This is a genomic window from Pseudomonas sp. PS02302 (assembly GCF_029959585.1).
In the GTDB taxonomy this organism is placed as follows: domain Bacteria; phylum Pseudomonadota; class Gammaproteobacteria; order Pseudomonadales; family Pseudomonadaceae; genus Chryseomonas; species Chryseomonas aestiva.
This window is the reverse complement of sequence record NZ_JASCON010000017.1, coordinates 1-56982: the sequence shown is the minus strand read 5'-3', so window position 1 is coordinate 56982 and position 56982 is coordinate 1. Positions and strand designations below refer to the sequence as shown.

Genomic DNA, 56982 nt, shown 5'->3' with positions numbered 1-56982 from the left:
CACTGGCCTGACCGGCGAACACCTGCTCGACCGCCTCCTCAACGAGCCGACGGTCCCCCGGGTGCTGGCGCCAACGCGCCGTCCCCTGGCGGAGCACGCCCGGCTGGACAATCCGGTGGGTGATCTCAACAGCCTGCTACCGACCCTGGAAGGCCCGCTGGACGTGGCCTTCTGCTGCCTGGGCACCACCATGAAGCAGGCCGGCTCCGAAGCGGCCTTTCGCGCCGTGGATTACGGCCTGCCCCTGGCGGTCGGCCAGCGTGCCCTGGAACTGGGGGCCCGCCACTACATCGTGGTCAGCGCCATCGGCGCCGACTCCCAGTCCTCGATCTTCTACAACAAGGTCAAGGGCGAGCTGGAAGAAGCCCTGCGTGCCCAGGGCTGGACGCAACTGACCCTGGCCCGGCCGTCGCTGCTGATCGGCCAGCGCCAGGAAGAGCGTCTCGGCGAGCGCCTGGCCGCCCCCCTGTCGCAATGGCTGCCCGGCAAATGGCACGGCATCGAAGCCGCCGTCCTGGCCCGCGCGCTGTGGCGCCTGGCCCTGGAAGAAGGCAAGGGCGTGCGGGTGGTGGAATCGGACGAGCTGCGCAAGCTGGGCCGTTGAAGACGTAGCTCAAGGGGCTGGGTTACAGCCCTCGCGGTCATGGCGGTCCGCCGATGCGGCCGCTCCTGCAGGTAAGCCCCGCAAGGGTCGATCAGGCGTTCCGAAGACTTATTACCGCCGCTCCTTTCCAGGATAGCCCTCCCCTCGAGGAGAGGAGGCGCCTCACAACGAACTCGCCAGTGGAAAAGGCTGCGCCGTTTTCCACGCTACGAAGCCTGCACAAGCCCCTAACCGCTCGGAAAGCCCCCTCTCCCTTGGGGAGAGGGCTGGGGTGAGGGCGCGCCTCATGAAGAACTCACCAACGGAAAAGATTGCGCCGTTTTCCACGCTACGTGGCTATCACGGCCCTTCAGGCCGGCTGCACCAGCACCATCTGGTCGACCTCCTGCACCAGCCAGTCGTGCAGGGCGCGCAGGCGGGGATCGGCCAGGGCGCCCTGGGCATAGAGCAGCATGTATCTCTTTTGCGCCGGCACCGAACGGCCGAAGGGCGGCACCACCAGCACGCCCCGGGCCAGTTCGTCGGTGATCAGGGCGCGGCGGGCGATGGCGACGCCCATGCCGGCGATGGCCGCCTCGATGGTCAGGTGGTTGCGATTGAAGGTGTGCCCCCGCCGCACATCCAGCGCCGGCGCACCGATACTGGCCAGATAGAACTCCCATTCGGCGTATTCGTAGCTGCCGCGCCAGGCGGTGATGTCGTGCAGCAGCGGATAGAATTCCAGGTCCTCCGGCCGCTCCAGCGGCGGTCGCCCTACCAGCAGGCTGGGCGCGCAGACCGGAAAGATCTCTTCGTCCATCAGCGGCGTCGAGGCCAGGCCCGGATAGCTGCCGTCGTTGAGATCGATGGCCAGGTCGAATTCGCCCTCGCGCAGCGACCAGCTGCTGTCTTCGGCCACCAGCCGCAGTTGCAGGTCGGGAAAGCGGGCCTGCAGCCGCGGCAGCCGCGGGGTCAGCCATTTGCCCAGGAACGAGGGAATCGACCTGAGGCGCACCACGCCGCCGAACTGACCGGCATTGAGGCGGCGCAATTCGGCGTCGATCAGCCCATAGGCCTGGTTCAGGGTGGTCGCCAGGCGCTGGCCCTCGGCGGTCAGCTCCAGGCCTCGGGCCACCCGGTGAAACAGCTTGAAGCCCAGGCGCTCTTCCAGCTGGCGCATCTGCTGACTGATGGCGCCAGGCGTCACATGCAGCTCTTCGGCGCAGCGCGTGAAGGACAGGTGCCGAGCGGCGCAGACGAACACCTGCAACCAGGCCTGGGTTTGAGCATTGAGGATCCGGCTCATCGATGAGTTCCGCTAAAGGATCGCTTAGAAGCTTTCGTTTGTGCGAGTTGAAGGCTTATCACCACTATGAGCCATCCGCCGGCAGCTTGTCTGGCGACCATTCAAGCTCAATCAGGGATTACCGACATGGCCATCAGCGTCTTCGACCTGTTCAAAATCGGCGTGGGTCCGTCCAGTTCCCATACCGTGGGACCGATGCGGGCCGGTGCCCTCTTCGCCCAGCGCCTGGTCGACGAAGGTCTGCTGGAGCAGGTCAAGCGGGTCGAGGTGCGCCTCTATGGCTCACTGTCGGCCACCGGGATCGGCCATGGCACCGACCGGGCGACCCTGATCGGTCTGATGGGCGAATGGCCGGATCGCGTCGATCCCGCCGCCGTCGAACCGCGCATTGAGGTCCTGCGCAACGAGCGCACGCTGTTGCTGGCCGGCCGCCAGGCGGTCCATTTCAACTGGCAGGAAGACATGCTGCTGCTGGAAGAAAGCCTGCCCTACCATCCCAACGCCATGACCCTGACCGCCTTTGGCACCACGGGTGAAGTGGCTGAAGCCACCTACTACTCCATCGGTGGCGGCTTCGTGGTGGACGCCGCCCAGGCCGCCAGCGGCGTGCTGGACAGCGACACCACCGAACTGCCCTATGACTTCTCCAGCGGCGCCGAGCTGCTGCACCTGTGCCGCAGCCATGGCCTGGGCGTGGCCGAGCTGATGCTGGCCAACGAGAAGAGCTGGCGCTCCGAGGAAGAGATCCGCAGCGGCCTGCTACGCATCTGGGGCGTGATGCGCGAATGCGTGCAGAACGGTCTCGCCAACGAGGGCATCCTGCCCGGCGGCCTCAAGGTGCGCCGGCGCGCCGCCCGCCTGCACCAGAGTCTGCAGGCCATCGGCAAGCCCAACGTCATAGGTTCCACCCTCTCCGCCATGGAATGGGTCAACCTCTTCGCCCTGGCGGTGAACGAGGAAAACGCCGCCGGCGGGCGCATGGTCACCGCGCCCACCAACGGCGCGGCCGGGATCATCCCGGCGGTGCTGATGTACTACATGAAATTCAATCCCGACGCCTGCGACGACGACGTGGTGCGCTTCATGCTGGCCGCTGCCGCGGTCGGCATCCTGTGCAAGAAGAACGCTTCCATCTCCGGCGCCGAGGTGGGCTGCCAGGGCGAGGTCGGCTCGGCCTGCGCCATGGCCGCCGCCGGCCTGGCCGAGGTGCTGGGCGCCAGCCCGGCGCAGCTGGAAAACGCCGCCGAGATCGGCCTGGAGCACAATCTGGGACTGACCTGCGACCCGGTCGGCGGCCTGGTGCAGGTGCCCTGCATCGAGCGCAACGCCATCGCCGCGGTCAAGGCGATCAATGCCGCCCAGATGGCCCTGCGCGGCGACGGCGAGCACTTCATCTCCCTCGACCAGGTGATCCGCACCATGAAGGAAACCGGCGCGGACATGCACAGCAAGTACAAGGAAACCTCGCGCGGCGGTCTGGCCGTGACCTTCGTGGAGTGTTGAGAGGCGCTTGATCACTCCAGTGCGACGTATATACTCCTTCGTATATACGTCTCAAGGAGACATCCATGGCCGAAGCCCGCGTGTTCAAGTCCGGTAACAGCCAGGCCTTGCGCCTGCCCAAGGAATTTCGCTTCGAATCGGATCGGGTGGAAATCTTCCGCCGCGGCGACGAGATCGTTCTGCGGGAATTGCGGCCAGATGCCGCCGATATCTTCGACACCCTGGCCGCGCTGTCATTGGCGCCCCTGGAACGGGAAGACAGCCCACCCCAGGCGCGGGAAGAGTTCTAGTGCCTCTTCGCTACCTGCTCGACACCAACATCTGCATCTACATCGCCAAGCACAATCCGCCGCAGGTCCGTGAGCGCTTCGCCCGGCATGGTCGCGATGAACTGGCGATGTCTGCGATCACCTGGGGTGAGCTCTGTCATGGCGCGGCCAAGAGTCAGCAACCCGAGCGCACCCGGACGATCCTGGAACAGCTCCGCCAGCAGATCGCCGTGCTGGAGCTGGATACGGAATGCGCCGAACACTATGGCGCCATCCGCGCCGAGCTGGAGCGCCAGGGCAAGATCATCGGCAACAACGATCTGTGGATCGCCGCCCATGCCCGCGCCAGGGCGCTGATCCTGGTCAGCAACAATCTGCGGGAATTCAGCCGGGTCGCCGATCTGGCCTGCGAGAACTGGACAGCAGCCGATTGAAACGGCACGGTCGGCTCTGACCTAGACACAAGGAACGCTCATGAGCCTCGACTCCGTCCGCCAGCACCTCGCCCGCATCGCTCCCGACCTCGAGATCCTCGAGGCCACCACCAGTACCGCGACCGTCACCCTCGCTGCAGCCGCCCATGGCGTGGAACCGGGGCGGATCGCCAAGACCCTGGGACTGAAAGTTGGGGAGCAGCTGTTGCTGCTGGTGGCTCGCGGCGATGCACGCCTGGACAACCGCAAGCTCAAGGCCGCCTTCGGTGGCAAGGCCAAGCTGCTCGATGCTGACACCGTGGAAGGCCTCACCGGGCATCCGGTGGGCGGCGTCTGCCCGTTCGGGCTGGCCACCCCGCTGCCGGTCTATTGCGACGAATCGCTGAAAGCCTTCGATGAGGTGCTACCGGCCGCGGGTGCCATCCACAGTTGCGTGCGCCTCACGCCGGAGCGGCTGGCCGCCCTCAGCGAGGCGCGCTGGGTGGATGTCTGCGCCCTGGGCGATCAGCGCAGCTGATCGTTCTTTTCCACGTCGCGCCGGTCCTTGTTCAATACCACGCAGGCGTAGTAGCCGCCGCCGAGCAGGATGAGCGCGAGCAGGCTGAAGAGAATCATGAAGATACCATCGTCCATGGCTGCCTCCGAGGGATGCCAGAAAGGGATGGGTAAAGCTTAGGCCCCAAGGCGCTCGCGTTACAGCAGCAGGTAGACACGGGAAAAACCGGATCAGATGGCGCCGTGCTCGCTATAGTGACGGTCTCCCCTGCCCTGGCCCTGCATGAAGCGCTACGAAAGATTCGCCGACCAGCTCGCCACCCTGATGACTCGCGGCGTCCTCGCCCCCGGCGAGCGGCTGCCGTCGGTGCGCAACGCCAGCCAGACCCACGGCATCAGCCCCTCCACGGTGTTCCAGGCCTATTACCTGCTGGAGCGTCGCGGGCTGATCGAGGCCCGCGAGCGATCCGGCTATTTCGTCCGCGAACCGGCCCGGGCGCGGGATGCGGCGCCACTGCTGGCGCCTCTGGAGGGCACCGAGGTGGCAGTGAGCGACCTGGTCTATTCGGTGCTGCAGTCGCTGCAAGATCCGGACATCGTGCCCTTCGGCTCGGCCTTTCCCAGCCCCGATCTCTTTCCCCTGGCGCGCCTGGCCCGCAGCATGGCCCACGGCCTGCGCGACCTGCCCGCCCAGGACCTCACCGCCTACGTCACCCCCGGCCATCCCGAACTGCGGCGGCAGATCGCCCGGCGCTACGGCCTGGCCGGCATGCCCGAGGTCGGCGAAGAACTGGTGATCACCCACGGCGCCCTGGAAGCCCTCAACCTGGGCCTGCAGAGTCTGACCCGGCCCGGCGATCTGGTGGCGGTGGAAAGCCCGGCCTTCTATGCCAGCCTGCAGGTGCTGGAGCGGCTACAGCTCAAGGCGGTGGAAATCCCGGTGGACCCCGAGCACGGCCTCAATCTCGATGCCCTGGAAGAGGCCCTGAGTCGCCTGCCGATCAAGGCCTGCTGGTTCATGAGCGGCCTGCAGAATCCCACCGGGGTCAGTCTTGACGACCGCGCCCAGCAGCGCCTCTATGGCCTGCTGCAACGCCATCAGGTGCCCCTGCTGGAAGACGACGTCTATGCCGAGCTCTACAGCGGCAGCGAACCGCACCGCCCCATCAAGCGCTTCGACCGCGACGGCCTGGTGCTGCACTGCGGCTCCTTTTCCAAATGCCTGGCGCCCGGCTATCGCATCGGCTGGATCGCCGCCGGCCGTCAGGCGGGCGCCGTCGCCCGGCTGCGGCTGATGACCACCATCACCCCCTCGATGCCGGCCCAGGCCGCCCTGGCCGACTATCTGCAGCATGGCGGCTACGATCGCCACCTGCGTCGCCTGCGCCTGAGTCTGGACCGCCAGCGCCAGGCCATGCTGGCCGCGGCGCGGCGTTATTTTCCTGCCGACACCCACGTCAGCCGACCCCAGGGCGGCTACTTTCTCTGGTTCGAATTACCCACGCGGGTAGACAGCCTGGCGCTCTACCGCCAGGCCCTGGCCGAGGGCATCAGCCTGGCGCCGGGACCGATCTTTTCCGCGCAACAGGGCTTTCGCCACTGCATCAGACTCAATTGCGGTCATCCCTGGGACGCCCGCAGCGAGGCGGCCATGGCCAAACTTGGTGAGCTGCTGGCGGCCTTTTAGAGACCGCCCTGCACGCTGCCGCGCCCGCCGATGGCCGCGGGTAGCGACAACGGCAGCAGCAGGGTGTCGAGCAGGGCGCTGGCGGGCAGGTCCAGCACCGGCCAGGCCGGTGCCTCGGCGCCGAAGCGCTCCTGGGCGCAGCAGCCGCCCTGCAGCGCATAGAGATCCAGCCGGGTACCGGCATAGACCACCGGCGCGCCGGGCTTGGCGGCGTCCAGGGTGCGCGCCGTGGCGCAGCCGCCGAGGACCAGCATGGCCGTCAGCAGCAGACCGAGGCGCACCGCCCTAGTCATCGTTGCCGGACAGGTGATGTTCGCCCCAGCGCGGCAGCATGTCCTGGGGGATGCCCAGGGTATTGAGGATGCGCGCCACCACGAAGTCCACCAGGTCGTCGAGGGTCTGCGGCTGGTGGTAGAAGCCCGGCGAGGCCGGCAGGATGGTCACGCCCAGGTTGGACAGCTTGAGCATGTTCTCCAGGTGGATGCTGGAGAACGGTGACTCGCGCGGCACCAGGATCAGCTGTCGCCGCTCCTTGAGGGCCACGTCGGCGGCGCGTTCGATGAGGTTGTTGCTGGCGCCGGTGGCAATGGCCGAGAGGGTGCCGGTGGAGCAGGGGCAGACCACCATGGCCGCCGGGGCGCTGGAGCCGGACGCCGGCGGCGCCATCCAGTCGCTCTGGCCGAATACCCGCACCTGGCCAGGGGCGGCGCCGGTGTATTCGGTGAGAAAGGCCTGCATGGCCTGGGGCTTGGGTGGCAGCACCACGTCGGTCTCGGTGGCCATCACCAGTTGCGCGGCCTTGGAGATGAGGAAGTGCACCTCGCGCTCCTCCTGCACCAGGCAGTCCAGCAGGCGCAGGCCGTACTGGGAGCCGGAGGCGCCGGTCAGCGCCAGGGTGATGCGTTCCGGGCCGGCCATCATGCCTGCTCCAGGGCCGCGGCCAGCTTGCCGTGCAGGCCGCCGAAACCGCCGTTGCTCATGATCACCACGTGGGTGGGGCCGTCCAGCTCGGCCTGGACCCGCGTGATGATGGCGTCCAGGGAATCGCAGACCACCGCCGGTACGGCGCAGGTCTCGGCGGTCCCGGCCAGGTCCCAGCCCAGATTAGGCGGGGCGTACCAGATGACGCTGTCGGCGCCGGTGACGCTGGCCGGCAGGCCATCACGGTGGGCGCCCAGTTTCATGGAATTGGAGCGCGGCTCGATGACGGCGATGATGCGCTCACCGCCGACCCGGGCGCGCAGCCCCTGCAGGGTGGTGGCGATGGCGGTGGGATGGTGGGCGAAGTCGTCATAGACAGTCACGCCACGCACCTCGGCGACCTTCTCCATGCGCCGCTTCACGCTACGGAATTCACTCAGGGCGGCGACGCCCATAGCGGGTACCACGCCAACATGACGAGCCGCCGCCAGGGTGGCCAGGGCATTGGCCACGTTGTGCTGGCCGGTCAGTTCCCAGTTCACCGTGCCCTGCACCTCGCCGTCGAACCGCACCTCGAAGCGCGAACCATCCTCGGCCAGCAGGCGGGCCTGCCATTGGCCACCTGCGCCGGTGGTCTGTACCGGGGTCCAGCAGCCCATCTGCAGCACCCGCACCAGGGCCGTTTCGGCAATAGGGTGGATGATCAGGCCGCTGCTGGGGATGGTCCGCACCAGGTGATGGAACTGCCGCTCGATGGCCGCGAGATCCGGGAAGATGTCCGCGTGATCGTATTCCAGGTTGTTGAGGATGGTGGTCCGCGGTCGGTAGTGGACGAACTTGGATCTCTTGTCGAAGAAGGCGCTGTCGTATTCGTCGGCTTCCACCACGAAGAAGGGCGTGCCGCCCAGGCGCGCCGAGATGCCGAAATTCTGCGGCACCCCGCCGATGAGAAAGCCCGGACTCATGCCGGCGTGCTCCAGCACCCAGGCCAGCATGCTGGTGGTGGTGGTCTTGCCGTGGGTCCCGGCGACCGCCAGCACCCAGCGCCCCTGCAGGACGTGCTCGGCCAGCCACTGGGGACCGGAGACATAGGGCAGCCCCTGGTCCAGTACGTATTCCACCGCCGGATTGCCGCGCGACAGGGCGTTGCCGATCACTACCAGGTCCGGCGCCGGATCGAGCTGGGCCGGATCGTAACCCTGGGTCAGCTCGATGCCCTGGGCCTCCAGTTGGGTGCTCATCGGTGGATAGACGTTGGCATCGGAGCCAGTCACGCGATGGCCGGCTTCCTTGGCCAGCACCGCGAGCGACCCCATGAAGGTGCCGCAGATACCGAGGATGTGGATGTGCATGACAGGCGGGCTCCGCTGCAGATTGAACGGCGGCAAGGTTAGCACGGGGGGCCGCGCCGCCGGAGCGATGGCCGTCGCGGATAACCCGGCGCTGCGCCCGCCCCGGCCGGCAGGATTTCGACTAGAGTGCGCAAGGCATCCCTGGCTTTCCGGATGCCCGCATAGCCGTAGGTCCGTTCGCCCTGATAACAAGCACAAGAGGTCGACCATGCTGAAACACCTGCTGATCACCGCTGCAACCCTCTCCTTCGCCAGCCTGGCCCTGGCCGCCGCGCCGACCAAGGTCGCCGACACCGCCCTGGGCAAGGTGCTCGTCGACGGCAAGGGCATGACGCTCTACACCTTTGCCAAGGACAGCGCGGGCAAGTCCGCCTGCAACGGTCCCTGCGCCCAGAACTGGCCACCGCTGACAGCCGAAGCAGGCGCCAAGGCCGCCGATGGCTACAGCCTGGTGACCCGCGACGACGGCAGCCAGCAATGGGCCTACCAGGGCAAGCCGCTGTACACCTGGGTCAAGGACAGCAAGCCGGGCGATACCAGTGGTGATGGCGTCAATCAGGTCTGGCACGTGGCCAAGCCCTGACGCCCGGGCGCTGCCTGCCCAAAACGGGCAGCGCCTTATCTATCCAATAGTTTAATATTTCAAAATCATTCATTTTTAATGATAAGCGTGCAGGCTTAGCCTGAAGGTCTTCCCTTTCAGGAGCCCTGCCATGCCGTTTTTCGCCGTTGTCCCAGCGCAGGTACTCCGACCCTTTAGCCAGCTCGACCGCCCCCTGGAGGTCATCCGCCAGTTCACGCCGAACTGGTTCGCCGTGACCATGGGCACCGGCGTGTTGGCCCTTGCCCTGGCCGCCTGTCCCTGGCGGCTTCCTGGATTGCCCGTCCTCGCCGAGAGCCTCTGGCTGCTCGCTGTACTGCTGTTCTGCCTGTTCAGCGGGCTCTATGCCGCGCGCTGGTTGCTGTTCTTCGACGAGGCCCGCGAAATCTTCGCCCACGCCACTGTCTCGATGTTTATCGGCACCATCCCCATGGGGCTGGCCACGCTGATCAACGGCCTGTTGCTGTTCGGCCTGCCCCGCTGGGGCGCGGCGGTGCTGCCCCTGGCGCTCGGCCTCTGGTGGCTGGATGCGGCCATGGCGCTGGCTTGCGGAGTGCTGATCCCCTATCTGATGTTTACCCGCCAGGCGCATCGCATCGACCAGATGACCGCCGTCTGGCTGCTGCCGGTGGTGGCCGCGGAGGTGGCGGCGGCCAGTGGTGGCCTGCTGGTGCCGCATCTGGCGGTCAGCGAGCAATTCAGCGTGCTCGTCGCCAGCTATGTGCTCTGGGCCTATTCGGTGCCGGTCGCCCTCAGCCTGCTGGTGATCCTGCTGTTGCGCCTGGCACTGCACAAACTGCCGCCGGCCAGCATGGCCGCGTCGAGCTGGCTGGCGCTGGGCCCGATCGCCACCGGCGCCCTGGGGCTACTGGTGCTGGGCAGCGCTGCGCCCGCGGTGTTCGCCGCCCATGGCCTGGTCGGCATTGGCGAGATCGCCCGGGGCCTGGGCCTGCTGGGCGCGCTGCTGCTCTGGGGCCTGGGACTCTGGTGGCTGGCGCTGGCGGTGCTGGTGACCCAGCGCCAGGCGCGGGACGGCATGCCCTTCAACCTGGGCTGGTGGGGCTTCACCTTTCCCCTGGGTGTCTATGCCCTGACCACCCTGCGCCTGGGCGAGGCCCTGGCGGCGCCCTTCTTCACCGGTCTGGGCACCGTGCTGGTGTTGTTGCTGGCGCTGCTGTGGACCCTGGTCGCCAGCCGCACCCTGGCCGGCGCCTACCGGGGCGGTCTGTTCGTCTCGCCCTGCATCGCCCACCTGTGCAAGCAGGTGCGCTAATTTTGCGGACGCTGCAGGCCGTGCTGGTGCAGCCAGCGATAGAGGGTGTTGCGACTCACCCCCAGGCGCTTGGCGGCGCGGGTCATCTGCCAGTGGCAGTCGTCCAGTACCGCACGCAGTTCCTCCCGGGCGCTGTCGACCGGCGCCGCGCTGGACGGCAGCGGCAGCCGGGCGCCACGGCAGTCGGCGGGTAGCTCGTCCAGGCCGATATGGCCATCTTCGCTCAGGGCCACCAGGGTGCGCAGCACGGTACGCAACTGGCGGACATTACCCGGCCAGGGGTGCGCCAGCAGGCAGGCACGCGCGGCCGGATCGAGGTCGATCGCCTCGCCGCGGGCCTCTTCGGCCAGCAGCTGATCGAGCAGTTCGCCACGGTCACTGCGCTCGCGCAGCGCCGGCAGGGTCACCACCAGGCCGCGCAGGCGATAGTAGAGGTCTTCGCGAAAGCTGCCGGCCGCCACCAGGGCCTCCAGATCACGGTGACTGGCGCTCACCAGACGCAGGTCCAGGGCGCGCGGCGCCCCGCCGCCGAGCGGGACCACCTGGCGCTCTTCCAGCACCCTGAGCAGCCGGGTCTGCAGCGCCAGCGGCATGTCGCCGATCTCGTCGAGAAAGAGGATGCCGCCATCGGCCTGCTGCAACTTGCCGGCCATGCCTTCCTTGCGCGCTCCAGTGAAGCTGCCACCGCGATAGCCGAACAGCTCGCTTTCGATCAGGGTTTCCGGGATGGCCGCGCAATTGAGGGCGACGAACGCCTGGCCGGCGCGACTGCTGGCGCGGTGCAGGGCGCTGGCGAAGGCTTCCTTGCCGGTGCCGGTCTCGCCGTGCAGCAGCACCGGCACGTCACGCTCCAGCACCTTGAGCGCCCGGGTGAAATCCCGTGCCAGGGCCGGATCGGCCAGGCAGATGCCGCTGGGCAGGGGCGTCTTGGGCACCGCCACCGGGGTGACCGGACGTACCTGAGGACCGCGCACCAGGCCGTGGAAGCCCTGGCCCTGGCGGCCACGCAACGCCCAGCAGGCGCTGGGTTGCGGGCGGGCGCGCTCCAGCAGCTCGTCCTGCCGCAATTCGAACAGGCTTTCCATCCGCTGCCCCAGCACCGCACTGCGCGCCAGCCCCAGCAGCATCAGCGCGGTCTCGTTGGCGGCGTTGATCCGCCCCTCGTCATCAAAGGCCAGCAGGCCCTCGCTGAGCAGGCCGACATAGGCCGCCTGGGCATGGAAGCGCAGCAGATAGCCATCGGCGTAGCGGTCGAGGAAATAGCAGCTCTCGATCAGCTTGGCCGAGAGATTGACCAGCGCCATGGTATGGAACTGGCCCTGGCGCGAGGCTTCCTGGCGGGCGCTGGAGACGTCCAGCACCGCCAGCAGCTCGCCGGCCGGATCGAAGACCGGACTGGCCGAGCAGGTCAGCTGGGTATGGCGACTGCGAAAGTGTTCGTCGCGGTGGATGGTCAGCGCCTGGCGCTCCACCACGCAGGTGCCGATGCCGTTGGTGCCCTCGCAGGCCTCGCTCCAGTCGGCTCCCAGCCACAGACCGGCCTGCTGGAAGGTCGCGCGCTCGGCGTCGGCGGTGACGCAATCGAGGATCAGCCCGCGGGCATCGGTGAGCAGCACGGCATGGCCGGCGCCGCCCAGTTGCTGGTGCAGGGAATTCATCTGCCCACGGGCGATCTGCAGCACCCGCTGCTGGCGCTGGCGGTGCTCGTCGAAGCGGGCGCGCTCCAGCACCCAGGGTGCTACCGGCGCGGCCGGGTCCAGCTGGTGTTCGTCGAGACAGCGCCGCCAGGAGCGGGCGATGGCCGGATCGCTGGCCGGGCCGTCGAGGACGGCGCCGCGGGCGAGTTCGAGCACCTGGCTGGCATGACGATCGGACGGGGTGGCGGCCATTGTTGTTGTCCTCCGCGGGGCGTCTGCGCGGCCTCCAGCATAGGCCAAATCGGGCGGACTGGGCACTCTGTCACCCCCAGGTGACAGACTGTCACGCCAAGGGGTGACAGCTCTGTCACAGTGGCAGCTGGCGGCTTTCCCCGGAAAAGACCGCAAGGCCGTAACCATGCGGGTTCGCCCGACTTGGCCCGCGCCTTGCTCAGGATCGGAGCGCCGCTCTTCCTACAAGAACAAACAGGAGACCCACCATGCGCTACGCAGCTCCCGGCACCCAAGACGCCCTGCTGACCCTGCAGGCCCGCTACGGCAACTACATCGGCGGCGAATTCGTCGCCCCGGTGAAAGGCCAGTACTTCACCAACACCTCCCCGGTGAACGGCTCGGTGATCGGTGAATTCCCCCGCTCCGACGCCGCCGACATCGAACGCGCCCTGGACGCCGCCCATGCCGCCGCCGATGCCTGGGGCCGCACCTCGGTGCAGGACCGCTCGCTGATCCTGCTCAAGATCGCCGACCGCATCGAACAGAATCTGGAAAAACTGGCCGTCGCCGAGACCTGGGACAACGGCAAGGCGGTGCGCGAGACGCTCAACGCCGACGTGCCCCTGGCCGCCGATCACTTCCGCTACTTCGCCGGCTGCATCCGCGCCCAGGAAGGCAGCGCCGCCGAGATCAACGACAACACCGCCAGCTACCATTTCCACGAGCCGCTGGGCGTGGTCGGCCAGATCATTCCCTGGAACTTCCCGCTGCTGATGGCCGCCTGGAAGCTGGCCCCGGCGCTGGCCGCCGGCAACTGCGTGGTGCTCAAGCCCGCCGAGCAGACCCCGCTGTCCATCACCCTGTTCGTCGAGATGGTCGGCGACCTGCTGCCGCCCGGCGTGCTCAACGTGGTGCAGGGCTATGGCAAGGAGGCCGGCGAGGCCCTGGCCACCAGCACCCGCATCGCCAAGATCGCCTTCACCGGCTCCACCCCGGTGGGTTCGCACATCCTCTCCTGCGCGGCCAAGAACATCATTCCCAGCACCGTGGAACTGGGCGGCAAGTCGCCCAACATCTACTTCGAAGACATCATGCAGGCCGAGCCGAGCTTCATCGAGAAGGCCGCCGAGGGTCTGGTACTGGGCTTCTTCAACCAGGGCGAGGTCTGTACCTGCCCCTCGCGCGCCCTGGTACAGGAATCCATCTACGCCCCCTTCATGGAAGCGGTGATGAAGAAGATCGCCCAGATCAAGCGCGGCGATCCACTGGACACCGAGACCATGGTCGGTGCCCAGGCCTCCCAGCAGCAATTCGAGAAGATCGTCTCCTACCTGGAGATTGCCCGCGAGGAAGGCGCCGAATTCCTCACCGGCGGCAACGTCGAGAAACTGCAGGGTGATCTGGCCAGCGGCTATTACATCCAGCCGACCCTGCTCAAGGGCCACAACAAGATGCGCGTCTTCCAGGAAGAGATCTTCGGCCCGGTGATCGGCGTCACCACCTTCAAGGACGAAGCCGAGGCCCTGGCCATCGCCAACGACACCGAGTTCGGCCTCGGCGCCGGCGTCTGGACCCGCGACATCAACCGCGCCTACCGCATGGGCCGCGGCATCAAGGCCGGCCGCGTCTGGACTAACTGCTACCATCTCTATCCTGCCCATGCTGCCTTCGGCGGCTACAAGAAATCCGGCGTCGGCCGTGAAACCCACAAGATGATGCTCGACCACTACCAGCAGACCAAGAATCTGCTGGTCAGCTACGACATCAATCCGCTGGGCTTCTTCTAGAGGCGACCTGTAGACCCCGGGGTGCGGCCGCCACTGGCGTTACCCCAGGGTCAAGGTCGCTCCGCGAAGACGACGCCTGGATCGCGCGCCTCAGCAGGACGTCGGGGCGCGCCTCCCGCCTGACCTGGATCAACACCCCCTCCCCGTGGGTGGCCGACGCTAGACGCAGCGGCCGCCCGTGGTGGACAGGTGCGTCCTGGCGCAGGCCCCGTCTGGCTTCATCCACGCATCATGCCTCCATGAGGGACTCGTCATGCCTAAAACAATGAAAGCCGCTGTCGTCACCGCCTTTGGCAAACCCCTGGAATTCCGCGAAGTCGAGGTGCCCACCCCGGGTGCCGGCCAGGTACTGGTCAAGATCGCCGCCAGCGGCGTCTGCCACACCGATCTGCATGCCGCCCAGGGCGATTGGCCGGTCAAGCCCAATCCACCCTTCATCCCCGGTCACGAAGGCGTCGGCCATGTGGTGGCGGTGGGCGCCGGGGTCACCCATGTCAAGGAAGGCGACCGGGTCGGGGTGCCCTGGCTGTATTCCACCTGCGGTCATTGCGAGCATTGCCTGGGCGGCTGGGAGACCCTCTGCGAGTCCCAGCAGAACACCGGCTATTCGGTGAACGGCGGCTTCGCCGAATACACCCTGGCCGATGCCGGCTACGTCGGCCGCCTGCCGGACAACGTCGGCTTCGTCGAGATCGCGCCCATCCTCTGCGCCGGGGTCACCGTCTACAAGGGCCTGAAGATGACCGACACCCGCCCGGGCAACTGGGTGGTGATCTCCGGCATCGGCGGCCTCGGCCACATGGCGGTGCAGTACGCCCGAGCCATGGGCCTGAACGTGGCGGCGGTGGATGTGGACGACCGGAAGCTCGACCTCGCCCGCCGCCTGGGCGCCGAGGTCACCGTCAACGCCCGCGAGCAGGACCCGGCGGCCTACCTGAAGAAGGAGATCGGCGGCGCCCACGGCGCCCTGGTCACGGCGGTGTCGCCCAAGGCCTTCGAGCAGGCCATCGGCATGACCCGCCGCGGCGGCACCATCGCCCTCAACGGCCTGCCGCCGGGTGACTTCCCGCTGTCGATCTTCGACATGGTGCTCAACGGCACCACGGTGCGTGGCTCCATCGTCGGCACCCGCCTGGACCTGCAGGAGGCGCTGGACTTCGCCGGCGAAGGCAAGGTCAAGGCCACGGTGAGCGCCGAACCGCTGGAGAACATCAACGACATCTTCGCCCGCATGCACGGCGGCGGTATCGAGGGTCGGGTGGTGATCGACATGGCGCTGGGCTGAGAACCAGCGCGCCACTCCCGCGTCGGCCCCGGCGCGGGAGTGAACCTTTCGCCTACCCTGACCTCTGAGCGGCTGGCGTTTTTTCCCGGCGCCGATCTCGACCAGGCCACAAACGCTGGCCCCGGCTGCCCTTATAATCGCCGCCGGACCCTCGCAACTACGGTAGGCACGCCCCATGGAATTCAACCCGATCGATCTGATCCTGCACCTCGACGTCTATCTCAGCGGGTTGGTAGCCCAGTACGGCACCTGGATCTACGTCATTCTCTTCGCCGTGATCTTCTGCGAGACGGGTCTGGTGGTCATGCCCTTCCTGCCCGGCGACTCCCTGCTGTTCATCGCCGGCGCCCTCTCCGCCCTCGGCGACATGGACCCCTATCTGCTCGCCGGCCTGCTGATGTTCGCCGCGGTGGCGGGCGACAGCACCAACTACCTGATCGGCCGCTTCGCCGGCGACAAGCTGTTCAGCAACCCCCATTCCAAGATCTTCCGCCGCGACTACCTGCTGCGCACCCAGGCCTTCTACGAGCACCACGGTGGCAAGACCATCACCCTGGCGCGCTTCCTGCCCATCATCCGCACCTTCGCCCCCTTCGTCGCCGGCGTAGGCCGCATGCACTATCCCTACTTCCTCGCCTACAGCGTGCTCGGCTCGCTGCTCTGGGTCGGCGGTCTGGTGAGCCTGGGCTACTTCTTCGGCAACGTGCCCTTCATCAAGCAGAATCTCACCCTGATGGTGCTGGCCATCATCGGTATCTCCCTGCTGCCGATGATCCTCGGCCTGATCAAGAGCCGGCGCGCCGCGGTCCAGAGCGGAGTCTGAGTCCTTGGGTTTCTGGCGCGCCTGGCGCGAACGGCGCCTGCTGGAGCGGGTCGCCATCGCCGACGAGCTCTGGGCGCGCCTACGTCAGCGCCTGCCGATCCTCGATGGCCTGAGTGCCGCGGAGGACACCTGGCTGCGCGAGCACTGCGTGCTGTTTCTCGCCGAGAAGCGCCTGACCCTGCTCCAGGGCCTGGAACTGGATGACGGCGATCGCCTGCTGCTGGCCGCCCAGGCCCTGCTGCCGCTGCTGCACCTGCCGGAAGCGGCGCTCTATCCCAATGTCCGCGAGATCGTCGTCTACCCCGACGCCTTCGTCAGCCCGCAGCGCCATCGCGACGAAGGTGGCCTGGAACACGAGTGGGACGAGGAACGCGACGGCGAAGCCTGGGATCGCGGCCAGGTGGTGCTGGCCTGGCCCGGCATCCAGGCCAGTGGTGGCTGGGAAGCCTACAACCTGGTCATCCACGAATTCGCCCATCTCATCGATCTGCTCGCCGGCGGCCTGTGCAACGGCCAGCCGCCGCTGCACGAAGGCATGCCCCAGGCGGCCTGGACCAGCGCCCTGCAAGGCGCCTATGACGACCTCAATCGCCAGCTCGACGCCGATCCGGACGCCGAGACCTCGCTCGACCCCTATGCGGCGGAAAGCCCCGAGGAATTCTTCGCCGTCGCCTGCGAGTATTTCTTCAGTGCGCCCGACCTGCTCAGCGAACACTATCCGGCCGTCTACGGACAGCTGCAGCAGCTGTTCCGCCAGGACCCGCGCAGCCGTCTCGCCGCTAGCCTGGCGAGCGTGCAACAGCCGACACCCCCGGGGTCCGAGGCTCGAACCCCGATCTGAAAGCGCCTATACTCCCGGCCACTTTTCCCAACCGACCAGAGGGACCCGTTCATGAGCTACAGCAAGATTCCCGCCGGCAAAGACTTGCCGAACGACATCTACGTCGCCATCGAGATTCCGGCCAACCACGCGCCGATCAAGTACGAGATCGACAAGGACAGCGACGCCCTCTTCGTCGACCGTTTCATGGCCACCCCCATGTTCTACCCGGCCAACTACGGCTACATCCCCAACACCCTGGCCGACGATGGCGATCCCCTGGACGTGCTGGTCGTGACCCCCTACCCGGTCGCTCCCGGCGCCGTGATCCGTGCCCGTCCGGTCGGCGTGCTGCACATGACCGACGAAGCCGGCGGTGACGCCAAGCTGATCGCCGTCCCCCACGACAAGCTGAGCGTCCTGTACAAGGACGTGAAGGAATACACCGACCTGCCGGCCCTGCTGCTGGAGCAGATCAAGCACTTCTTCGAGAACTACAAGGATCTGGAGAAGGGCAAGTGGGTCAAGGTCGAAGGCTGGGGCGACGCCGACGCCGCCCGCGCCGAGATCACCAAGGCCGTGGCCGCCTACAAGGGCTGATCCACGCTCCTTTGGAAAAGCCCGGCTCGCCGGGCTTTTCTGTTTCCGGACGTCACACCGGGCACACCGGGCTTCCTATCCGGCGGCAAAGCGACTACCCTGCACCCCTCGTCGCCATCCGCGACCCTGCGCCGATCCGCCATCTGCCGATCGCCGCCGGAGGCCCCAGGCCTCTTTCTCATCTGCCCGGCAAGGGCAACCCGGGCGGGCCGGGCTCACCAAAAATCAGCTCAACCCGCCCTCTAAAGCCGGCCACAAGCCGGCTTTTTTGTTGTCCGAAGAAATCTATCGACATCCAAAAAGGCTAGCAACCATGCGGCTTACAGCTTAGCATTCGTCCAAGGAGATCCACCGAGGACCTACAAAATCCACGACCAAGGTGTGGGTCAGAATGTGGGTCCAGGGGTGTGGTTAGAGGAGGAGCAATGGGTAAGCTGACCAGTAAGACCGTGGAGTCGATCGTCAAAGCTGCAACACCAGGCAAGACCAACGATGGCGACGGCCTCTACTTCCAGGTCTCCAGGAGCGGCGGTACAAGCTGGATCTTCCGCTACAAGCTCGACGGCCGAAGCCGAGAAATGGGGTTAGGGCCCTTCCCTGCCGTTACCCTTAGCCAAGCCCGTCAGTTGGCCGCTGACCAGCGCAAGCTGCTTGCCTTAGGGAGCGACCCACTCGCATCCCGCGATGCGGCCAAGGAAGCCAAGCGCGAGGCAGAGCGCCAAGCCGCAGCACGTCGTATTACGTTCGAGGATCTGTCTCGCGACTACCAGCAGGCACACGGGGGCAGCTGGTCTGAGAAATGGCGGAAAGGCTGGCTACGTAAGCTGGAGCTCTACGCCTTCCCAGCCATGGGTAAATTGCCTGCGGACACCATAGGTACTGACCAAGTGCTGGCTGTCTTGCGCCCCATCTGGGCGACCAAGACTCGCACCGCCGATGAAGTCCGCGGCCAGATCGAACAGATACTGGATGCAGCCAAAGCCCGGCGCCTGCGCGAGGGGGAAAATCCTGCCCGCTGGCGCGGTCACCTAGATAACCTGCTGAGCAAAGCAGAGAAAAAGAAGGCCAGGCAGCGCCAGCACTTCCCAGCATTGCAATGGCAAGACACTCCAAAGCTGATAGCTGCCCTGGCCAAAATCGAGACGCGTGACGCCGTCGCCACCAGGCTGCTGATCTTAACCGGCGCGCGCCACCATATGATCCAACATGCTCAATGGTCTGAATTCGACCTCAAAGCAGGAGCCTGGGCTCTACCTGCTGAGCGGATGAAGATGCGGAAACGCTTCGTCATTCCTCTGCCACGTCAGGCCATCGAAGTGCTGGAGATACTGAATAGTAATCATTCGATATATCTATTTCCCGGACGGGGAAAGAGCGGCGTCATGCACAGCAATGCAATACGCAATCTGCTGCACAAGCTGGGGTATGAAGACATCACAAGACACGGCTTCCGGTCCACCTTTCGGGACTGGGCAAATGAGTGCACAAACTACCCAAGAGAGGTTTGCGAGCTTGCGCTTGCCCACGATGAGCGCGATCAGACAGAGGCAGCCTATTCACGGTCCGATCTTCTCGAAAAACGCAGAGCGCTGATGACGGACTGGGCAAATTTCTGCACGAACGCGCAGTAAAACAGGAAGCACGAATGGCACTTCCAATCTTTAGTAAAACATCGAAGCTTTTGAAAAGTTCGACCACCACCTTTTGGTGGTTAGTATTTCGCTCGCCACGCTTTTTCAAGCGTTAATTTTGGAGACTTGGGCTTTGAGAATCATAGTCAGACTCAGCCGGCGCTTAGTAAAAGTTTTATATCTACCCATTTTCGGAGCAGGCTCAGGCGCTTTGATAGAGTGATTCCACATGCCTAACACAACAATCTCGTCGTCTTTCTGAATACCTTTCAGCCAGGCTGATTCACGCGCCCATATACTTACTTCAAGTCCAACGCCGTTGGCTGGATCGTCAGAATCAGCTCGAAATTTATTCATCTGCAAATTTATGACGTTCTGAGCCTTATTACCATTAATTGCAGTTCTTATGCTACTAACGGCTCCTTGAATAGCGATAGGATGCGAGACTGTATTTTTTGAGATAGCGTGAAATGCCTCCATGTGCCGATCGGGCTCGAAATAAAATTGACTCCAAGACACCTTCACATTGCCTTCGAATACCAGCTCTAAATATTGCTCGATATCGTGATCATTGTTGCATAAAGCACGAAGCTTCAGAGCTCGTTTAGCCGAATTGATATAGGCGGGGAGCAGACCAGGATTGTGAGTATATATTCTACCAGCTTTGGCTCTAGCTGCGTCATCATCGAGGGGTGGTACAAAACCTTTTTCCAGCGCTTCTTTGATCATGACCAAGCGCATACGGTATCGGTTGTGCTGAATGCTCTCGATCAGATCTTCGGATGTCTTCGCAATTTCTTTGATTTCCTCATCCACGCCGAATCGACAGCTAGAAGTGTGAGCACCCTTTGGTAATAGACGAAAGTACCCCTGAACAAAGACAGGCTTGTCATACATTTCTTTTGTGTAAGGCGGATTATGGGCAACATGAGTACCACACTTGCATCGCAATGGCTCGGCGCCCGTACCTTTGACATACGTGTCCGCCTCCCACCTCACACCATTCTGATCGAAGGCGTGATCCATCTTGATACCCATGAAAGCTCCTTTTTTAAATCTCCACCCACGTTTACTCGCGATTCTTCATTGAAATAAATTCGAGGCCTCATCCGAGCGCAGCGAACTCTCACTTGACTAATCGCAACCCAACTCCACTACGAGTTTCAAAAGCCCTAGCTTCGCCATTACCGGCAATAGCCACAGGTGCAATCCCGAACAAAATTGGAGTCAAATCTGCAGATAGAACATCCAGCTCTAGGGCAATTGCGCTGAGCGATTTTCCTTGATCTCGGGCGAGCCCCAATACTTTCTGCAGCACTTGCGAAGTCTCTCGGGGTGAAGGGGCAGGCTCTTTGATTCTTGCTCCCATGGCGGCAAGCTCAACACAAAAACTACGATATACCCACTCGGTCAAGACTCCGACTTTGCCTAAGCGAAAAGCGAGAGCCATAGCAGAAACGTTCCAGATTTTCTTCATCTTTATTACGTCTGCCACTGATCTACATTTCCATCCCTGAGCCAAGATGGTCTGCTTGGGCATTAGAAACGCAGAGGCGAAGGCATTTGCCTCATTTTCGACGTCTTTCCCCTTGTTCTCGCCATGCCTATGTAAAATCAAATGTCCTAGCTCATGAGCAGCATCGAATCGGCTGGCCTCAGCTGATTTCTGAGTATTCAAAAATACAAAAGGTGTTACGCCTCGACGCCAGCAAGAAAATGCGTTGACCTGACTTGTTTCCTCGGCAAGGGAAAAAACACGGACACCTTTCGACTCAAGAAGATGAACCATGTTCTTTATGGGTAGTACTCCCAGCCCCCACTCCGCACGCACAGCCTCCGCAGCTGCCTCGGGATCTATACCAGCGCAATCTGGAACAGACGCTTCTGGCAGATGAAATTTTCTATCGATCCAGTCACTGAGCATATAGGCAATGCCGCCCGCTGCGAGAGCTGCATTCCTCTGCCCAGCAGTCATACGGGAGAAAGAACGAAAACTTGCGTTCTCATCAGTGGGCGCGTCTACGTCGACACCACTAAAAAAGGGCAGCGGAAAGCTAAGAGCTTGGGCAATACTGCTCAAACTCTCGTGCGAAGGAACTAAATCACCACTTTCATACAGAGATATCGTTTTGCCACTTAAGGATGTGGCATCTGCTAGCGATTTTTTTGTCCACCCGCGGCGCTGGCGGGCGAGTACTAGTCGGGCCGGATTGAAATTGCTGGTCTCAGTCATGATCTCGGTGTGATAGAAATTTCGATATCGGAAGTTGCATCGGACCCCAGGTCTATCTCTGGAGCTTCTACAATAAGCGCCGGCATGATAAAACGCGGATTCCAATCGTCAACTTTTCCGTTTTCGCCAATATTAATTGGACGAGAGAGCTCGTAATGAACAGTGCGATTCCCGAGGTCAACGTAAAACAGAAGGATCCAGAGTGTCTGCTCCCCCTGCTGATCATCGATGAACACTTGTCTACTGCGTCGCTCTACAGGGAACAGGTCCGCTTGCCGAGCGTTATAAGACACACTTTTAGTCGTGCGATTGCCGCGCTTGTTCCGGGTCTGCGGACCTTTGGCGTACGGATTGCCAGTATTGCTGTCACCGCAAGCAACCGTCACGGCATGTTTGCCATCGGGAGAAACAACGCGTGGCTGATTGCTTGGATCTGCAGGTTTCCATCCCTTAGGAAGCATCTGCTGCCTAAAAGCTTCAGTTCCAAAAATCCAAGCCAAGGTGCCATCAGCCCCCTTAGGCTGAAGGGGGCCTGCCAAAGACGCCGACCGAAAGCACTGCAACGCTGTAGCCTCCAGATCAGCAGCAGTTACGCCTAGCAATTGCTCAATGGCCTGCTCGGGAGGAAGGTCGGCTATACGACGGACATGATTGCTTGGCGCCATGACTAATCTCTCGTGTCGAGTTCCTTTTTTTATACATCGCTTGATGTGTAAAAACAAGAACATCTTGCAACTCGAAAAAATCTTAGCCTCACATTACTGCCATGACATCACCATTAAAAAGGCTTGCCCTATGTCATTGCAGTGGCCCCCAAATGCCACTCCCCCAAGGTCGCCCCCCTCCATCCCGCCATGAAAGCCGGCGCCGCTATCGGCACAGTCGGTGGTGTAGCACGCGGTGTCAGCGCTGCCCTGGCCGGCGGCCAGACCGGTGCAGTCCTCGGTGCTATTGCTGGGCCAGTCGGCATTACGCTTGGATCCGTATCGGGCGCCATCCTCGGCGGCATGGGCGGCTGTGCCCTCGGCGCTCAGCTCGGTGAATCGCTCGACCGCCACGTCCTAGCCAACAACCTCTGCCTGCTCTGCGGTCACCGCTTCAACTTGCCGGCCTGATCGGCACCCTTCGCTTTCATCTCACTAGTCCGGTCGGTGCTGCGCCTCGCGCAGCGCTTTATGCCGGCGTGCACCAAAAGGAATCGCTCACATGGCACATCTCGTCGACACCATGGCCTACGCTGGTGCCACCCCGTGGCATGGCCTAGGCAATCAGCTCACTCAGAAGCAGCCCATCGAAGTCTGGCAACGCGAAGCCGGCATGGACTGGCAGATCCTCGAAAGTCCTGTGCACTTCAAATCGGATGCGGTCGGTCACCTGGGTGCTATCTACTCGTTCCCCGAGCAGAAGGTGCTGTTCCGCTCCGACACCAAGGCGCCGCTCTCTGTCGTCTCCCAGCGCTATCAGACGGTGCAGCCGCGCGAGGTTCTGGAGTTCTACCGCGACCTGACCGAAGTCTCAGGCTATCAATTGGAAACAGCGGGCGTACTCAAGGAAGGTCGCAAGTTCTGGGCCCTTGCGCGGACGGGACAAAGCATGACCTTGAAAGGGAATGACCAGGTCAACGGCTACCTACTCTTGGCCACCTCTTGCGATGGCACCCTGGCGACGACTGCGACACCCACCACGGTCAGGGTGGTATGCAACAACACGCTCAGCATCGCTATGAATGGCGCCACCCAGGCGATCAAGGTTCCCCACAGCACGCGGTTCGACCCTATGGCCGTGAAGAAACAGCTCGGTATCGCCGTCGCGGGCTGGGATGAGTTCATGTATCGCCTGCGGCGGCTGGCCGATCGCAAGGTAGGCGATGCCGAGTCGACGGGCTTTTTCATGCGGGTGCTCTGTGATTCAGCCGGGAGCAGTCATACCCAGGGTGTGCTTCCCAATGAGCGGGCCCTGAGAACGGTGCAAGCCCTGTACGAGGGACGAGGTCGCGGCGCGGTCCTTGAGTCCGCACAAGGGACCGCCTGGGGCCTGCTCAACGCGGTCACCGAGTTCGTCGATCACGAACGGCGGGCACGAAGTTCTGAGTATCGGCTCGACTCGGCCTGGTTTGGCCAAGGTGGTGAGCTCAAGCAACGGGCACTGTCGGCCGCACTCGACCTGGTGGCCTGACGGTATTCCCCCCCTAGCTACTGGCCACGGCATTCCTCCGGCCGCGCCAACGCCATTCCAGATTCGCAGCACTGTTCCCTACCTTCTGACAACGCGCTCAGGCAGCTTCGTGCCGGCTGAGCCCTCTATGCCGCATAGGAGACTGCTCATGAGTCGTTCATCCCTGATCACCCAGCAACGCCCTCGCCCAACCCTCCACCTCGTCACCACCGCTACGGACTCTCGCCTTGCAGCTCCTGCAGCTCGACCTGTGAGGCTCTGCAGCCAAGACGCTGCAGCGGCCCTGGGGCTGGATCCGGACAAATCTCAGCTGGATCTTTGGCTCGAGAAAACCGGACGGCGAACGGCCGCTCTGGAGAACGATCTTCGGGACGACAGTACTCCGGCATTCTGGCAAAGCGTGCTCGAGCCCATCATTGCCTGGCGCTACAGCAGGAGCACCGGCCGCAAGGTTCGGCGCTACAGCCGGGAGGTGTCCCATGCCTCGCCCGATCTGGCCTGGATGGCTGCCCGCGTTGAACGCGAAGTGCTGAATGACGAAGACGTCCAGTTGCTGGTGTGCAAGGCGGTGGGCGCCAGCGAAGTCCATCTCTGGCAGGAAGGCGTGCCCGTAGCCATGCGTCTGCAAGTCATGCACCTACTGGCAGTGGCAGGCAAATACGCGGCTGACGTGGCAGTACTGCTGGGTGGTCAGCAGTGGCAGATCCATCGTATCGAGCGCGATGAAGCCAGCATCGCGCAGCTGATCGAAGGAGAGCGTCAGTTCTGGCACTACGTGGACACGGATCGTCCGCCGCCAGCCGATGGCTCCGCCTCTGCAGGTAAGGCACTTGCGCGCCTGTATCCGCAGGACTCAGGCGCGCGGCGTGACTTTCGCCAGCAAGCCGGTCTGCTTGCCATCTATCTGGAGCTGAAGCTGGTGCGCCAAGCACTCCAGGCCAAACAAGCGCGAGCAGCAGAACTCGAGCAGCGTCTGCAACAGGCCTTGGGCGACGCCACCTACGGGGATTTCCCGCATGGATCCATTCGATGGCAACGGGGCCAGGACCGCACTGTGCCCGATGTCGAGCGCCTGCTGCAGGATCAGCCAGAGCTGCTGGAGCGTTACGCCAAACACCTGCCAGGAGAGCGGCAGTTCTTCATCAATTGAAGGCGGTACCACTGCCCTCTCCGCCTCAGCTTTCGCTTTTTGAAACCTAACCTTTGTCGCGAGACCTCTCATGTTTGCGAGCAAACTTAAGGCCGGCGAAACCGCTGGCAGCTATCTCATCGACTCTCCGGTAACCGAAGCCGACATTCTCGGTATCGCGAGGCAACTCGTTGCCCAGCGATTGAGCAAGGGCAGCAGTTTGACCGAGCCCCAGCAGGTCATTGCCCATCTGCAGACGCTACTCATCCAGCAAGAGCGAGAAGTCTTCGCCCTTCTGCTGCTCGACAGCAAGCATCGCGTGATCTGCTACGAGGAGTTGTTCCAAGGCACCCTGGATGCGGCGAGTGTCTATCCGCGCGAGGTGGTGAAAACCGTGCTGCGCCACAACGCGGCGGCGGTGATCCTGGTACATAACCACCCATCGGGAGATCCGGAGCCAAGCCAGGCAGACCGTCGTCTCACCCAAACGCTCAAGGAGCTGCTGAACCTGGTGGGTACCCGCACCCTGGACCACATTATAGTGGGACACGAGGGCTGCGTTTCGATGGCGGATTTGGGCTTGGTCTAGCTTTCGCGATTTGCTCTGCCTGCTTCACAGCCCCCGCTGACAACTAGCGATCCCTGCACTCCACCAGCACGTCTCCTCGTTTCTGCTCAAGCCGCCGGACCGAGCGTGTCGATCTCGGCGATCTTCTGCAACTCGGCGAGATAGTCCTGCTGGTGGAGCGCTAGCCAGCGAACCACCCGATTGTTCGCTAGGAGTTTGGCGATGTATCCGCGGGCAACGGTCAAATGCAGATTATCGATGCCATAGGTCTCCTCGACCGATTTAACCTGAGTCTGGAGTGCTGCCAGTTCGCGCTCCATGCGCGCAATCTGTTGCCCTGAAGGCGTTGGTTTGCCGCCGCCCTTGCCCTTCTTGGCTATAGCGAGCTGATTTTCGGGTGTGGCCGCGCGCAAAGCTCGGGCAAACATCACTGTGAAATTGTTCTGGCCGATCATGAGATCAGCAGCTTCAATCTGCCTCATAGGCGACATCTGACGAAGGATGTCGAACACTTTCATCGAGCACGGCGTGTCTTTCAGCATTTCGGCTGCCTCAGGACTGATCCCGTCGAGCAGCCGGAAACGGCGCAGCACCGACTCGACCTGAAGGCCTAGAGCGGCGGCAATGTCGACTGATGGCACCCCCCGGTCCATCGCGCGCACTATCATTCGGTGCTCCTGGATCGGCGGGATGCGATTGACGCGCTTGTTGTAAGTATAGGTGTCGTCGTCAGCGGCAAGCAGGCACTCGACTTCCGCGATGCCGAGTTCTTTCAGCGCCTCCAGCCGAAGGTGGCCGTCGAGAAGGAACCAAGTCCCGGCATTCTTTGCGTCGGCCATGACTACGAGCGCTTCGATCAGGCCGATCGCCTCTATCGAACTCAGAACCTGCGAGTAGGAGCGACTCTCTTTAGCGCCGGCCGGCAACGTCTTTAACGGAACAATGGCCGCGACGGGTATCGTCAGGAAATCTCGATCGAAGGCGAGGTGGATGCGACCGTCGTCTCTATCCTTAGGGTAGTCAACCATGCTCCCCTCCAAATACCCTAATTTGGAGCGCTTTCGGCATGGTATCTAAACCTTCCGCGCGCAGCAGATTGGTGAAGCCGTCATTAGAGACCAGATCCTTCAGCGCCTCGACGACGAATAGCAGCCGGGTCTGAGTGAAGTTAGACTTTTTGACGAGCAGGCGTTGCTTTTCGGCCTCACGTTGATAGACCTGCATGAGATCGGCAGCCGTCATCCGGCGGACGCCTGTACCTTTCCGACCCAGCCGCCCAGCGGGCAACCCGCCTTTGTACTGGCTGCGCAATCTCATTTCGAGCAGGCGACGAACTGCGGCGAGCTTCTTACCCCGAAGTTTGCCGGTCTCGTAAGCGTCAAGCAGCAGACCCTGCGCCTCTTCCGTCTCGGCCTTGGAAATTTCCATCGCCAGTGTGATCGGAATGAGCCCGCTCTCAACGGCTGACACTAAACGTTCCTCGCCGCGCTCGAGCAGAGAGGCAATCATGTTCACCCAAGACGCCCCGACGCCGATCTTTTCTGCTATGGCCGCGTCGCTGAAGCCGCGAGACCGTAGTGCGCCGATCTCCTTTACGAGGTCAATTGGGCGGGGGGTGCGCCGGGCGATGTTCTCGACCAGACTCATCACGAGGCAGTCTTTCTCGCTGGCCTCGATCACCACCGCTGGAATCTCGGTCTGGCCCAACATCTGAAAGGCTTCAAGCCGACCTTCGCCGCAAACGAGATCGTATCTTGGCCCGCCTGCGCCATCACGGCGGCTCACCGTGATTGGCCGCTTCAGACCGATGGCCTCGATGTTATTTACGATCTCCCGATGCTGGCGCTTGTTACGCGCTCGCGGATTTAAAACCGTGATCCGGGAGATAGGGATCATTTCAATCCGGTTTGGTCGGATGGCAGGCATCAGACGGCCTCCTCGAGACGTATAGGTGTAGCAATGTCGTAGAGAAGATTAAGGTTGTCGAAACGATAGGCATCGAGCCCCAGCGCATTATCCTCTCCCAGCCGTAGCTTCTCGGAGAGCAAGTCGATACGGGGAAACAGGTAGTAGTCCAACGGCGCGCGATTGCTGATGTCCATCCGCATGACGATCGTAATATCGGGCGCAAGCGAAGTATCGAAGTGCAAGTTCCACCGAAGAAGCCCGGTCGTGGTCTCCATGCAGCGAGCCACCACCAAGGAAAGGCTGAACTCACCGTTGACGATCACCCTGTCAGTCTGCAGGTCCTGCCGGACATCGCTGCCCGCGGACCGCAGTCCTTCGAGCACCTCACGGAGAATGCCGGGATGGAGCTTACGCAGCTCGCGGTTGATTTCTACGTAGCAATAATCCCGATTCGGCGTGAAGCCGACCAGGCCATAGGCACGAAGCAGACTACCAAAGCGAGAGCTATATGCGCTGCTGGATGGCATGCCGTCGCATTCGTCAATGACGATGCCGGAGAGCAGACCGCGTTGTTGATAGAGCTCCCTGAGAGACTGCAGCATTTCATCGTCGCTTAATCGGAACGAGCGCGCGCCTATAATGGCCCTCGCTGCCTCGAACAACTCGCGCTCGACGACAGCCGCGAAAGCACCCTGCGCTCTGATCCACATTGCAGGATCATTTTGGACGCGTTTTTTCTTCAGCTTGAAAGATCGGCGATTCCATACGTTGTCGCCAACATACTTTTCATTGATGAGAATCTGGTGGACGGTCCCCCTCGTCCAGTTCCGTCCAAGGTCGGTGGAAATACCCCGCCTGTTCAGATCGGTCGCAATCTCGCTTTCGGTGTATCTATGAAAAACGAATGCCTGATAAATCTCGCGGACCAGATCGACTTCGTCTGCAGGCCCGAGCGTTAGGATCACCCGATCGGTCTGGATGCTCTTCTGCTCACCTCGCTCGAGAGATCCTTTGGTGGCCCCATGCTCGTCGATCAGAGTCCGCCGCAGGCCGAAGCCCGCCGGTCCACCCTGACGATAGCCCTTCTCAATCAGCCGGCCCTGACCCGCGAAAACCTTGGTTGAGAGTTCACGGCTATATTCACCGGCCATCGCGCGCTTGACGCCCTTGACGATAGTGGAGATCGGACTGCCATCATTATCGAATTGCTCAGCACAATACTGCACAGCAATGCCAGCGCGTCGGCAAAGATATTCATAATAGGCGCTCTCGTCAGCATCCTGGAATCGGCCCCAGCGGCTGACGTCATAAACAAGTACCAAGGTGAAATCGGCGATTCCGGACTTCACGTCCTCAATGAGTTGCTGGAGTGCGTCGCGCCCCTCTATCTTGAGGCCGCTCTTACCGGCATCGGCATAGGTCTTGACGATCTCGATCCCTCGGGCCTGGGCATATTGCTTAATTGCGTCCGATTGGTTTTCGGTCGAATACTTTTGATGGTCCGTCGACATGCGCACGTATTCGGCAGCTCGTAGGGGATGGTCTGGTTGACCTGATCGATCATCGTCGTAAAGTCTTCGCTTCATCAACACACGCTCTCCTGAACATCGCTTCGGCAATCGGGGCTACCTGCTGCCACAGCGCATTGTGGGCATCCGCCGCCTCTCCGCACAAAAGCCAGTCTAACTAAGGAGAAAACGGAAGATGTTGCCGAAAAGAGGCAAGAAATTACCCCAATGGAGAGGCGTTCTTGGAGGACACCGAATCTACGCGCGGACTCTCGCCGAATTGCTGCGCAAGGAGCATGGCGACAGCCATCGCGCAATCAAACAGCTTATGCGGCAGACCGATGCGAGCGAGAGGACGATCAAACACTGGCTGTCAGGACAGCACGGGCCAGACGCTGTGTATTTCTTGCGTCTTGTGGTTTCGTCCCCGGTCATTAGAGCCTTCTTTCTCGGCCTGATCGAGAGCCCGACAGTGCTATCCCCAAGCGATCCAGTGGATCGCATTTCGCTCGCGCGAGCCCGTGAAGCCTATGCGGAGGGCGAAGCTGCCTGCGAGAAAGCGGGGGTACATGGGCCCAAAAATGTCCCTAATCATGTCCCTAACCGTGACCCTATAAATGTCTCTGATCAGGCCGGGCTCAATGAGCGGCAGCGCTGGTTCTTGGATCGACTCGCGCAAGGCCGATGCAACGCCAGAGAGATTACAACGACATGGACGGTAAGCTTGAAAACGGCGCGCCGGGACATCGCCACACTTAAAAAGGCAGGTTTCATAAGCTACGTTGGATCAAGCCGGAAAGGGCTTTATCGTACGGTAGGGTAGTTAGCAATCCAGCTTGCGCATGCTTAGGCGCCATTGCGGCACTCAGATCTCCGCATCTAACGCATGTTTATAAGCACTAGCTCCTCGAACTGTGCGCAGCACCGAACGAGGAGGTTGTAGAGCTCTTGGGTGGTTGGCTCGCGGGTGACGACGAGCTGCAGCGCGCGATCACTTCTGTCCATAGCAAATCTTCAAGTTGAACCTGCTAAGCATCCAAAAGCCGCGGTAAGCGTAAACGGTCATTCATGCCGCTCCCGGGGGCCTCCTTCTGGAGTTATGAAGCCGGGAAGCGCGTATGGCATTCGATGCGCGCGCGAAAATTCGGCCAAGGACCAGCTGAGTGATCCGCAACCGTGCTGCTGGTAACAATCTTACAGAGGAGCAATGGACCCTAGCGGAGAGAGTGCTGCAATGCAGCTGGTAGGGCATCCAAGGCACAGGCGTTGGATCAAGAGCACCGGCGGTGCTGCACAAGCCCCGCCGGCGTGAAGCAAGACGATTACTCGTTTTGAAGCCAGCCTTCGACCGTATCAGCGCCGTGCTCGGACTTCCAGGCCTTCAGCACCTTGTGGTTACCCCCCTTAGTTTCGATGACTTCACCGGTTTCGGGGTGCTTATAGCGCTTGAGCGTGCGCGCCCGGCGCTGCGCCGTGGGCTGTGCGGCGTTATTTTTGGTTTTGCCGCCAGCGTTCGGATCCAGAATAGCAATAACATCGCGGAGCGATTTGCTGTGCTCACTGAGTAGAGCGCGCAATTTCTTTTCGAACTCGAGCTCTTTCTGCAGGCGCTCATCGCTATTGAGCTGTTCCAAGCGCTGCTTCATTTCTTCAATTGCGGCTTCGGTCTGACGGTACTCTTGGATCAGGGACATCGTGGTCTCCTCAATGTTAGGCGGCGGCTGCTTTTATAGCCTTTTTATTTATGAATGGCCAGGACAAACCGCAAACAAGCTATCGGGACTCGCGAAAAAATCATCGGCAATCACGTTTGGGTGTGAATATGCCATTGCGTTTCTGGTGGAGCATAGTTCCATGGGCGAAATCAACACAGGGGTATCCACATGAAATTTGCTCGGCTGGTGGCTTTGGCCGCCTAAGCAGCCGCAGTTGCAGGTTACGCATCCAATGGTGGAGGGTCGAAGCTAGTACCTGATTCAGCACTCGTATCGCCATATTTCAAGGCTTGGGATGGCAGAGCGTCCAGCCCGATGTTTGCGAACGGAGAACCGATGCGCTTTTCGAGTAATGTCTCTGCTGCCAATAAGCTGTTCGCAGTATTTGGCATATCTAGCCTAAGCACCGTCAAAGCGAAGGGCATCGGAAATTTCTATCTGCTCCAAGCCACCAGAAAACTTGTGCTAGACACTATCCGGCCTGCCGCCAGCTCCAAGGTCGGCTCCAACGACAGTGGCTCATTCGTTGCCACAACCTCATCGGCGGCGATATCGGCGCTGCTGGGATCGCCGTGCCGGTACTAGGTGAAGCAACTTTTGATCCTCGCACCGAACCATAATTTTCATACTACTTCGGAAAGAGGACCGAAACGGTCGATCTGAATGATTGCTGTTCAAAAGTGCGAGGAAAAGCTCTCTGGCATGGTGAATAGCCCGCTTCAATCGACCATAAAGGTACTGGGCATCGGTTTCAGCCAAGTTCGTGTCGGCATTATTCAGGCCATTTCAGTCAAGAAAGTAGGCGAAATGTCCATCGGAGCAGAAGCCTTCGCAACTGACGATTACGCACCGCAGGACCGAAGGGGGATTCAGCCGGCATCATTGCAATCCCCATTCGGCAAAACTTGCGAGCGGCGCGAGTAAAGTGCTGGGTGCCGAACTTTGTGAAATTGGGCCGATGGAGTGAGCCAAATGGCTCAAACAATGCCTCTCCATGGATACGGTTTTTTCCTTCCTAATGACGATTAACCAGTAGTGGTCTACTACTGAGCCTGGAAAATCATCGCGGGCTTCTCTCTTATCAAACGCATATGCGCGACGGTAATTCGCTGAGACGGCGCCAGTAGCAAGGACAGGTAACTGGCGACCTAGATTGAAATAGATCCCTCGACATGGGCGAGGCCGCAGTTACAAGAAAGTCCTCCACGGGCAGCACCAGGGCGAAAGCGCCGGTGAAGTAGCGGCGAATCCGATACGTCACCTTAGGCACACCATCGGTGGATACGAGGACTGCGTTTCGATGGAGGAAATGGGCCTGGTTTAACCTCTGATCTTATCCCCCTGGTCATAGCATCTCCCGCTCACTTCTGGCTCTCCGCACCCTCCACCAGCACGTCTCTTCTCCTTACCTCGTAGCGACTAATGGCTCAACAGCCATAGCACGCACTCGCCTCCCGGCCGCTCGGCCGATCGCTAACTAACTGGAGATTCAACCATGCTGCTTCTGCGCTTTATCGCCTCGCTGTTCGAGTTCGTTGGACTACTAGCCAGCAACCTGCTCGCTGTCGCCCTCTTGGTACTGATGCTGCGATTCTGGCCATTGGCCTTGGCCATCGTTCTGGCCCTCGTGCTCGTCGGCAGGCTGCTTCGTCGTTCCGGTACCGCGTTCAGTACCCCATCCGAGACGGCATAAGGGCAGGCCCCTTGGCCTGCCCTTTCTCAATCTGGATAGCCGTTCTACCCCTTTCTTCTGACAGGAGCTTTAGCCATGCCCACACCCTGCTTGATCTGTAACTCATCGGTCGTGCTAACCAAGGATGCGGCCCAGGTAATCGCCAACCTCATTGGTAGCCTGGATGCTTTTCTGAAGGGTATTCAGTCGCCGACTGAGCCGGGTGCTCCCACTCAACTAGGCCAACGCGGCCCGCTGGAGCAGGCATTCAATCGCATGCTTCAGAGCATGTCCGCGGTTCACACAAGCTGGCCGGATACCCATGCCTTCATCAAGGATGTTCATCGCCATCAGTTCATGGAGTATCAGTGCCTGTGCCTACGCTGTGGCGCCAAGTATGACGAGCCCACGACGTCTGCCGACCAGGAGACGACGACCTGATCGTCGGTGGACAACGGTCATCCCTGGCGCAGGCGCTTACCCAACCCCTGCACCAGTCCGAGCACCAGTTGCCGGTCCGCCTCGGTCAGGGCGTCCAGTAGAAGGCTGATCTGGCGCGCCTGATCATCGCTCCGCGGGCTGGCCTCGCTGAGCAGCTCTGCGGCTTCACACTGGAAAATGGACGCGAAGTCGTAGAGCCGCGCGATGTTGGGAATGACCACGCCCCTCTCGATCCGGGAGACAGCCTCGTTGCCAATGCCCAAGCGCTCCGCGACTTCTTCCTGTGTCAGCCCTACCCTGAGCCGATGACGCGCGATCGCCCGTCCCACCGACTCTGCCAAATTCTTCTGATCGATACCGCTCATACCAAGACTCCAACCGTCCACTCAGATGGTTGGGTATCCACTCGTTGACATGAAGTGCGTCACAAGTTGAAATTCAACCTAATAGGTTGCAAAACCACTTTTACCTTTTTCTTTCATTCCTTTTCATTCCCTAAAAGGATGTTCCTAATGAGCACGAAAACACTCTGGCTCCCCCTGCTGTGTGGGCTCGCCTGCAGCTCTGCCTTTGCAGGCACCTATGAATGGTCAGCCGGTTATGCCCAAGGCGTCGCCGAGCACCTGGTCGATGACGGCAATGGCAACGAGTTGAACATCTCCTGCCCGGATGACGGGGAAACCGCGGTGACGGCCTACGCCACCATCGCCGGCAAAGCCTACGCCTCCACGGAGGATCCAGGTTTCGACGTCATTGTTGATGGTACGCATTACAGCAACCCGTTCTTCACTGATTGTCGCGCTTGTAGCCAGAACTTCCAGCTGTTCTGGAAGGCCTTGCGTAAGGCTAACAACCTGCAACTCAGCGCCGGAGGCAGCACCGTGAAGCTGCCGACCAAGAACCTGAAGCAAGTGCTGCAACCCCTCGGCAGCAAAACCAACAGCTGCCGCGCTGCCTGGTAGTAGCCACCTTCTCTAACTCACCATCCAAGCGACAGGAATACATCATGACTATTTCCAATCAGCCTTCTCACGCCGACAACGAACTTCCTTTCAATCTCGCCCTGATCGGTTGGGGCGTCGCGGCTCTAGTACTGGGCATCATCGCGGTCACCTTCAATACGTCTGCAATGGTCTTAGGTGCAGGCTTCCTGGCCAAATGCCTCGCGGTAATAGTGGGCACCGTTCTAGGCTGGATCGGCGCTGTGGTCGGCGATGCCATCCGCAAATTCGCACATCCCGATGCCGTCTACACCAGTGGTGGGCTGCTCAGCCTGCTCTGGATCAAGATCTTCTGGCGGATCGGTCCGCAAGTGATAGGCCTGGTAGGGGGTGTGATGCTGGGCTGCGCCCTGGTTTTACGCTGAGCAGGTCCAAGCTATGACGAAAACTCTTTTATCGCTGGCAGCATTGATATTGCTCGCGAGCTGCTCTGATGAAAATCGTAAGGTCCGCGGTCAATTCATCGCCGGCTGTATGAATGGCGGCGCAAGCAAGTCCCTTTGCCAATGCACTTTCGAGAAACTTGAAGCGAAGTACAGTCCAACTGAACTGCAGGCAGTCAATCAGTCCGCGACACCATCAGAAAAGATCATGCAAGACGTCTTGCACTTTGCGATGGCCTGCCGGACAGAGAGTTGAGCGACCAAAGACACGTACAGTCGTGTCAAGGTCCCCTTCCACTGGGATCGTCGGGATGATCGCAACGAGCGCAGCAGCTGTTGGTTGCGGGTGGCCAGCAGTTGGGCCCATGACGGCTACGGGGGTGTGACCATCCCGCGCGTGGGCATGGAGGTGTCGGTCACCTTCCTCGAAGGCGATCCCGATAAGCCGTTGATCACCGTCTGTCTGCACCATGCCGACAATTGCGTGCCCTACGAGCTCCCGGCCGCCAAGACCCGAACCGTGCTCAAGACCCGCAGCACGCCGGGCGGGGGCGGCCTCAACGAGTTGCGTATGGCTACGACGCCTGCCATCGGCTGCTGTCCATCGAACGCCGTCCCAGCGAGCAGGCACGACATGCAGAGATACTCATCATGCTGAAGAACGTCGCCAAGAACTACGCCATTGAAATTCCCGCTCACTGGCGATAGCTGCTGGCATCAGTTGAGATGCCAGCACTGTAGGAGCTTATTCAAATTCGTAGGTATTCACCTTCAGCACACTGCAATTCTCCTTAACCGAACGCTGTACTGAGTCATCAAAACCACCTGCGCTGCTGGCCTGCATATCGATGGAAATGGTTACATTCACGCCATGCTTAGCCGTGAACTGCTGAATCACTTCGTCAACCAGCGTTGCGAACTGCATTTTGGCTTTGACCGGGTCCAGCTCGGCGCTGGCATAGAACTGCGTCGGCAATGCCTTAGTCAAAGGCACATCGGCCGAGGCCAACGAACCGCCCACCGCACCAGCACCAGCACCAGCACCAGCACCGACGAAGCTGCCGGCAGGAGTGTCATGGATCAGATCTCCAGGCGACGGCATAGCAGACGTTCCACTTACCGCTGCCTCCTTGGCTCGGAGCGCCTCTGCATAGTCCGATGCCGAGCTTGGTTCGATTAGCAGACATGAGCCATCGAGAATGACCGAGGTTAGCTTGCCGTACACAAAGCCCGGATAGCGGTCGCCTTCCTTACCTTGCGCAACGCCGAAGAAGTCCTTGCTCTGTACACCTTGATTCAGCGTGCGCGCGAACACCTGATCGTCACGCAGGCGCGGCAGGTACAGGTAGCAGCAGGTTTTCTGCCACACATCAAGTGCACCAGCCTCAGCCACACCATCTTTCCAGAACCAGCGTTTGAGCATGTTGGAAAGATGGATCGGGGCCCACTCTGTGATCAGCAGTTCGTTTTCCCGCAGAACCTTTTCGATCTCCTGAGACAGGCTCGAAGCGCCCGGATTGATGGCATAAGGCTCCCAGACGATCTCAGTCAAATTGCTTGCATGCTGCACAGGTGCCAGCAACCATTTCCAGGTTTCGCGAAGGGTACGATTCAGTGTTTCGCGGGCCTGCTCCAAGCTGGATGCGGCATTTTTGGCCATCAGGTTATCGAGAGTGAGACGGTTATCCTTGTAATCACTGACTATGGATTCCCAAGCCAGTACCGAACGTGCGTGATCCTTCAAGCGACTTACGTTGTCGGCATCCGCGGCCAGGAAAATCAGGCGGTTCTGCTTTTGACGTGGCTGCTCGCCTCGACTTTTCAGAATCTCCAGCGCCTTGTTCAGCGCCGCGTTCGGCCCTGTTTTGCTGTAGGGCGAATCAGGCTCCAGCACTACCAGGCGCAGCGTCCAGTCATCCGGTACATCGGCACTACCAGTAAAAACGTGCACGCCGCCAAAACAGCCACCCAGATTGTTGAGGCGCTGACGCAGGGTGGGGAACACATACTCACGATCCTTGAAGCGCTTCTTGCGGTCCTCCATCTCGCGACGTAGGTTCGTGCGCGTGTCGAACCAGTAACGGCTGTTGGCACTATTCAAGTAATGCAGCTTGTCACCCAAGCGGCGCAGCGCATCCTCATACAGGCCCAACTGCTGCTCGGGCTGAGCACTGCCCAGCAAGACTCGCTCTAGCTCGATACCGCGAACCAACTGGCTGGAAGTTGTCGGCGCACTACCGAGGAAAATCGTGCGAGCAGTTCGACGACAGGCGTGCACAGCACCAAGGCGCGCATCGTGATTTTCAATGGCAACGGTTTCGGCGCGCGGCCCGTCAATATCCCGATCCATGACTGGATCCCAGCCTGCTGGCAGGTAATAAGTGAACTCGTTGCGGGTGTCGGAATCCGCAAATGGTAGGCTACCGGCCATGATTAATGGATCGTTGTTTCCGTCTTTCCACAGGCTATAGATGATCTTGGCCATCATCTTCAGCACGCCACGGGTGCGCTGGAAGTTATCCAGGCTCGACCAGTCGTCATAGAGCCGGTCAAACACCTCAGGATGAATGGGATAAGCCTGCTTCAGACGCTCGTAGTAATGGCTTTCCTGGGTTTCAGACGGGAACTTACCGCTATGGGCAATGTAGAAATCCGCGAACTGACGGCACACCTGTTCGGCAGCCAATTGGTCATTGATTCGGCTGAACAAGCGACGACGAACGATTTCGAACGCCTCCTCCGTCGCCACAGGTTTCCAAAGCGCTTGCACACGACCGAAGTAGTGCGACAGCGCCTCCAAGGCACGCACGCCGCGCTGGCTTCCAGCTTCTTTTTCGGACTCAGGCAGCGAGGCCAACATAACTGCCGTCGGTACAGCCTTGAGCGCCTCAGTCAGAGCCTGGATAAAAGTCAGATTAGAGTCGAAGGTTCCGCCGGCTAGTGAAACGCCTTCCTCGAACTGACGAATATAAGCCACTAACTCGTCCACCAGGATGACGCAAGGTGCATAACGGCTCAGCAGCGTAACCAGCATATCCTTACCCGGCGACGTGCCAGACAAGTCAGCGTTAGTTATCAATGCATAGCCCTCTTCACCGCCCAGCTGCCAGGCCAGCTCACCCCACAAGGTACGCACTGAACAGGCACCATGCTGCACTGGCTGATTAGGAGAAGACTTGATCCCATCCAACACCGCTACCCGCGCCGGCGGCAGCTCGGTAACACGGGCCTTGTTCAGGATAGTCCCAACGCCCGGCATCTCACTGGCCGGCACCTTGCCCTGTGCCAAGTGATAGACTGCCAGCATGGTGTGGGTCTTGCCGCCGCCAAAGGCCGTTTGCAACTGAATGACCGGATCGCCACCCTTGCCAGACAAGCGCTTAACCACCGAATCAAGCAACAGGCGCATACCCTCGGTAATAAATGTGCGCTGGAAAAACAGCTTCGGATCTTGGTACTCCGCTGCCGCCGTACCGGTGTGGACACGAGTGATATCGGCAGCGAATTCCGCCTGAACAAAAGTGCCGCTGCGTACGTCTTCATGGGGTTCGGCGATAAGGCGCCAGGGTTTCAACGACATTAGATAATCCCTTCAAAAATTAATCGAGGCCAAGCCCCAGCTGCCCGATAGATTCACCGGCTGTTTGTTCAGCAGCTACGTTTCCTTGCCCAGAGTCTTTCATGAGCTCATAGCGCATAGGTTTTGAAAGCTTGCGCACACGCCCTTCGTCGACCGACTGCTTGAGCCAATCGTTGATTTGCTTCTTTGGCACATCCCACTGCTCAGCCAATTCGTCTGCGGTGACGGCTGCCTTGAGGCACGCCAATTTGCGGAGAAAGAACTGATAAAAACTCATTTCTATTGCGACGGCATTTGGCTCGGGACTCGTTTGAGCCGCCTGATCAACAAGGCCACTCACTGAGGACGATGCTTGTGAAGGCTCTCCTTCCACAACATCCGGGCCTGCTTTTTTCGTATCCGTAACAACAGCAGCACTGTTTTCAGTAGAAAGCAGATCGGCTGTAGCCAGATTGGAAGTGGCTGGCGCACACAGGCTCTGTATATCCAGATGCTCGACAGTCCCCTCCAGCCAGTACCCACCTTCAGATATCAGTGTCTGGTTCCCGGACTGAACATCCTGAACTCGCTTTACCCACAGAGGTACCCAAGCCTTTTTCAGGTTTTCAATCGCTCCGCTCCAGGTCCCGCCTTTTGTATCAGAGCGAACAACTACCGCTGCTTGGCTCAGGCAGTAGATGTACTTGTTACGCGCCATGGCGTTTCCAGCGTTGAAACCGGCTTCAGGATAAAACGGCGAAACCAGCACGAGATTGTTGTCCATCAATCCCTTGCGCCACTTGCTGGCCATCGCTGCAGACAGCAGGCTATCAGCCATGATGCCGATGACGGTTCCATCCTGGTTCAAACCACCCAACATTGCAGCCTCATCGACGCCACGCGCACCACCTGAGATCACCGACAAACCTGCCACCGCAATACGCTCACCCAAAGCCTTGGCGAAACCAAGATCCTCCTCATCCGCCTTGCGTGCACCAACCACACAGACACCCCGCTGATTCAGCAAGCGCGCATTGCCACAGCCGAAGAGAACGGGAGGAGCACTGTTACGCAGTCGCTGCTTGAGCAGCTTGGGGTAGTCTGCATCCGAGCGAGTCAACACCCATATCCCAGCGCGACTCCATTTCTCGAGGGCCAATGCCAGCGCATGCCCTCTCCCAAGCAGTTGCTCGATGCGATCAAACGAAATCTTTTCGTCTTGCCAGCCCTGCAACACTGCACGCGGCTCAGCCCTCACCAGGTCTGCAGGGGTCTTGCCTTGCTCGTTGAGCCACAGTGCGAAACGCCCCCACTCCGTCGGAGAAAGCGGTTTGGCGTCGCCAGCTGACTTCGAGAAATAAGAAGTCAGCAGCAGGATCGACTGTGTATTGGTATTTATCATGCCTTGCTTGCCGTAGATGAAATTGCCAGCGGATAGACAGGCCCGCTCCCCGCACGCCTCAGCAGTGCAGCAATAACGGTCATCGTCCAGCCTGAATCGATCATGTCATCAACCAGCAGTACCGGTCCCGATGGGACGCCTTCGCCTACAGCGAACACACCATCTAGATTCCGGCACTGATGGAAACGATTGTATTGCCACTTCTGTGGCTCATTCTGCCTGACCTTGCTTACGCACTCGACAAAAGGAGTCCCTAGAGCTGCCGCCAGCCGCCGAGCGAAATCAAGAACCAGCGTTGGATGCCCCAGAGAGGGCACACAGCAAAGCCAGGTGGGTTGGGGGGCTGGCTGCCAACGCGCTTGGATCATCTCGGCCATAGCAGCAACAAGTGCGTCGTCAAAATGGCCTTGATCTTTGCCGTCAGCCGCTAATTCGCCCCAGCCACCATCACGCCACTGCGACAGAACACGCCCCTCTTCCGCCTGAAGCTGAGCGGGTAGATTCGTTGGGAAGCCGTAATGTTGAAAGCCCCCCTTGGCGACCTGCTTCTTGGGTTTGATGGGAAACTCGGCATGCCGAATAAAGGTCGCGGCCTCATGCACCAGCTTGCTGTCCACAGCACCAGACACCAGCGCCTCGCCCAGGCAGTTTGCGCACTTACCGCACGGCTCATGCTCGGGATCATCAAGCGCTGAGCGTAAAAACGCCATCAGGCAGCCTGGCTCATTCAAATAAGCCTGCACTTGCTGCCACTCCTGCTCGCGCAACAGGGTGAGCTGAGCAATTCGCTCCTCATCAAGCTCGTAAGGAACGGGTGCACGGTACCACTTGCCGCCGATCTTGATCAGCGGTGCGGGGTTCTCAACGCTGAGCAGCTTTAGGATCTTCTCAATCTGCCCATGGGCGAGATTGCTGTGCTCCTCCAGATCACGCAGCGTGAGACCATCATGATTCGCTAGCACACCCAGCAAGTGCCGAACCTGGCCTGCCGGCGGGAAAGCCGAGCGCCTGAAGAATGCATGAATCTTCTCGTCTTCCTCACCAGAGACCAGCAGACCAAGTGAATAATTGATGGCCCGCCCTGCTCGGCCGACCTGCTGGTAGTAGGCAATGATTGAGCCAGGCGCCTGGTAGTGAATGACAAAGCCAAGATCCGGCTTGTCATAGCCCATACCCAGCGCAGTGGTCGCCACCAAGACCTTGATGTTATTCGCCAGCAACTCATCTTCCAGGTGCTGACGGTATTGATCACTGCTATCGAACTCTGGATGGACTACGTCGCTATGATACGACGCAGCCCTGATCCCATTGGCGCGAAGCCAGCGAGCGACCTGCTCGGTGTCACGCTGGGTGAGCGTATATAGAATGCCAGTACCCGGCAGTGTCGGGATGGTTTGAGCCAGCCATGCCAATCGGCTCGATTGATCCGGCATGCGTAAATTCTGCAACGCCAGGCTCTCTCGGGTCAGCGTGCCACGCACGATTTGGATATCGCCAAACTGCGCCTGAATATCTTTTACCACTCGGTCATTGGCTGTAGCCGTCGTCCCAAGCACAGGGGTATTGGCTGGGAGGAAACGCAGAATGTTGACGATGCGCCGGTAATCCGGCCGAAAGTCATGCCCCCAGTCGGAAATACAGTGCGCCTCGTCAATAACCATCAGGCCGATACGGTCCGCAATAGGCTGCAGGATGGTTTCCATAAAACTATCGTTCGACAGCCGCTCTGGAGAGATCAACAAGCAATCGACCTGGTTGGCTAGAACGGCCTGCCTGGCCTGCTCCCAATCATGCGTATTGGTAGAGTTGATGGTGACCGCGTTAATGCCCAGTCTGCCCGCTGCCTCAATCTGATTACGCATCAGCGCCAGAAGAGGCGAGATAATAATGGTTGGCCCATGCCCTCGATCGCGCAGAATCCGCGTACTGATGAAATACATGGAGCTCTTGCCCCAACCTGTGCGCTGGACAACTAGCATCTTCTTGCGCTGGTTCACCAAGGCATCAATGGCCTCCCACTGCCCATCCCTAAACTCAGCTGCCGCGTTACCGATCGCGACTTTCAGTAGCCTCTCAGCATCGTCCTGTTGCATCCCTATATTCCTTTACGTCAATTCATCCCAAAGATGCTGCGTCAAATATCCAGTGCGCTTTGGCTGCCAATATGGCCAGCTTCTTGGCTGGCCTGCTCGATACCGAGCCAAGCACCTTGCAGTTCGTTATAAGCTCGTGCCTCCTCAGCCCACCCCTGGCGTTCGCAAAGGGTGTAGAGGCGATAAGTCAGCGCAGTGAGACCGGCGGTCTTGTCGGGCATACGTGCAAGCAGCTTGCCCGCGGCAGTTTCACCGTCCTGGTTGAGGGCTCGAATCAGCTGGTGCAGGGCTTCCCACACCGGCAAACGGCTGTCGTCTTCCGGCGACCAGTCGCGCCGCATCTGCGCCCACTTGAGCAGGCGCAGATTGCCGCTGGCGCTTTCCACCACACCCGCATCCACCAGACCACCCACGCTGGTGCCTTTGGCACGGGCCAGTACATCAGCATCGCCATACTTGCCCTCGGCCCAGCCATGCTGCTCAAACCAGGAAAGGCAAAACTGAGTATCGTGGTCGAAGTCGTCTTCGCCAATAAAACGGTTGATCAATTGCAAGGCGCTGCGCACGCTCATCTTTGAGCCATCGGCTTCAAGCACAGCGCTGTACTTGCTGAACACTTCCATGCCGGGGCCGATGATTGCCTGAGAAAGATCCACAGGAGCAACCGGAGAGTTGATACCACCACGAGTCATGTCGGCCAACGCATCTGGCAAGGTGGCATTTAGTTCTCGGATAAAGTCGCGACGTGAGATGATCGGCGCATCGGCGGCACGTTTGCGGCAGACCAGCACGATGCTGGAAGCCAAAACATTGGTGCCAATGCCGATGGAGCGGGCCTCCCGTTCAGTACGCATCGGCCAGGTGCCGGTCAAAGCAAAGCCCGCCTTGAGCACAGCAGCAAGAAAGGTTTCCCAGCCAGTGCTGGAAGTACCAACATCATCTTTAGTTTCAGACTGTTTGAAGGCGTAGTAGATGGTCACTGGAAAGGCCGGATGCGCCTGTTCGGCCAAGTTGTGCATGGCAGCGGTCATGCCGTCGAGGAAGAAGGCTTCGGCCTTGTCCTTGCTGCCATGCCGGTAAGGCGTGGCCACAAGCTCCTCGGCCTTAGGCACTGCCAGGGTGGCGTACAGGTTAGGGAAAATCGGTCGTAGCGAGCGGCGCAGCCAGACATAGAAAAAGTCGGAAAGGTCGGCATAGCCGATGTTGTCGTAGTACGGCGGATCAGTAGAAATCAACTTCCCCCTACTGACTATCTGTGATTGAGCATCACTATGCACTGCTGAGCCAGGCTGGCAGTTAGGGATGCTCGGTAGTGCCTTGGTGATACCCTCGATAGAAACAGCAATATCCCCGGCGGCACCTGCAAAGGTATTGATCTCCGCGAAATCCCAAACCATCGGGAGTGCCTGCCGTGCAAATGTCGTTTTAGCTTGATCGCGTGTGGGGCTCCAGGCAACCAAGGTGCTGTTGTAATCCGTTGCCTTGTCTACCGACATCGCCAGATAAACCCCAACCGACTGAGCATAAGCCATAGCCGCAGTTCCGCCCTGATCCAATCCGAGCCCGTCGTCGGCCATGCCGGTAGCTAATGCATCCTTACGTACGCGGGCGATGGCTTCCTGCACTAAATCAGAGAAGGTGGTCAGCGCGACCAGTTGCCGGGGGGTAAATAAGTCGCCGTAAACATCCAGACCATAGTTGGAGACATTGACCCGGCATTTCCCATGCAACTGTGTTTCCGGTCGCCACTCGGGCTGAGCATGTGCAGCAATTGCTACATGTTCAGGTGTCGGCGCCAGATACACCCGGCCACGGGCACCTTCGGCTACAATCGCCATCAAACGCTGGCCCATACGTCCTGCCGCCCCCTCGGCACGGATGTACTTGTAATCAATCGGCGCTCCCGACAGAAGACACAGGAAACCACCGCGTTTACCTGCCGCAGTACCCTCCTTAGCCGACTCCGGTTGTGTCCCGACCTTGACAGTAAAACGGTAGCTGTCGCCATCTACCACCGGCTCGACATAGCTTTCCTTGCCCGCCTTGCTGGAAAGGCTAAAGGTGCCGACCAGCGGCACCTCTACATGGCTGAATGCCGGGTTGGGGCTTTTCACCGTGCGCGCCCACTGCCAGGCGATCACAGTGAGCTTCTCGCCCTGGTACTGCGCCAGATCTGGGCGCTCGGCGACCATCTCAGCGGTAACTTCAATCTGCGGATACAGATGACCAATGCGTTTCTGCGCTTCTTCGCGCATCCAGGCACCGTAGCGACGCACATCCTCAGCGAGGCCCTTGGCACCCGACCAATCCTCGAAAGCATCCCGGGTTGCGCGTTTCTTGCTTCCCTTATCGGCATCAATTTCCGGGCCGACCGGCGCGCGACCGGCAAACTTCGGCGGTATCTCGATCATTGCCTTGTTGATGGTCACAGCCACCGGGTTAAGATCGGATGCATAGCTTTCCAGTCCAAGGCGCTGGGCCTCCAGTGGCAGCGCACCGCCACCAGCAAAGGGATCGTGGAATCCCGGTAGTTTTTCGGGATTGAACAGCTCAGCGGCCTGCGGATGGCCTTTGTTCAGCTCACAGGTCTCACGCCAGCTTTTCCAGATTTCCGCTCGTGCTCGCTGCAGCACCTCTTCGTTATTAGTGTTTTCCCACTGCACCAAATCCTCAATGATCTTAAACAGCCGCTCACGCTCCGCCGCCGCCTTTTCCTTGTTCACCCCACGGCCCAGATGACGCTCATAGCCAGGGTCATTAACCATCTGCGCAAAAATCACCGCCCGCGCCGCCGCCAACGGCCGCCGTGCCCACCACAGGTGCAAAGTGCTGGGATGACCATGACGGATCGACTTTTCACGAGCAGCCGCGACGTTGATCGCATCCAGCGGCAAAGCGACTTCAATGAGCTTCTTCGGGGTTTTGATTGGATAGTGGGACATCAAACGCTGCTCTGCAGAAAATGGTGAATGGTGGTCGCGTAAGGCTCCCAACGGGTTGCCTCTACTTCGCCAACCAAATAATCATGTCGATCTTCCGGGGGCCAGGAGGCCAGCTCATTGAGATCATCCAAAACCTTCGTCTTGTAAAAAGAAAGGGCTTTGGCTCTGCCCCCTGAAAGCGCACTGTCATCCAATCCAAATACGCGAATCGTCTCGGCTGCTCGACGGGCATCAGCCGCACTCAAACCACTACGGACACGCACATCGCCTTTAGAATGAAAGTGCAGGAAGTCTGAAGGATCATGCTCATCGGGCTTGATGAGATGATCTGGGTCATAAGCTGGCGCACCATTGCGGTCTTTGTAATGGCCGCAATGCGAGTTAGCGCCACATGCCAAAAAAAGATTTGGCCAGGCGAAAGTCAGCTCCGGGTAATGCGCCGAATTCTTTCGGCGAAAGTGCTCGATATGACCTTCATGAAAGATCGTGCCTTCGCAATAGGCGCAACGCAAACCATATTCATTAGCGTCCGGCGTGGTCACACCAGGAATACCCTGCATCCGAACCAGAGCTGCGCGCAGCTCGCGCTTGCATCCCGAGCCTAGATCACTCCATTTCTGAGTGCGATAGTCGTAAGCATCCAAGCACGCTGGAGGCATGACGTTAGCGCGATCAAGCTTATGCATCAGTCCCGCCCCTCAGCATTACTCGATTGGCGAAGCTTGAAGCTTTGAAAGCGGATCAGTCGATCAGCATCACGCAGGACAGAGTGCTCTGCGCCATAAATGGCCATCAGCATTTCTCGCATTACCATTGCATCGGAGGTCTTGTGCTGGCCATTTTCAATAGCGGCTGTGTAGTCAGCGATCAATCGCGCCTCATCCACAGGAGGTACTGGGTTTACACCCATGATGTCATTAAGAGCTATTGAGCTCTCCATGCCGAGAATCTCTTGATTAGGCGTCTGTGCTTGCCATTGTCCTTGGCCGTCCTTGAATACCACCTTAATGTTGTCGCGTTTAACAGTGGTAAGCACCTGCGGGCTGTGACTGCTGATGATGAATTGCAGGCAAGGAAAAGCGCGACGCAGGCTGTGCACCACCTGCTGCTGCCAGGCAGGGTGCAAGTGCAAATCTACCTCGTCAATCAGCACGATACCTTTACTTTCCAGTGGCGAACGTTCGCGCATGTAGCCGTTAAGACGCACGCAGCGTAGCGCCAGGTCAGCAACCAGGGAGATCATAGCGCGCACACCATCGCTCAGCAGGCTAATGGGAAGTGCACCGTGGTCAGAGTGAACCATGGCCAATTCGTCAAAAACCATACTGTAGTGAAAATGGCTCCAGCCTTCGCTAGTCATGACAGTATCGACTGCGTTTGCAATGCCTTGCAGACGCGGTTCCAGATTAGAGTGTTCGTAGCCTGGCTGGGTGCGATGCTGGATGACGGCCAGCGAAGCCTTTTTCATCCACTCCTGCAGTTGCACAAAGCTGGAAAGCGATGATAGGCAGTCTTCATAACCTGCCGTACGGCTTTCGGTGAGGATGGCCTTGGTGGCAACGCTCTTATGGCTGACCCACAACCGTTTGGAGCTGTAGTAGCGAATGACAGGCAAAGGTGTCTCTGTGCTAACGCGCAACTGGCCCTGCAACGTCTTGCCCCACTCTGCCAGTGGAGCGGCTTCCTTAACTGTGGTGCGCCCTTTGGCACTCATCAATGCGCGCTGCCATTTGATGCCCGGTGTACTGAGTGCGGCGTCGATAATGACTGGAAAATTTTGCTCCTGCTCAAAGCCGCCATCAGCACTCCACCGCACGCCATAACGGGCATCTGTGCGGCGAATGTGCTCTGACTTACCCAAATCAAAAGCACCTATGAAAGGTCCAAGGGCAGCAGCAATGGCCTCCAGAATGGTGGTTTTGCCCTGGCCGTTGCGAGCAGCAATTACAGTCAGCTCGGGGTGAAAGTCGATCTCGAAACTGTCGAAGCGCCGATAGTTCTGTAGTCGCAAGTTTTCTAAATTCACAGGCTTTCCTCCGGCTTGATCGCTCGGGACAGCAGCTCACCCAAGTCGTAGTTAACACTGGCAATGCCGAACTCAGGCTCGCTTTTGAATGGGTGCTTGATGTAGTAAGGACCATCCGCCTGATCGCCATCCACCAGCACGATAGCGAGGATGTATTTCTCGCCCTGGTTGTAGCTGGAGAAGATCTCGTTCTTAGTCACAGTGACTGTGGTCGCGCCCTTTACGCGCCCCTTGACCTCAATATGGCGGTCATCCTTGATGCTGCCATCCGCAGCAATCGGCGGACGTGCAGTGATGTCCCAGCCGCATTTCTCGGCGGAAACATCCCTCACTACATGTCCCAGAGCCTGCTCTGCTGCAATAACAGCATGCATAGCAGCCCACTCAACACGCGAGCGCGCCTCTGCATCGGCACAGAACATAGTATCGCCCTGGCGTTGAGCCAGCAGACCTGCAGGAATCACCAGGGCTCCGCCAATAACCACAGGGGTGGCAGAGCTAACCTGTTGCATGGCTTGCAGTTCACAAGTGCGCTGCTCCAGCCGAGCTGTCAGCTCCTCATAACGGCGGCGTGCATTTTCCGGCTGCATGCGCGGCTGCTTGCCTGCAGCCACATCGTCACTGAGCTTGAGGTAGCGATCCGACCAGTAGTTGATTTCCTTGACCAGGCGCTCATGCACAGCGGCCAGCACGCGCTCGGCCTGGCGCTGAATACGGGTCTTCACTTCACTGAAGTGCTCGGGCACCAGTTGTTGCGAGGCATGCTGCAGTGCCAGATTTTCCAGGTTCTGTTGCAACCAGGAGGCGCTCAGCACGTCCTGCACTAAAGCAAGCTCCTCCGGTTTGATCGGCAACAGATCCAAGTGCGGCGCCCATCCCGCATTGCTGCTTTGGCCCTGCGGATCGATTTCCACAAACTGCAGACGGCGCGAGACGATTTTGGGTTGGTCAGCAGCACTCTCACGCACGCTGTGATCGAGCATGAACAGCACTTTGGGGATCAGACTGTCATCATTGGGATCAACCAGCACTGAGCCTTGTTTGAGCTTGCCGCGGTGGGCACTGAGGGTGATATCGGTCAGCGCCTGCATCAGTGGATGACCAGGGTGGATCAGGTCAGCCATAGGCTTCCCCGGCACCCTTACCTGCTGTTTCTCGAAACAGATACGCTCGTACTGCTTGAGCACAGGCGTACGGGTTTCACCGATTACGCGGTTACGCTCGCGCAATGCGGCTGGCACATGGCGAATTTCATAGCGTGCTGGTTCGCGGTTGCGTAACTCTCCACCAATGCTGGTGAAGGCTTCATTGAAGAAAGCGCGGATGAAATAGGGCTGCAGCTTACGGGCTTCGGCCTTCTCCATTTCTTCTTTGACGGCATACAGTTGGCCGAGGCTCATGTGCTGCTCGACCAGTGCGTTGCGACGGAGGATCTCACGCAGATGCTCGGTATCCAGCGCCCCTTCGATGACCTGGTTTTGCCGTGCTCGTACTTCGAGCGAGTCGCCGTAGCGAATGGCTTCGATCAGCAGATCCTTAAGCGATACGTTGTCGAACGCCTCGCCCAGGATGTCGAACACCTTGCCGCCCAGCGCCTGCTTTTCGATTTCCAGCTTCTCGAACAGCTTCTGAAACACTTCCCCTTCACGGGTTTCATTGGCGACGATGTTCCACAGATGGCAGACCTGATCCTGGCCAATACGGTGGATACGGCCGAAACGTTGCTCCAGACGGTTAGGGTTCCAGGGCAGGTCGTAATTGACCATGAGGTTGGCGTTCTGCAGATTGACACCTTCGCCGGCAGCATCGGTGGCGATCAGCACCAGCACCCGTGCGTTGTGCCGAAACTCTTCCTGCACTTTGCGCCGCTCATCGCGGTTAGTCCCGCCATGAATGGTGACGATGGCCTGTGGATCCCCTAGCATGTCAGCAATGCGCTTGACCAGATAATCCAGCGTGGCGCGGTGCTCGGTGAAGATGATCAGCTTGCGGCGGTTCTCTCCGTTGTACATCTGCGGGGAATCCTGCAGCAGGCAAGACAACTCTTCCCACTTACGGTCACTACCAGAGGCCACCAGGCGCTGTGCCTGACGTTCCAAGCCTTGCAGCAGGCAGATTTCGGTTTCCATCTCGGCGATGGTTTCAGCAGCGCTCGCCTGATCTACCAATTCGTCCGCATAGAGCTCGTACTCATCGGCACTGAGTTCGTCTTCCATCTCATCGAGGTTATCTGGCACCTCGATGCGTTTTTTCACTAGGTACTCACCCAGCACGCTGGCAACACCACCACCGCGTAGATGGAGCTTCTCCTCCTTCACGCGATTTTCCAGACGCTTGCGACGATTGCGCAGGGACTGATAAATGGCCTCAGGACTGGAAGCCAGGCGACGCTGCAGTTGCGTAAGAGCAAAACCGACGTTGTTCTTGCGCTGACCATCGAGGCGATCAGCCAGATTCATCTGGTTGCGCACGTACTCTGTGACATCATGATAAAGCGCCGCCTCCTGATCAGACAGCGAGTAATTGCCTGTGTAGGCGCGCCGCTCCGGGAACAGTTTGGTACCGTCGAATTTGAGCAGCTCTTCCTTGACCATGCGCCGCATCAGGTCGGATACGTCAACCTTGTGGGCACCCTCGCGGAACTTGCCGTAGAAGCGGTCGGCATCGAGCAGCGACAGCCAGATCTGGAAGTCTTCTTCCTTGCCGTTGTGAGGGGTGGCAGTCATCAGTAGGAAATGACGGGTTAGCGAACCGAGCAGCTCGCCCAGCTCGAAACGCTTGGTCTTGTTGACCTTGTTGCCGAAATAGTTAGCCGAAAGCTTGTGGGCCTCGTCGACGATGATCAGATCCCAGTCGGTATTCTTTAGCTTGAGCTGGTAGTCCTCGTTGCGCGATAGCTGGTCGAGGCGGCAGATGAGCAGGTTTTGCTCTTCGAAGTAGTTGCCGGTGGCGCACTGTTCCTGCTTCTCACGGCTGAAAACCTCGAACTTGATGCCGAATTTCTCTAGCAGTTCGTCCTGCCATTGCTCGGTCAACGAGCCTGGCGACACCACGAGAATGCGCCGGGCATCGGCACGCATCAGCAGCTCGCGAATCAACAGGCCGGCCATTATGGTCTTACCGGCGCCAGGATCATCAGCCAGCACAAAGCGCAGTGGCTGACGCGGCAGCATAAATTCGTAGACTGCGGAAATCTGGTGCGGCAATGGGTCGACGTTGGAGGTGTGCACCGCCATCATCGGATCGAACAGGTGGGCCAACTGGATGCGCCAGGCCTCCAAAGCGAGCTTGAAATCTCCACCAGGGGCATCAAATGCCCAAGCCTTACCGGCCTGGGCAAACTCAAGACGGGACTCGTCACTGCGAAACAGCATCTGGTCGCCGTAGCCGCCCGCACTCTTCTGGTAGACGACGCTGATTGCCGAGTCACCGACCGTGTCGACACTGACGATCTTGACCACCTCGTCGCCATGCAGGCCACGAATCTGGGCGTCTTTTTTGATGTCTTCCAGCTTGACCATTTAGGCTTCCAGTTAATCGTAAAATTGATGATTTTACTTGGATATGACGGTCATCAACACTCAATTTAATCTTGCAAATTAGGGCAAGAGCTAATGTTGAGTACCCGCCAATTTCTTATTGAGTGCCTGGTACGCAATCCTTGGACCTTGGCGTTTTCGCCACGTCATCACATACAGGGCAGATTAGACTAGTGTGCATGCCAATCTAAAGGCCGTCTGCATAGCTGGCATGGGCGCCATCCAGCTGGAGTTGAGGCTCCATGAACTGTTCCATCCCACCGCGCAGTGTGACGTAAGCCCCAAGGTAGTCGTTCGGGAATGGGACAAGCCCGACAGCACGGCGGGAGGCGGTATAAGTGCTGCGGGCGCGAACAGGCATCTCCGAGCGCTGCTCCTGTCAGCTGATCAGGCTATCCCGCTCGTTGCTGTACTCCCAGCCTCGTGCCAGCGAGCAAAACGCCGAGCTGCAAGCCCAGCTGGCGGAGCTAGCCCAAGACCGTCTGCGCTTTGGCTATCGCCGCCTACATATCGCTAAGGCGTGCCGGCTAACCATAAGCAGATTTATCGTCTGTACCGCACCGCCGGTTTTATGGCCAAGCGCCGAAAGCGCAGCCGCGGTGTCGCGTTAGAGCGCGAGCGCCCGAGCCTGCTAAGCACACCGAATCAGGTCTAGTCGGTGGACTTCGTCATCGATGCGCTCAGCACGGGAAGGCGGATCAAATGCCTGACAGTAACTGATGACTTCACCAAGGAATGGGTTGGCATTCTGATGAAACACTGGATCAGCGGCGCTCGTGTCAACCGGGCATTGGGCGAAATAGCGCGGTTTCGCGGCTACCCAGAGGCGATTCGCACCGACCAGGGCTCCAAATCCACCGGCAAGGCGCTTGATCAGTGGGTCTATCAGCGCAATATCAAGTTGAAGCTGATCCAGCTTGGCAAGCCCACGCAGGATGCCCTCATCGAGTCCTTCAACGGCAAGCTTCGGGATGAATGCCTCAATGAGCACTGGTTCTGTCCGCTAGCTGAAGGCAGAGCTCGCATCGCAGCCTGGCGAAGGAATTACAACGAGCACTGCCCGCGCAGTGCGATTGGCAGTATCACCTCGGCAGCATCCGCTGCAAGTTGGCGAGCCAGCCAGCAGCTGAAGCGAGAAGAACTAAAACCAAACCACAGCCGACTAGCTAGGCAGCGGTAACAGGCAGGCGGGGGCGGGAAGTCAACAAGTTAACAGAGGTAACCGACCGCATCCACTCACGTACAGCGACAATCGTTCATCAGGCATAGCCCAAAGCCTAACCATCTAGGATCGTCTCATTAGCGACATCACCCCCGACTGCATCCAAAGCCATGTTGACCATTTCCATAGGCCTTTGAAGCGACCTTGCACAGGTAACTGGCACGATGGAACAGGCCGGACAGCGCTCCCCAGTTCTCACGATCCACTCTGTACGTACCGTTGTCTGGTATCTCGACCAGACCTACCACTTGATCGACCTGCAGACTCATGGCACTGGCCCACGCTTCCTGCAAGCGGTTGATCATGTTGGCATTATCAGATTGGAGCCTCCCGACCGTGTAGAAGGCATCTCTGTTTAGCAAAATAAGAACGTGATAATGCGGACGGCGCCCTGCCCCTTCCTCCCTAGCCCATACGTAACGGACCTTACATCCATGAGCGTAGGGATACCGCTCACAGGCCTTCAGCCGGTTGTGCTCGATCTTGGCCTTGAAGGACTCAATAAACCTGCTGATGACCTGATTGGTGTATGCATAATCAGGCAGGTTGATACCGACTGGCAGACGTAGATCAATCCTAAAGCCCAATAGCCTCGGATACTGGTTCAGCGTGCTATCAACAGTGCGTTTCAATGCAGCCAGGTACTCAGTTACAAACGGCCCCTTCTCGATCATGACTGGAAGACCTTCGAACAGATTGCCCGTATGGATGTGAAGGTTGGTGTTATCGGGATGACGCAGCATGGCAACCACTCTCTTTGCTAAGATTCATATACTCAGCCAGCGCAGTATTTGTTTACGAATTACACCCTGCTAATTATCACCAACCAAATTTCAAGCACACTACCTAGCCTCAAGAGAGAATCACTGGAAATATGAGTAGATAGGTAGCATGTAAAGCAATGGGTTGATTCTAGACACCCAAGCGTTTACGTGAAGATAGATGAACCTCAGATATCCAACGCCATGCTGGGCGTTGGATAGATACAGACAATCAGTAGGACGAGCAGGCATTAGCCATCTCAACACAATGAAGGATAACTATCTATAAAAGCATATTACCCATACCGAAAACAAACCGACACCATACTCCTCGCCAAAGGCGGCCAAACCATTAGAAGTATAAGAAAACATCTTTCTTATTCAACTCCGGAATAAAACCATCATAATCCGGCATCAACCGGACTATGATGGCGACTATGTTCGTCAACGCAAACCATCAGCTAGCCAAGCCTAAGGCCTTATCACGCTCAGCCACTTTAGCGAGAATCCAGTCGTGAACTTCGCTTTCTAGCCAGCCGACGCATCGATCCCCTAACGGCACCGGAAGTGGAAACTGACCTTCTGCGATGTACTTATAGATCGTGGATCGGGAAAGACCAGTAAGGTCCATGACTTCTTTCAGGCGGATTATCCTCATGAACGTAGCTCCTGTATTCGTTCAGAGGATTGGCAAGGCCGGTAAAAATTGACGGACGACGAATCCACACCACACCTTGTCGACACGTTTCTCTATCCTCATCCGTCCATTGCCTCCTACCCTCAGCACCCTTGAGGGGCATAACCATCCAAGAGAACCTTCCTTTTTGCCGATGCAAAGGTTTACAGGCACAGCTAGACACCTAGCAAATTCGCTGGTCAGGGATTTACTCTACTAGAGTACGACTAGGTTGACTCCATAAACGCAATAGAGTAAATCTAGGGTTGTCCTAAAATTTGCATAGAGCGAGCCTAGATTGGTGATACGTCACAACGATGAATTAAGCCAAGTTCTCGGCGATTTCGAGTACAGCGAGCGCCATGACATATGGCTCTGGTACACACTCGCCTTCTTCGAAAATAACTTTAATACAGAAGCATTTCGAGATTACGGAATAAGAGAAAAGATGGCTAAATATTTCCAAGTAAATACATGGAGAATCGATCCACTGATGCAAAAGAGAAGAGAACAACTCATCTCCCAAAAGCATCTAGAGTGGATCATGAATGAACGTCGACTCGTGGAATGGCTAACAAAAGAAATTCAAATCTTAACCATGCATAATCAAATTAGATTCCCATTCAGCCTCTCTGGAAGGGACCTCCCCATAGCAATACTTGACGTATGGGAACGAGACCTTACTGAAAAGACATTTCTAATCAAAAATCTGGAGCAGCGGTGGCGTGAGCACAAAGCCCAAGATAAAAAATACTCATGGTTTAAAGACGACGATCAAAAATGCTTACTTGCTTATGAATGGCTACGAAAAAATACATACCCCACTCCCTTCGGCATTCCCATCCAAACATATGAAGACCTACTAATATTTTTCGACAACGCGAACTACACTAGCGAAAAAGAAGAACTCTACATAGGGAAAATAAAAAAACTATGGAATCAAAAAAAATACAGAAGCACGCTCAAAGGCAAGTCACAATACAACTTTGTTCTTTCAGACAAGACCATCGAGATGCTAGACAAAATTTCAGAGCAGCACGAAATCAGCCGAGCGCGAGCACTAGAAATACTCGTAGAGATAGAGACTCAAAAAGGCTTATACATCTCCGAAAAGCTGCAAAATTCGAAGTTACTTCGCAACACTAGCCCAAAATAGAAAACGACCAAAAAATACTAAAAAATAAGGCACACCACCACTAAAAGATAAATTGCTCATAACCAAAAATCAACAACAAACTAGATTAAACTAAAATTCGAACCTATATCATTAACTTGACGACCTAGCAGTAGGCCTTCTCAAGTGGTTAAATCGGACTGATATAGGAATAATTCACTCATGAACTGCCCCATATGTAGTTCTGCACGCATTGCAACAAAAGATCTCGGCAAAAAGGCCGGTGGCATCATCGGATCGATTGGCGGTGCCGCCAGTGGCGTATCCAGCGTATTAGCAGGTGCCGAGGCTGGGGCCACTACCGGTGCTTTTGCCGGTCCTGTCGGCATTGCCCTAGGCGGTATCACCGGAGCCATCTTCGGAGGACTCGTAGGTGGCGCTACCGGCGCAGTAGCTGGTGCAGCGATTGGCTCTCAAATCGATGAGAGAGTGCTGAACAATTATCAGTGCATGGAATGCGGACACGAGTTCAGCTTCTACGACTGACGCCCGCGGTTCCTCACTCCACTTATCTGCTACTTTGTCTACCTCTGCAGGTACTGTGCGTTGTACAGCGCTTTGTGCCAGCTACTGCTCAAAGAAAAATCTTTCAAGGCCCAGGAGACAGCAGAAGCAGAAATCAGGAATCAGGAATCAGGAATAAGCGAGTGGTTAAGAACAGGAGCGAACATCGTGTGCCAGGTAGAATCTATGGCGGGCTGCTCCTAGGCTGTCTTACAGCTCGGCTCTTTCGTTTCCACTGAGGCAATACCCACCCAAAGTGTGGGCTACATTGTGGGTAAAAAAATATCAGAGCACCAAAAGCTATATAAATCAACAAGTTGAGTCTATATTAAGCCGGCCACAAGCCGGCTTTTTTGCGTCTGCGGTTCGAGTAGCGCATAACCAGGCGCAGCGGAGCGACGACCGGTACGGATGCCAGCCGTCCAGGCAGAGCCTTTCGCCCATGTCGGCGCCCTGAGTCGGGCCGCCAGGCAAACTCACGAGAAACTCAGGGCCGTTACTCAGGGTCGACCGGAGACGAGTCCGCTCCGAGTCGCCATCATGTCCCGCCGTCTGCGTCTGCCTCTTTACCTCCTCATCGCCCTGGTCGTCCTGCTGCTGTGCCTGCACCTGGCCGCGCCGCTGCTGATCCGCCACTACCTCAACGACAAGCTGGCGGACATGGGCGACTATCGTGGTCAGATCACCGACGTGGACCTGGCCTGGTGGCGCGGCGCCTATCGCATCGAGGGGCTGGAGATCGTCAAGGTCAATGGCAAGGTACCGGTGCCCTTTCTCAAGGCGCCCAGCATCGACATCGCCGTGAGCTGGCTTTCGCTGTGGCGGGACCATGCCATCGTCGGGCGCCTTGTCTTCGATCGACCCGAACTCAACTTCGTCGACGGCGGGGCCCGCAAGGAACAGTCGCAGACCGGCGAAGGCACCGACTGGCAGGATCAGGTCGACAAGCTGATCTCCATCACCCTGGACGAGGTGCGGGTGGTCAATGGGCGGGTGACCTTCCGCAACTTCAACTCCAAGCCCCAGGTGAATCTGGCGGCCACCGACGTCAACGCCATCCTCTACAACCTGACCAACGCCGCCGACGCTCAGGGCGAACGCATCGCCCACTTCGAAGGCAAGGCCGCCGTGCTCGGCAGCGCGCCGCTGGAAGCCAGTGCTCGTTTCGATCCCTTCAAGGACTTCACCGACTTCGACTTCCGTCTGCGGGTGACCGACATCGACCTGCCCAAGCTCAACGACTTCGCCCGTGCCTACGGCAAGTTCGATTTCCGCGCCGGTAGCGGCGACGTGGTGGTGGAAGCCAGGGCGGTGGATGGCCAGCTCAGCGGCTACGTCAAACCCCTGATGAAGAACGTCGACATCTTCGACTGGCAGCAGGACGTCGAGAATCGCAACAAAAACGCCCTGGAAAGCGCCTGGGAAGCCGTGGTCGGCACCGCCCAGACGCTGCTCAAGAATCAGCGCCGCGATCAGTTCGCCACCCGGGTCGACCTGTCCGGCAGCGTGAAGAACCAGGACATCAGCCCGCTGCAGGCCTTCTTCAATATCCTGCGCAATGCCTTCGTGCAGGCCTTCAGCGCCCGCTATGACGCGGATTGAAGCTCTAGTAGGTTGGCGCTGAGCACAGCGAAGCCCAACAGCTTAATTTTGGCGTTTGGCCACCCTCACCCCAGCCCTCTCCCAGAGGGAGAGGGGGCGATTGGATTCCGTAGCGTGGAAAACCGCGCAGCGTTTTCCACTAGCTCACACGGGTGCCAACGGTGGATAAGGCTGCGCCGTTATCCACCCTACTCGTATGCCCCGTAGGTTGGCGCTGAGCGCAGCGAAACCCAACAGCTTAATTTTGGCGCTTGGCCACTCTCACCCCAGCCCTCTCCCAGCGGGAGAGGGGGCGGTCAGATTCCGTAGCGTAGAAAACCGCGCAGCGTTTTCCACTAGCTCACACGGGTGCCAACGGTGGATAAAGCTGCGCCGTTATCCACCCTACTCGTATGCCCCGTAGGTTGGGGCTGAGCGCAGCGAAGCCCAACACCTCCCTCACCTGATAAACAATCGATACGCCGGATTCTCGGTCTCGTCCCAGTAGCGATAGCCGATGGCATCCAGCGTCGCCAGCAGCTCCGGCCGCTCAGCCTGGCTGGCCTCCAGCCCGGCGAACACCCGGCCATCCGCCGCGCCGTGGTTGCGGTAGTGGAACAAGCTGATGTTCCAGCGCCCGCCCAGCTTTTCGAGGAAGTCGAACAGCGCGCCCGGTCGCTCGGGGAATTCGAAGCGGAACACCTGCTCCTGGCCGACCCGCGCGGCATGGCCACCCACGGTGTGGCGGATATGCAGCTTGGCCAGTTCGTTGTCGGTCAGGTCCAGCACCGGGAAACCCTGGTCGCGTAGCCCCTGTAGCAGCGCCTCGCGCGGATCACGCTGGGGATGGGTCTGGACGCCAACGAAGATATGGGCCTCTTCGCCGGTGTGGTAGCGGTAGTTGAATTCGGTGATCTGCCGCCGGCCCAAGGCCTCGCAGAAGGCCCGGAAGCTGCCCGGCCGCTCGGGGATGGTCACGGCAATGATGGCTTCGCGCTGCTCACCCAGTTCGGCGCGTTCGGCCACATGGCGCAAGCGGTCGAAGTTGATATTGGCACCCGAGTCGATGGCCACCAGTACCTGGCCGCCGGAGCCCGCGCGCTCGGCGTACTTCTTGATCCCGGCCACGCCCAGGGCGCCCGAGGGCTCGGTGATGGAGCGGGTGTCGTCGTAGATGTCCTTGATCGCCGCGCAGATCTCGTCCGAGCTGACGGTAATGACTTCATCGACATAACGCCGGCAGATCTCGAAGGTGTGATGGCCGATCTGGGCCACGGCCACGCCATCGGCGAACAGCCCGACTCGCGGCAAGACCACTCGCTCGCCGGCGGCCATGGCCTGCTGCAGACAGTTGGAGTCGTCCGGCTCGACGCCGATGATCCTGATCTCGGGGCGCAGGTACTTCACATAGGCGGCGATGCCGGCGATCAGGCCGCCGCCGCCCACGGGGACGAAGATGGCATCGAGCCGCCCCGGATGCTGGCGCAGGATCTCCATGGCCACGGTGCCCTGGCCGGCGATGACGTCCG

52 protein-coding genes and 2 pseudogenes (1 of these 54 only partly in view) are annotated in these 56982 nt (G+C 59.5%); 30 read left to right on the top strand and 24 right to left on the bottom strand.

Annotated features, from left to right (window positions below; genetic code table 11):
• A protein-coding gene (locus QMX82_RS08370) for an oxidoreductase (RefSeq protein ID WP_007161182.1) crosses the window boundary here: on the top strand, positions 1–604 show its 3' portion. 38 nt of this gene lie to the left of the window's left edge; only the last 604 of its 642 coding nucleotides appear in the window; the start codon falls outside the window, past its left edge; its stop codon occupies positions 602–604.
• Between the two features lie 349 nt (positions 605–953).
• Here QMX82_RS08370 and QMX82_RS08365 read toward each other — a convergent pair whose 3' ends face one another.
• On the bottom strand, positions 954–1889 hold the full coding sequence (locus QMX82_RS08365) for a LysR substrate-binding domain-containing protein (protein ID WP_133862343.1): 936 nt from the start codon (positions 1887–1889) through the stop codon (positions 954–956).
• Between the two features lie 126 nt (positions 1890–2015).
• On the opposite strand from QMX82_RS08365, the gene QMX82_RS08360 reads away from it, so the two are divergent.
• The 4 genes from QMX82_RS08360 to QMX82_RS08345 all read left to right on the top strand — a co-directional run bounded on the left by QMX82_RS08360 (position 2016) and on the right by QMX82_RS08345 (position 4612).
• On the top strand, positions 2016–3392 hold the full coding sequence (locus tag QMX82_RS08360) for an L-serine ammonia-lyase (RefSeq protein WP_133862344.1): 1377 nt from the start codon (positions 2016–2018) through the stop codon (positions 3390–3392).
• Between the two features lie 65 nt (positions 3393–3457).
• Positions 3458–3682 carry an antitoxin gene (locus tag QMX82_RS08355; RefSeq protein WP_282282257.1) on the top strand — a complete coding sequence of 75 codons (225 nt, stop codon included), beginning with the start codon at positions 3458–3460 and terminating at the stop codon, positions 3680–3682.
• On the top strand, positions 3682–4095 hold the full coding sequence (vapC, locus tag QMX82_RS08350; protein ID WP_282282255.1) for a type II toxin-antitoxin system tRNA(fMet)-specific endonuclease VapC: 414 nt from the start codon (positions 3682–3684) through the stop codon (positions 4093–4095). The genes QMX82_RS08355 and vapC overlap by 1 nt, the downstream gene beginning before the upstream one ends.
• A gap of 40 nt (positions 4096–4135) precedes the next feature.
• Positions 4136–4612 (top strand): YbaK/EbsC family protein, encoded by a 477-nt coding sequence (locus QMX82_RS08345; RefSeq protein ID WP_133862347.1) that lies wholly within the window; start codon positions 4136–4138, stop codon positions 4610–4612.
• Here the strand turns inward: QMX82_RS08345 and QMX82_RS08340 are convergent.
• Positions 4600–4728, bottom strand: coding sequence for a hypothetical protein (locus QMX82_RS08340; protein ID WP_007161186.1), 129 nt, complete (start codon positions 4726–4728; stop codon positions 4600–4602). The genes QMX82_RS08345 and QMX82_RS08340 overlap by 13 nt on opposite strands.
• 145 nt (positions 4729–4873) lie before the next feature.
• On the opposite strand from QMX82_RS08340, the gene QMX82_RS08335 reads away from it, so the two are divergent.
• On the top strand, positions 4874–6277 hold the full coding sequence (locus QMX82_RS08335; RefSeq protein WP_282282251.1) for an aminotransferase-like domain-containing protein: 1404 nt from the start codon (positions 4874–4876) through the stop codon (positions 6275–6277).
• On the opposite strand, the gene QMX82_RS08330 is transcribed toward QMX82_RS08335, so the two are convergent.
• From QMX82_RS08330 to mpl, 3 genes are read right to left on the bottom strand one after another with little or no spacing between them, the layout of a single operon-like run.
• Entirely contained in the window at positions 6274–6570 is a 297-nt protein-coding gene (locus tag QMX82_RS08330; RefSeq protein WP_208692999.1) for a YceK/YidQ family lipoprotein, read from the bottom strand. The two genes, QMX82_RS08335 and QMX82_RS08330, sit on opposite strands and share 4 nt — an antisense overlap.
• A complete protein-coding gene (ubiX, locus tag QMX82_RS08325) occupies positions 6563–7195 on the bottom strand; it encodes a flavin prenyltransferase UbiX (protein ID WP_007161189.1) in 633 nt (210 codons plus the stop codon). Before ubiX ends, QMX82_RS08330 begins: the two co-directional genes overlap by 8 nt.
• Entirely contained in the window at positions 7195–8550 is a 1356-nt protein-coding gene (gene mpl, locus QMX82_RS08320; RefSeq protein ID WP_282282247.1) for a UDP-N-acetylmuramate:L-alanyl-gamma-D-glutamyl-meso-diaminopimelate ligase, read from the bottom strand. The genes ubiX and mpl overlap by 1 nt, the downstream gene beginning before the upstream one ends.
• A 208-nt stretch (positions 8551–8758) precedes the next feature.
• Between mpl and QMX82_RS08315 the strand changes: the two genes are divergently transcribed.
• On the top strand, positions 8759–9133 hold the full coding sequence (locus tag QMX82_RS08315) for a COG4315 family predicted lipoprotein (RefSeq protein WP_208695053.1): 375 nt from the start codon (positions 8759–8761) through the stop codon (positions 9131–9133).
• Between the two features lie 130 nt (positions 9134–9263).
• Positions 9264–10424 (top strand): C4-dicarboxylate ABC transporter, encoded by a 1161-nt coding sequence (locus tag QMX82_RS08310; protein ID WP_208693001.1) that lies wholly within the window; start codon positions 9264–9266, stop codon positions 10422–10424.
• Here QMX82_RS08310 and QMX82_RS08305 read toward each other — a convergent pair.
• Positions 10421–12313, bottom strand: a complete 1893-nt coding sequence (locus QMX82_RS08305; RefSeq protein ID WP_208693002.1) for a sigma-54-dependent Fis family transcriptional regulator — start codon at positions 12311–12313, stop codon at positions 10421–10423. The two genes, QMX82_RS08310 and QMX82_RS08305, sit on opposite strands and share 4 nt — an antisense overlap.
• Positions 12314–12561: 248 nt before the next feature.
• Here QMX82_RS08305 and exaC point away from each other — a divergent pair, with 248 nt between their 5' ends.
• The 6 genes from exaC (at position 12562) to QMX82_RS08275 (ending at position 19241) form a co-directional block, all read left to right on the top strand.
• Positions 12562–14082: an acetaldehyde dehydrogenase ExaC gene (gene exaC, locus QMX82_RS08300; RefSeq protein ID WP_208693003.1), complete on the top strand. Its 1521-nt coding sequence runs from the start codon at positions 12562–12564 to the stop codon at positions 14080–14082.
• 253 nt (positions 14083–14335) lie between these two features.
• On the top strand, positions 14336–15367 hold the full coding sequence (adhP, locus tag QMX82_RS08295) for an alcohol dehydrogenase AdhP (protein ID WP_187980973.1): 1032 nt from the start codon (positions 14336–14338) through the stop codon (positions 15365–15367).
• Positions 15368–15542: 175 nt separating this feature from the next.
• Positions 15543–16190 (top strand): DedA family protein, encoded by a 648-nt coding sequence (locus QMX82_RS08290; RefSeq protein WP_133862356.1) that lies wholly within the window; start codon positions 15543–15545, stop codon positions 16188–16190.
• Between the two features lie 4 nt (positions 16191–16194).
• Complete coding sequence (locus QMX82_RS08285) at positions 16195–17031, top strand: zinc-dependent peptidase (protein WP_208693005.1); 837 nt, start codon at positions 16195–16197, stop codon at positions 17029–17031.
• 51 nt (positions 17032–17082) lie between these two features.
• The gene (gene ppa / locus QMX82_RS08280; protein WP_007161198.1) at positions 17083–17610 is read left to right on the top strand and encodes an inorganic diphosphatase; all 528 of its coding nucleotides are present in this window, start codon (positions 17083–17085) and stop codon (positions 17608–17610) included.
• A 425-nt stretch (positions 17611–18035) separates the two neighbouring features.
• Positions 18036–19241, top strand: coding sequence for a tyrosine-type recombinase/integrase (locus QMX82_RS08275; protein ID WP_282282225.1), 1206 nt, complete (start codon positions 18036–18038; stop codon positions 19239–19241).
• A 105-nt stretch (positions 19242–19346) separates the two neighbouring features.
• On the opposite strand, the gene QMX82_RS08270 is transcribed toward QMX82_RS08275, so the two are convergent.
• The 3 genes from QMX82_RS08270 to QMX82_RS08260 form a co-directional block, all read right to left on the bottom strand.
• Positions 19347–20279: a hypothetical protein gene (locus QMX82_RS08270; protein ID WP_282282223.1), complete on the bottom strand. Its 933-nt coding sequence runs from the start codon at positions 20277–20279 to the stop codon at positions 19347–19349.
• A gap of 88 nt (positions 20280–20367) precedes the next feature.
• Positions 20368–21474: a helix-turn-helix domain-containing protein gene (locus QMX82_RS08265; protein ID WP_282282221.1), complete on the bottom strand. Its 1107-nt coding sequence runs from the start codon at positions 21472–21474 to the stop codon at positions 20368–20370.
• Positions 21471–22139: a hypothetical protein gene (locus tag QMX82_RS08260; protein ID WP_282282219.1), complete on the bottom strand. Its 669-nt coding sequence runs from the start codon at positions 22137–22139 to the stop codon at positions 21471–21473. Before QMX82_RS08260 ends, QMX82_RS08265 begins: the two co-directional genes overlap by 4 nt.
• A 189-nt stretch (positions 22140–22328) precedes the next feature.
• Between QMX82_RS08260 and QMX82_RS08255 the strand changes: the two genes are divergently transcribed.
• From QMX82_RS08255 to radC, 4 genes are all read left to right on the top strand, one after another.
• Positions 22329–22589 (top strand): hypothetical protein, encoded by a 261-nt coding sequence (locus QMX82_RS08255; protein ID WP_282282217.1) that lies wholly within the window; start codon positions 22329–22331, stop codon positions 22587–22589.
• A gap of 91 nt (positions 22590–22680) precedes the next feature.
• Entirely contained in the window at positions 22681–23649 is a 969-nt protein-coding gene (locus QMX82_RS08250) for a DUF932 domain-containing protein (protein WP_282282215.1), read from the top strand.
• Between the two features lie 148 nt (positions 23650–23797).
• Complete coding sequence (locus QMX82_RS08245) at positions 23798–24799, top strand: YqaJ viral recombinase family nuclease (protein WP_282282213.1); 1002 nt, start codon at positions 23798–23800, stop codon at positions 24797–24799.
• A gap of 70 nt (positions 24800–24869) precedes the next feature.
• Positions 24870–25367, top strand: coding sequence for a RadC family protein (gene radC, locus QMX82_RS08240; protein WP_282282210.1), 498 nt, complete (start codon positions 24870–24872; stop codon positions 25365–25367).
• An 86-nt stretch (positions 25368–25453) separates the two neighbouring features.
• On the opposite strand, the gene QMX82_RS08235 is transcribed toward radC, so the two are convergent.
• From QMX82_RS08235 to QMX82_RS08225, 3 genes are read right to left on the bottom strand one after another with little or no spacing between them, the layout of a single operon-like run.
• Complete coding sequence (locus QMX82_RS08235) at positions 25454–26374, bottom strand: plasmid partitioning protein RepB C-terminal domain-containing protein (protein ID WP_282282208.1); 921 nt, start codon at positions 26372–26374, stop codon at positions 25454–25456.
• Positions 26367–27272, bottom strand: a complete 906-nt coding sequence (locus tag QMX82_RS08230; RefSeq protein WP_282282206.1) for a plasmid partitioning protein RepB C-terminal domain-containing protein — start codon at positions 27270–27272, stop codon at positions 26367–26369. The genes QMX82_RS08235 and QMX82_RS08230 overlap by 8 nt, the downstream gene beginning before the upstream one ends.
• Positions 27272–28840, bottom strand: a complete 1569-nt coding sequence (locus QMX82_RS08225) for a recombinase family protein (RefSeq protein ID WP_282282204.1) — start codon at positions 28838–28840, stop codon at positions 27272–27274. Before QMX82_RS08225 ends, QMX82_RS08230 begins: the two co-directional genes overlap by 1 nt.
• Before the next feature lie 118 nt (positions 28841–28958).
• Between QMX82_RS08225 and QMX82_RS08220 the strand changes: the two genes are divergently transcribed.
• Positions 28959–29585, top strand: a complete 627-nt coding sequence (locus QMX82_RS08220; protein WP_282282201.1) for a hypothetical protein — start codon at positions 28959–28961, stop codon at positions 29583–29585.
• 499 nt (positions 29586–30084) lie between these two features.
• Here the strand turns inward: QMX82_RS08220 and QMX82_RS08215 are convergent, their stop codons facing one another.
• Positions 30085–30456 (bottom strand): histone-like nucleoid-structuring protein, MvaT/MvaU family, encoded by a 372-nt coding sequence (locus QMX82_RS08215; RefSeq protein ID WP_282282199.1) that lies wholly within the window; start codon positions 30454–30456, stop codon positions 30085–30087.
• A 684-nt stretch (positions 30457–31140) separates the two neighbouring features.
• Between QMX82_RS08215 and QMX82_RS08210 the strand changes: the two genes are divergently transcribed.
• The 3 genes from QMX82_RS08210 to QMX82_RS08200 all read left to right on the top strand — a co-directional run bounded on the left by QMX82_RS08210 (position 31141) and on the right by QMX82_RS08200 (position 32590).
• The gene (locus tag QMX82_RS08210; protein WP_282282197.1) at positions 31141–31401 is read left to right on the top strand and encodes a hypothetical protein; all 261 of its coding nucleotides are present in this window, start codon (positions 31141–31143) and stop codon (positions 31399–31401) included.
• 571 nt (positions 31402–31972) lie between these two features.
• Positions 31973–32170 (top strand): hypothetical protein, encoded by a 198-nt coding sequence (locus QMX82_RS08205; protein WP_282282195.1) that lies wholly within the window; start codon positions 31973–31975, stop codon positions 32168–32170.
• Positions 32171–32245: 75 nt separating this feature from the next.
• Positions 32246–32590, top strand: a complete 345-nt coding sequence (locus QMX82_RS08200; protein ID WP_282282193.1) for a hypothetical protein — start codon at positions 32246–32248, stop codon at positions 32588–32590.
• A 17-nt stretch (positions 32591–32607) separates the two neighbouring features.
• Here the strand turns inward: QMX82_RS08200 and QMX82_RS08195 are convergent, their stop codons facing one another.
• Entirely contained in the window at positions 32608–32955 is a 348-nt protein-coding gene (locus QMX82_RS08195) for a helix-turn-helix domain-containing protein (protein WP_282282191.1), read from the bottom strand.
• Positions 32956–33102: 147 nt separating this feature from the next.
• Between QMX82_RS08195 and QMX82_RS08190 the strand changes: the two genes are divergently transcribed.
• The 4 genes and pseudogenes from QMX82_RS08190 to vgrG all read left to right on the top strand — a co-directional run.
• Positions 33103–33552 carry a hypothetical protein gene (locus QMX82_RS08190; RefSeq protein WP_282282189.1) on the top strand — a complete coding sequence of 150 codons (450 nt, stop codon included), beginning with the start codon at positions 33103–33105 and terminating at the stop codon, positions 33550–33552.
• A 44-nt stretch (positions 33553–33596) separates the two neighbouring features.
• Positions 33597–33956 carry a hypothetical protein gene (locus QMX82_RS08185; RefSeq protein ID WP_282282187.1) on the top strand — a complete coding sequence of 120 codons (360 nt, stop codon included), beginning with the start codon at positions 33597–33599 and terminating at the stop codon, positions 33954–33956.
• A 13-nt stretch (positions 33957–33969) separates the two neighbouring features.
• The gene (locus tag QMX82_RS08180; protein WP_282282185.1) at positions 33970–34230 is read left to right on the top strand and encodes a hypothetical protein; all 261 of its coding nucleotides are present in this window, start codon (positions 33970–33972) and stop codon (positions 34228–34230) included.
• Positions 34231–34239: 9 nt separating this feature from the next.
• Positions 34240–34548: pseudogene (gene vgrG / locus QMX82_RS08175) on the top strand (type VI secretion system tip protein VgrG); the annotation flags it as partial.
• A gap of 171 nt (positions 34549–34719) precedes the next feature.
• Here the strand turns inward: vgrG and QMX82_RS08170 are convergent.
• The 7 genes from QMX82_RS08170 to QMX82_RS08140 are packed head-to-tail and all read right to left on the bottom strand — an operon-like array spanning position 34720 to position 49517.
• Positions 34720–37554 carry an ATP-binding protein gene (locus QMX82_RS08170; RefSeq protein ID WP_282282183.1) on the bottom strand — a complete coding sequence of 945 codons (2835 nt, stop codon included), beginning with the start codon at positions 37552–37554 and terminating at the stop codon, positions 34720–34722.
• 19 nt (positions 37555–37573) lie between these two features.
• Positions 37574–38935 (bottom strand): DNA-processing protein DprA, encoded by a 1362-nt coding sequence (locus tag QMX82_RS08165; protein WP_282282181.1) that lies wholly within the window; start codon positions 38933–38935, stop codon positions 37574–37576.
• Positions 38932–41028, bottom strand: coding sequence for a RecQ family ATP-dependent DNA helicase (locus QMX82_RS08160; protein WP_282282179.1), 2097 nt, complete (start codon positions 41026–41028; stop codon positions 38932–38934). Before QMX82_RS08160 ends, QMX82_RS08165 begins: the two co-directional genes overlap by 4 nt.
• A 41-nt stretch (positions 41029–41069) precedes the next feature.
• Entirely contained in the window at positions 41070–43970 is a 2901-nt protein-coding gene (locus QMX82_RS08155) for a DUF1156 domain-containing protein (RefSeq protein ID WP_282282177.1), read from the bottom strand.
• Positions 43970–44656 (bottom strand): retron system putative HNH endonuclease, encoded by a 687-nt coding sequence (locus QMX82_RS08150; protein WP_282282175.1) that lies wholly within the window; start codon positions 44654–44656, stop codon positions 43970–43972. Before QMX82_RS08150 ends, QMX82_RS08155 begins: the two co-directional genes overlap by 1 nt.
• Positions 44656–45996, bottom strand: coding sequence for an AAA family ATPase (locus tag QMX82_RS08145; RefSeq protein ID WP_282282173.1), 1341 nt, complete (start codon positions 45994–45996; stop codon positions 44656–44658). Before QMX82_RS08145 ends, QMX82_RS08150 begins: the two co-directional genes overlap by 1 nt.
• Positions 45993–49517, bottom strand: a complete 3525-nt coding sequence (locus tag QMX82_RS08140) for a helicase-related protein (RefSeq protein WP_282282171.1) — start codon at positions 49515–49517, stop codon at positions 45993–45995. Before QMX82_RS08140 ends, QMX82_RS08145 begins: the two co-directional genes overlap by 4 nt.
• A 314-nt stretch (positions 49518–49831) precedes the next feature.
• Between QMX82_RS08140 and QMX82_RS08135 the strand changes: the two are divergent.
• Positions 49832–50715: pseudogene (locus QMX82_RS08135) on the top strand (IS3 family transposase); the annotation flags it as partial.
• Positions 50716–50843: 128 nt separating this feature from the next.
• Here the strand turns inward: QMX82_RS08135 and QMX82_RS08130 are convergent.
• Positions 50844–51500: an inovirus Gp2 family protein gene (locus QMX82_RS08130; protein WP_282282169.1), complete on the bottom strand. Its 657-nt coding sequence runs from the start codon at positions 51498–51500 to the stop codon at positions 50844–50846.
• 475 nt (positions 51501–51975) lie between these two features.
• Entirely contained in the window at positions 51976–52176 is a 201-nt protein-coding gene (locus QMX82_RS08125; RefSeq protein WP_282282167.1) for a helix-turn-helix transcriptional regulator, read from the bottom strand.
• A gap of 319 nt (positions 52177–52495) precedes the next feature.
• On the opposite strand from QMX82_RS08125, the gene QMX82_RS08120 reads away from it, so the two are divergent.
• From QMX82_RS08120 to QMX82_RS08110, 3 genes are all read left to right on the top strand, one after another.
• Positions 52496–53350 carry a hypothetical protein gene (locus QMX82_RS08120; RefSeq protein WP_282282165.1) on the top strand — a complete coding sequence of 285 codons (855 nt, stop codon included), beginning with the start codon at positions 52496–52498 and terminating at the stop codon, positions 53348–53350.
• Positions 53351–53530: 180 nt separating this feature from the next.
• A complete protein-coding gene (locus QMX82_RS08115) occupies positions 53531–53854 on the top strand; it encodes a hypothetical protein (protein ID WP_282282163.1) in 324 nt (107 codons plus the stop codon).
• A gap of 558 nt (positions 53855–54412) precedes the next feature.
• A complete protein-coding gene (locus QMX82_RS08110; protein WP_282282161.1) occupies positions 54413–55474 on the top strand; it encodes a DUF748 domain-containing protein in 1062 nt (353 codons plus the stop codon).
• A gap of 438 nt (positions 55475–55912) precedes the next feature.
• Here QMX82_RS08110 and ilvA read toward each other — a convergent pair.
• The coding region (ilvA, locus tag QMX82_RS08105) for a threonine ammonia-lyase, biosynthetic (protein WP_282282159.1) at positions 55913–56982 on the bottom strand (1070 nt) is incomplete at its 5' end.

Bases quoted from the DNA above. Each gene is read 5' to 3' on its own strand.
- QMX82_RS08365 (WP_133862343.1), bottom strand. From the start codon at position 1,889: ATGAGCCGGATCCTCAATGCTCAAACCCAGGCCTGGTTGCAGGTGTTC.
- QMX82_RS08360 (WP_133862344.1), top strand. From the start codon at position 2,016: ATGGCCATCAGCGTCTTCGACCTGTTCAAAATCGGCGTGGGTCCGTCC.
- QMX82_RS08355 (WP_282282257.1), top strand. From the start codon at position 3,458: ATGGCCGAAGCCCGCGTGTTCAAGTCCGGTAACAGCCAGGCCTTGCGC.
- QMX82_RS08345 (WP_133862347.1), top strand. From the start codon at position 4,136: ATGAGCCTCGACTCCGTCCGCCAGCACCTCGCCCGCATCGCTCCCGAC.
- QMX82_RS08340 (WP_007161186.1), bottom strand. From the start codon at position 4,728: ATGGACGATGGTATCTTCATGATTCTCTTCAGCCTGCTCGCGCTCATC.
- QMX82_RS08335 (WP_282282251.1), top strand. From the start codon at position 4,874: ATGAAGCGCTACGAAAGATTCGCCGACCAGCTCGCCACCCTGATGACT.
- QMX82_RS08330 (WP_208692999.1), bottom strand. From the start codon at position 6,570: ATGACTAGGGCGGTGCGCCTCGGTCTGCTGCTGACGGCCATGCTGGTC.
- ubiX (WP_007161189.1), bottom strand. From the start codon at position 7,195: ATGGCCGGCCCGGAACGCATCACCCTGGCGCTGACCGGCGCCTCCGGC.
- mpl (WP_282282247.1), bottom strand. From the start codon at position 8,550: ATGCACATCCACATCCTCGGTATCTGCGGCACCTTCATGGGGTCGCTC.
- QMX82_RS08315 (WP_208695053.1), top strand. From the start codon at position 8,759: ATGCTGAAACACCTGCTGATCACCGCTGCAACCCTCTCCTTCGCCAGC.
- QMX82_RS08310 (WP_208693001.1), top strand. From the start codon at position 9,264: ATGCCGTTTTTCGCCGTTGTCCCAGCGCAGGTACTCCGACCCTTTAGC.
- QMX82_RS08305 (WP_208693002.1), bottom strand. From the start codon at position 12,313: ATGGCCGCCACCCCGTCCGATCGTCATGCCAGCCAGGTGCTCGAACTC.
- exaC (WP_208693003.1), top strand. From the start codon at position 12,562: ATGCGCTACGCAGCTCCCGGCACCCAAGACGCCCTGCTGACCCTGCAG.
- adhP (WP_187980973.1), top strand. From the start codon at position 14,336: ATGCCTAAAACAATGAAAGCCGCTGTCGTCACCGCCTTTGGCAAACCC.
- QMX82_RS08290 (WP_133862356.1), top strand. From the start codon at position 15,543: ATGGAATTCAACCCGATCGATCTGATCCTGCACCTCGACGTCTATCTC.
- ppa (WP_007161198.1), top strand. From the start codon at position 17,083: ATGAGCTACAGCAAGATTCCCGCCGGCAAAGACTTGCCGAACGACATC.
- QMX82_RS08275 (WP_282282225.1), top strand. From the start codon at position 18,036: ATGGGTAAGCTGACCAGTAAGACCGTGGAGTCGATCGTCAAAGCTGCA.
- QMX82_RS08270 (WP_282282223.1), bottom strand. From the start codon at position 20,279: ATGGGTATCAAGATGGATCACGCCTTCGATCAGAATGGTGTGAGGTGG.
- QMX82_RS08265 (WP_282282221.1), bottom strand. From the start codon at position 21,474: ATGACTGAGACCAGCAATTTCAATCCGGCCCGACTAGTACTCGCCCGC.
- QMX82_RS08260 (WP_282282219.1), bottom strand. From the start codon at position 22,139: ATGGCGCCAAGCAATCATGTCCGTCGTATAGCCGACCTTCCTCCCGAG.
- QMX82_RS08255 (WP_282282217.1), top strand. From the start codon at position 22,329: ATGAAAGCCGGCGCCGCTATCGGCACAGTCGGTGGTGTAGCACGCGGT.
- QMX82_RS08250 (WP_282282215.1), top strand. From the start codon at position 22,681: ATGGCACATCTCGTCGACACCATGGCCTACGCTGGTGCCACCCCGTGG.
- QMX82_RS08245 (WP_282282213.1), top strand. From the start codon at position 23,798: ATGAGTCGTTCATCCCTGATCACCCAGCAACGCCCTCGCCCAACCCTC.
- radC (WP_282282210.1), top strand. From the start codon at position 24,870: ATGTTTGCGAGCAAACTTAAGGCCGGCGAAACCGCTGGCAGCTATCTC.
- QMX82_RS08235 (WP_282282208.1), bottom strand. From the start codon at position 26,374: ATGGTTGACTACCCTAAGGATAGAGACGACGGTCGCATCCACCTCGCC.
- QMX82_RS08230 (WP_282282206.1), bottom strand. From the start codon at position 27,272: ATGCCTGCCATCCGACCAAACCGGATTGAAATGATCCCTATCTCCCGG.
- QMX82_RS08225 (WP_282282204.1), bottom strand. From the start codon at position 28,840: ATGAAGCGAAGACTTTACGACGATGATCGATCAGGTCAACCAGACCAT.
- QMX82_RS08220 (WP_282282201.1), top strand. From the start codon at position 28,959: ATGTTGCCGAAAAGAGGCAAGAAATTACCCCAATGGAGAGGCGTTCTT.
- QMX82_RS08215 (WP_282282199.1), bottom strand. From the start codon at position 30,456: ATGTCCCTGATCCAAGAGTACCGTCAGACCGAAGCCGCAATTGAAGAA.
- QMX82_RS08210 (WP_282282197.1), top strand. From the start codon at position 31,141: ATGATTGCTGTTCAAAAGTGCGAGGAAAAGCTCTCTGGCATGGTGAAT.
- QMX82_RS08205 (WP_282282195.1), top strand. From the start codon at position 31,973: ATGCTGCTTCTGCGCTTTATCGCCTCGCTGTTCGAGTTCGTTGGACTA.
- QMX82_RS08200 (WP_282282193.1), top strand. From the start codon at position 32,246: ATGCCCACACCCTGCTTGATCTGTAACTCATCGGTCGTGCTAACCAAG.
- QMX82_RS08195 (WP_282282191.1), bottom strand. From the start codon at position 32,955: ATGAGCGGTATCGATCAGAAGAATTTGGCAGAGTCGGTGGGACGGGCG.
- QMX82_RS08190 (WP_282282189.1), top strand. From the start codon at position 33,103: ATGAGCACGAAAACACTCTGGCTCCCCCTGCTGTGTGGGCTCGCCTGC.
- QMX82_RS08185 (WP_282282187.1), top strand. From the start codon at position 33,597: ATGACTATTTCCAATCAGCCTTCTCACGCCGACAACGAACTTCCTTTC.
- QMX82_RS08180 (WP_282282185.1), top strand. From the start codon at position 33,970: ATGACGAAAACTCTTTTATCGCTGGCAGCATTGATATTGCTCGCGAGC.
- QMX82_RS08170 (WP_282282183.1), bottom strand. From the start codon at position 37,554: ATGTCGTTGAAACCCTGGCGCCTTATCGCCGAACCCCATGAAGACGTA.
- QMX82_RS08165 (WP_282282181.1), bottom strand. From the start codon at position 38,935: ATGATAAATACCAATACACAGTCGATCCTGCTGCTGACTTCTTATTTC.
- QMX82_RS08160 (WP_282282179.1), bottom strand. From the start codon at position 41,028: ATGCAACAGGACGATGCTGAGAGGCTACTGAAAGTCGCGATCGGTAAC.
- QMX82_RS08155 (WP_282282177.1), bottom strand. From the start codon at position 43,970: ATGTCCCACTATCCAATCAAAACCCCGAAGAAGCTCATTGAAGTCGCT.
- QMX82_RS08150 (WP_282282175.1), bottom strand. From the start codon at position 44,656: ATGCATAAGCTTGATCGCGCTAACGTCATGCCTCCAGCGTGCTTGGAT.
- QMX82_RS08140 (WP_282282171.1), bottom strand. From the start codon at position 49,517: ATGGTCAAGCTGGAAGACATCAAAAAAGACGCCCAGATTCGTGGCCTG.
- QMX82_RS08130 (WP_282282169.1), bottom strand. From the start codon at position 51,500: ATGCTGCGTCATCCCGATAACACCAACCTTCACATCCATACGGGCAAT.
- QMX82_RS08125 (WP_282282167.1), bottom strand. From the start codon at position 52,176: ATGAGGATAATCCGCCTGAAAGAAGTCATGGACCTTACTGGTCTTTCC.
- QMX82_RS08115 (WP_282282163.1), top strand. From the start codon at position 53,531: ATGAACTGCCCCATATGTAGTTCTGCACGCATTGCAACAAAAGATCTC.
- QMX82_RS08110 (WP_282282161.1), top strand. From the start codon at position 54,413: ATGTCCCGCCGTCTGCGTCTGCCTCTTTACCTCCTCATCGCCCTGGTC.